The organism is Allorhizobium sp. Av2 (assembly GCF_021462805.2).
GTDB lineage: Bacteria > Pseudomonadota > Alphaproteobacteria > Rhizobiales > Rhizobiaceae > Allorhizobium > Allorhizobium vitis_G.
This window is the reverse complement of record NZ_CP192700.1, coordinates 115,344-173,014: the sequence shown is the minus strand read 5'-3', so window position 1 is coordinate 173,014 and position 57,671 is coordinate 115,344. Positions and strand designations below refer to the sequence as shown.

The 57,671-nt window shown below is 53.9% G+C and carries 47 protein-coding genes and 3 pseudogenes (1 of these 50 only partly in view); 22 read left to right on the top strand and 28 right to left on the bottom strand.

Going from position 1 to position 57,671, the window contains the following annotated elements; genetic code table 11:
- Positions 1 to 39 precede the first annotated feature (39 nt).
- The 13 genes from rocF (at position 40) to FS819_RS28070 (ending at position 14,514) form a co-directional block, all read left to right on the top strand.
- A complete protein-coding gene (gene rocF / locus FS819_RS28130; RefSeq protein WP_060718069.1) occupies positions 40 to 960 on the top strand; it encodes an arginase in 921 nt (306 codons plus the stop codon).
- 28 nt (positions 961 to 988) lie between these two features.
- Positions 989 to 2,050 carry an ornithine cyclodeaminase gene (ocd, locus tag FS819_RS28125; protein ID WP_060718070.1) on the top strand — a complete coding sequence of 354 codons (1,062 nt, stop codon included), beginning with the start codon at positions 989 to 991 and terminating at the stop codon, positions 2,048 to 2,050.
- Positions 2,051 to 2,367: 317 nt separating this feature from the next.
- Entirely contained in the window at positions 2,368 to 3,312 is a 945-nt protein-coding gene (locus tag FS819_RS28120) for a homocysteine S-methyltransferase family protein (RefSeq protein WP_060718071.1), read from the top strand.
- Between the two features lie 28 nt (positions 3,313 to 3,340).
- A complete protein-coding gene (locus FS819_RS28115) occupies positions 3,341 to 4,897 on the top strand; it encodes an ABC transporter substrate-binding protein (protein WP_060718072.1) in 1,557 nt (518 codons plus the stop codon).
- Between the two features lie 57 nt (positions 4,898 to 4,954).
- Positions 4,955 to 5,965 (top strand): ABC transporter permease, encoded by a 1,011-nt coding sequence (locus FS819_RS28110; protein ID WP_081089038.1) that lies wholly within the window; start codon positions 4,955 to 4,957, stop codon positions 5,963 to 5,965.
- A complete protein-coding gene (locus FS819_RS28105; protein ID WP_060718073.1) occupies positions 5,962 to 6,777 on the top strand; it encodes an ABC transporter permease in 816 nt (271 codons plus the stop codon). Before FS819_RS28110 ends, FS819_RS28105 begins: the two co-directional genes overlap by 4 nt.
- The gene (locus FS819_RS28100; protein WP_060718074.1) at positions 6,774 to 8,336 is read left to right on the top strand and encodes an ABC transporter ATP-binding protein; all 1,563 of its coding nucleotides are present in this window, start codon (positions 6,774 to 6,776) and stop codon (positions 8,334 to 8,336) included. The genes FS819_RS28105 and FS819_RS28100 overlap by 4 nt, the downstream gene beginning before the upstream one ends.
- Positions 8,337 to 8,360: 24 nt before the next feature.
- On the top strand, positions 8,361 to 8,531 hold the full coding sequence (locus tag FS819_RS28095) for a hypothetical protein (protein WP_156536350.1): 171 nt from the start codon (positions 8,361 to 8,363) through the stop codon (positions 8,529 to 8,531).
- Between the two features lie 110 nt (positions 8,532 to 8,641).
- Positions 8,642 to 9,094 (top strand): IS66-like element accessory protein TnpA, encoded by a 453-nt coding sequence (gene tnpA, locus FS819_RS28090; protein ID WP_060718545.1) that lies wholly within the window; start codon positions 8,642 to 8,644, stop codon positions 9,092 to 9,094.
- Positions 9,091 to 9,444, top strand: a complete 354-nt coding sequence (tnpB, locus tag FS819_RS28085; protein ID WP_010975401.1) for an IS66 family insertion sequence element accessory protein TnpB — start codon at positions 9,091 to 9,093, stop codon at positions 9,442 to 9,444. Before tnpA (FS819_RS28090) ends, tnpB (FS819_RS28085) begins: the two co-directional genes overlap by 4 nt.
- A gap of 62 nt (positions 9,445 to 9,506) precedes the next feature.
- Positions 9,507 to 11,195, top strand: a complete 1,689-nt coding sequence (tnpC, locus tag FS819_RS28080; RefSeq protein ID WP_060718544.1) for an IS66 family transposase — start codon at positions 9,507 to 9,509, stop codon at positions 11,193 to 11,195.
- A 687-nt stretch (positions 11,196 to 11,882) separates the two neighbouring features.
- A complete protein-coding gene (ocs, locus tag FS819_RS28075) occupies positions 11,883 to 12,959 on the top strand; it encodes a lysopine/octopine dehydrogenase (RefSeq protein ID WP_060718528.1) in 1,077 nt (358 codons plus the stop codon).
- A gap of 931 nt (positions 12,960 to 13,890) precedes the next feature.
- The gene (locus tag FS819_RS28070) at positions 13,891 to 14,514 is read left to right on the top strand and encodes a RolB family protein (RefSeq protein ID WP_032488313.1); all 624 of its coding nucleotides are present in this window, start codon (positions 13,891 to 13,893) and stop codon (positions 14,512 to 14,514) included.
- A gap of 677 nt (positions 14,515 to 15,191) precedes the next feature.
- Here the strand turns inward: FS819_RS28070 and ipt are convergent.
- The 3 genes from ipt to FS819_RS28055 form a co-directional block, all read right to left on the bottom strand.
- Positions 15,192 to 15,914 carry an adenylate dimethylallyltransferase Ipt gene (gene ipt, locus FS819_RS28065; protein WP_032488312.1) on the bottom strand — a complete coding sequence of 241 codons (723 nt, stop codon included), beginning with the start codon at positions 15,912 to 15,914 and terminating at the stop codon, positions 15,192 to 15,194.
- A gap of 699 nt (positions 15,915 to 16,613) precedes the next feature.
- A complete protein-coding gene (locus FS819_RS28060) occupies positions 16,614 to 18,815 on the bottom strand; it encodes an FAD-dependent oxidoreductase (protein ID WP_234614349.1) in 2,202 nt (733 codons plus the stop codon).
- A 433-nt stretch (positions 18,816 to 19,248) separates the two neighbouring features.
- A complete protein-coding gene (locus FS819_RS28055) occupies positions 19,249 to 20,328 on the bottom strand; it encodes an IS630-like element IS870 family transposase (protein WP_060718543.1) in 1,080 nt (359 codons plus the stop codon).
- A 59-nt stretch (positions 20,329 to 20,387) separates the two neighbouring features.
- Here FS819_RS28055 and FS819_RS28050 point away from each other — a divergent pair.
- Positions 20,388 to 21,317: pseudogene (locus FS819_RS28050) on the top strand (amidase family protein); the annotation flags it as partial.
- A gap of 97 nt (positions 21,318 to 21,414) precedes the next feature.
- On the opposite strand, the gene tnpC (FS819_RS28045) reads toward FS819_RS28050, so the two are convergent.
- The 3 genes from tnpC (FS819_RS28045) to tnpA (FS819_RS28035) all read right to left on the bottom strand — a co-directional run bounded on the left by tnpC (FS819_RS28045) (position 21,415) and on the right by tnpA (FS819_RS28035) (position 23,946).
- The gene (gene tnpC / locus FS819_RS28045; RefSeq protein WP_060716441.1) at positions 21,415 to 23,067 is read right to left on the bottom strand and encodes an IS66 family transposase; all 1,653 of its coding nucleotides are present in this window, start codon (positions 23,065 to 23,067) and stop codon (positions 21,415 to 21,417) included.
- Positions 23,068 to 23,131: 64 nt separating this feature from the next.
- The gene (gene tnpB, locus FS819_RS28040) at positions 23,132 to 23,485 is read right to left on the bottom strand and encodes an IS66 family insertion sequence element accessory protein TnpB (protein WP_060716442.1); all 354 of its coding nucleotides are present in this window, start codon (positions 23,483 to 23,485) and stop codon (positions 23,132 to 23,134) included.
- Positions 23,482 to 23,946, bottom strand: a complete 465-nt coding sequence (gene tnpA, locus FS819_RS28035; RefSeq protein ID WP_081088899.1) for an IS66-like element accessory protein TnpA — start codon at positions 23,944 to 23,946, stop codon at positions 23,482 to 23,484. The genes tnpB (FS819_RS28040) and tnpA (FS819_RS28035) overlap by 4 nt, the downstream gene beginning before the upstream one ends.
- A gap of 45 nt (positions 23,947 to 23,991) precedes the next feature.
- On the opposite strand from tnpA (FS819_RS28035), the gene FS819_RS28030 reads away from it, so the two are divergent.
- On the top strand, positions 23,992 to 24,498 hold the full coding sequence (locus FS819_RS28030; RefSeq protein ID WP_060716594.1) for an amidase family protein: 507 nt from the start codon (positions 23,992 to 23,994) through the stop codon (positions 24,496 to 24,498).
- Between the two features lie 484 nt (positions 24,499 to 24,982).
- On the opposite strand, the gene FS819_RS28025 is transcribed toward FS819_RS28030, so the two are convergent.
- Entirely contained in the window at positions 24,983 to 25,666 is a 684-nt protein-coding gene (locus FS819_RS28025) for a RolB family protein (protein WP_081088918.1), read from the bottom strand.
- Positions 25,667 to 26,270: 604 nt separating this feature from the next.
- Here FS819_RS28025 and FS819_RS28020 point away from each other — a divergent pair.
- From FS819_RS28020 to FS819_RS28000, 5 genes and pseudogenes are all read left to right on the top strand, one after another.
- Complete coding sequence (locus FS819_RS28020) at positions 26,271 to 27,527, top strand: glycerophosphodiester phosphodiesterase family protein (RefSeq protein ID WP_156550901.1); 1,257 nt, start codon at positions 26,271 to 26,273, stop codon at positions 27,525 to 27,527.
- Positions 27,528 to 27,857: 330 nt separating this feature from the next.
- Positions 27,858 to 28,781 (top strand): annotated as a pseudogene (locus FS819_RS28015) (IS110 family RNA-guided transposase); the annotation flags it as partial.
- Positions 28,780 to 29,367, top strand: a pseudogene (locus tag FS819_RS28010) (Mu transposase domain-containing protein); the annotation flags it as partial. The pseudogenes FS819_RS28015 and FS819_RS28010, both read left to right, overlap by 2 nt.
- On the top strand, positions 29,357 to 30,169 hold the full coding sequence (gene istB, locus FS819_RS28005; RefSeq protein ID WP_060716592.1) for an IS21-like element helper ATPase IstB: 813 nt from the start codon (positions 29,357 to 29,359) through the stop codon (positions 30,167 to 30,169). The pseudogene FS819_RS28010 and the gene istB, both read left to right, overlap by 11 nt.
- A 290-nt stretch (positions 30,170 to 30,459) precedes the next feature.
- Positions 30,460 to 30,741 (top strand): hypothetical protein, encoded by a 282-nt coding sequence (locus tag FS819_RS28000; protein WP_060716591.1) that lies wholly within the window; start codon positions 30,460 to 30,462, stop codon positions 30,739 to 30,741.
- On the opposite strand, the gene FS819_RS27995 is transcribed toward FS819_RS28000, so the two are convergent.
- From FS819_RS27995 to virD1, 8 genes are all read right to left on the bottom strand, one after another.
- Positions 30,738 to 32,555: a hypothetical protein gene (locus tag FS819_RS27995; protein WP_060716590.1), complete on the bottom strand. Its 1,818-nt coding sequence runs from the start codon at positions 32,553 to 32,555 to the stop codon at positions 30,738 to 30,740. The two genes, FS819_RS28000 and FS819_RS27995, sit on opposite strands and share 4 nt — an antisense overlap.
- 67 nt (positions 32,556 to 32,622) lie before the next feature.
- Positions 32,623 to 34,224, bottom strand: coding sequence for a VirE2 family protein (locus FS819_RS27990; RefSeq protein WP_060716589.1), 1,602 nt, complete (start codon positions 34,222 to 34,224; stop codon positions 32,623 to 32,625).
- Between the two features lie 13 nt (positions 34,225 to 34,237).
- Positions 34,238 to 34,426, bottom strand: coding sequence for a hypothetical protein (locus tag FS819_RS27985; RefSeq protein WP_060716588.1), 189 nt, complete (start codon positions 34,424 to 34,426; stop codon positions 34,238 to 34,240).
- Positions 34,427 to 34,848: 422 nt separating this feature from the next.
- On the bottom strand, positions 34,849 to 37,362 hold the full coding sequence (locus tag FS819_RS27980) for a virA/G regulated protein (RefSeq protein WP_070149665.1): 2,514 nt from the start codon (positions 37,360 to 37,362) through the stop codon (positions 34,849 to 34,851).
- Between the two features lie 102 nt (positions 37,363 to 37,464).
- The gene (gene virD4 / locus FS819_RS27975) at positions 37,465 to 39,465 is read right to left on the bottom strand and encodes a type IV secretion system ATPase VirD4 (RefSeq protein WP_156550900.1); all 2,001 of its coding nucleotides are present in this window, start codon (positions 39,463 to 39,465) and stop codon (positions 37,465 to 37,467) included.
- A gap of 60 nt (positions 39,466 to 39,525) precedes the next feature.
- Positions 39,526 to 41,904, bottom strand: coding sequence for a hypothetical protein (locus tag FS819_RS27970; protein ID WP_060716585.1), 2,379 nt, complete (start codon positions 41,902 to 41,904; stop codon positions 39,526 to 39,528).
- A 325-nt stretch (positions 41,905 to 42,229) separates the two neighbouring features.
- A complete protein-coding gene (locus FS819_RS27965) occupies positions 42,230 to 43,492 on the bottom strand; it encodes a relaxase/mobilization nuclease domain-containing protein (protein WP_081088915.1) in 1,263 nt (420 codons plus the stop codon).
- A gap of 27 nt (positions 43,493 to 43,519) precedes the next feature.
- Positions 43,520 to 43,969: a T-DNA border endonuclease subunit VirD1 gene (gene virD1, locus FS819_RS27960; protein ID WP_060716583.1), complete on the bottom strand. Its 450-nt coding sequence runs from the start codon at positions 43,967 to 43,969 to the stop codon at positions 43,520 to 43,522.
- A gap of 261 nt (positions 43,970 to 44,230) precedes the next feature.
- On the opposite strand from virD1, the gene FS819_RS27955 reads away from it, so the two are divergent.
- Together FS819_RS27955 and FS819_RS27950 are read left to right on the top strand one after the other, a co-directional pair.
- Positions 44,231 to 44,926 carry a conjugal transfer ATPase VirC1 gene (locus FS819_RS27955; RefSeq protein ID WP_060716582.1) on the top strand — a complete coding sequence of 232 codons (696 nt, stop codon included), beginning with the start codon at positions 44,231 to 44,233 and terminating at the stop codon, positions 44,924 to 44,926.
- Positions 44,927 to 44,928: 2 nt separating this feature from the next.
- Positions 44,929 to 45,531, top strand: coding sequence for a conjugal transfer protein VirC2 (locus FS819_RS27950; RefSeq protein WP_070149663.1), 603 nt, complete (start codon positions 44,929 to 44,931; stop codon positions 45,529 to 45,531).
- 132 nt (positions 45,532 to 45,663) lie between these two features.
- Here FS819_RS27950 and virG read toward each other — a convergent pair whose 3' ends face one another.
- The 13 genes from virG to FS819_RS27885 form a co-directional block, all read right to left on the bottom strand.
- Positions 45,664 to 46,353, bottom strand: coding sequence for a two-component system response regulator VirG (gene virG / locus FS819_RS27945; protein ID WP_070149667.1), 690 nt, complete (start codon positions 46,351 to 46,353; stop codon positions 45,664 to 45,666).
- A gap of 259 nt (positions 46,354 to 46,612) precedes the next feature.
- Entirely contained in the window at positions 46,613 to 47,647 is a 1,035-nt protein-coding gene (gene virB11, locus FS819_RS27940) for a P-type DNA transfer ATPase VirB11 (RefSeq protein WP_060716580.1), read from the bottom strand.
- Positions 47,648 to 47,680: 33 nt separating this feature from the next.
- Entirely contained in the window at positions 47,681 to 48,805 is a 1,125-nt protein-coding gene (gene virB10 / locus FS819_RS27935) for a type IV secretion system protein VirB10 (RefSeq protein WP_060716579.1), read from the bottom strand.
- Positions 48,802 to 49,683 carry a P-type conjugative transfer protein VirB9 gene (gene virB9 / locus FS819_RS27930; protein ID WP_060716578.1) on the bottom strand — a complete coding sequence of 294 codons (882 nt, stop codon included), beginning with the start codon at positions 49,681 to 49,683 and terminating at the stop codon, positions 48,802 to 48,804. The genes virB10 and virB9 overlap by 4 nt, the downstream gene beginning before the upstream one ends.
- On the bottom strand, positions 49,680 to 50,393 hold the full coding sequence (locus tag FS819_RS27925; protein ID WP_060716577.1) for a type IV secretion system protein VirB8: 714 nt from the start codon (positions 50,391 to 50,393) through the stop codon (positions 49,680 to 49,682). The genes virB9 and FS819_RS27925 overlap by 4 nt, the downstream gene beginning before the upstream one ends.
- Positions 50,380 to 50,547, bottom strand: a complete 168-nt coding sequence (locus FS819_RS27920; protein ID WP_081088913.1) for a type IV secretion system lipoprotein VirB7 — start codon at positions 50,545 to 50,547, stop codon at positions 50,380 to 50,382. The genes FS819_RS27925 and FS819_RS27920 overlap by 14 nt, the downstream gene beginning before the upstream one ends.
- A gap of 27 nt (positions 50,548 to 50,574) precedes the next feature.
- Positions 50,575 to 51,462, bottom strand: coding sequence for a type IV secretion system protein (locus FS819_RS27915; RefSeq protein ID WP_060716576.1), 888 nt, complete (start codon positions 51,460 to 51,462; stop codon positions 50,575 to 50,577).
- 74 nt (positions 51,463 to 51,536) lie between these two features.
- On the bottom strand, positions 51,537 to 52,205 hold the full coding sequence (gene virB5, locus FS819_RS27910; RefSeq protein WP_060716607.1) for a pilin minor subunit VirB5: 669 nt from the start codon (positions 52,203 to 52,205) through the stop codon (positions 51,537 to 51,539).
- Between the two features lie 16 nt (positions 52,206 to 52,221).
- Positions 52,222 to 54,591 carry a type IV secretion/conjugal transfer ATPase VirB4 gene (virB4, locus tag FS819_RS27905; RefSeq protein ID WP_060716575.1) on the bottom strand — a complete coding sequence of 790 codons (2,370 nt, stop codon included), beginning with the start codon at positions 54,589 to 54,591 and terminating at the stop codon, positions 52,222 to 52,224.
- A complete protein-coding gene (locus FS819_RS27900; protein ID WP_060716574.1) occupies positions 54,591 to 54,917 on the bottom strand; it encodes a type IV secretion system protein VirB3 in 327 nt (108 codons plus the stop codon). Before FS819_RS27900 ends, virB4 begins: the two co-directional genes overlap by 1 nt.
- Positions 54,914 to 55,279 carry a pilin major subunit VirB2 gene (gene virB2, locus FS819_RS27895; RefSeq protein ID WP_060716573.1) on the bottom strand — a complete coding sequence of 122 codons (366 nt, stop codon included), beginning with the start codon at positions 55,277 to 55,279 and terminating at the stop codon, positions 54,914 to 54,916. Before virB2 ends, FS819_RS27900 begins: the two co-directional genes overlap by 4 nt.
- 24 nt (positions 55,280 to 55,303) lie before the next feature.
- A complete protein-coding gene (locus FS819_RS27890) occupies positions 55,304 to 56,011 on the bottom strand; it encodes a type IV secretion system lytic transglycosylase VirB1 (protein WP_060716572.1) in 708 nt (235 codons plus the stop codon).
- A 603-nt stretch (positions 56,012 to 56,614) separates the two neighbouring features.
- A protein-coding gene (locus tag FS819_RS27885) for a two-component system VirA-like sensor kinase (RefSeq protein ID WP_060716571.1) crosses the window boundary here: on the bottom strand, positions 56,615 to 57,671 show its end. The gene runs 1,454 nt beyond the window's last position; 1,057 of the gene's 2,511 nt are visible here — the last part of the coding sequence; its start codon lies off the right edge, out of view; its stop codon occupies positions 56,615 to 56,617.

The following is a 57,671-nucleotide window of genomic DNA, read 5'->3' as shown; positions in this document are numbered from 1 at the left end:
GAGGCGGCTGCAAGATCGCAGTCGTTGCTGGAGATTGTTATGGAATGCATACTGATCGGAGCACCGCTGCAAATTGGGGCAGGACATCTCGGTTGTGAGATGGGTCCGAGCGCGTTCAGGATCGCCGGTCTTGCCGGCGCGCTTGAAGAATTGGGGCACAGGGTTCGGGACGTCGGCAATCTGGGTCCGAAGTCTTTTCCGGCGATCGCCCATGCCAACGCTTCCGTCCATCACCTCGGTGAAACGGTGGCATGGATCAAGCTGCTTTCGGCGGCAGCTTACGAGCACAGCAATAACAGTGTGCCGATCTTTCTTGGCGGCGATCACACGATCTCCGCAGGAACGATCCCGGGAATTGCACGGCGCGCCTCGGAGAACGGTCGCCAACTCTTTGTTCTCTGGCTTGACGCCCACACCGATTTCCATACGCTGGAAACCACCGTCAGCGGAAACCTGCATGGCACGCCTGTGGCCTACTATACTGGCCGGCGTGGATTCGAGGGTTTCTATCCAGCGCTGAACCACGCCGTCCCGACCGAAAACCTATGCATGATCGGCATCAGGAGCGTTGATCCCGCAGAGCGGGACGCGCTGCGGTCCTCGTCGATAACCGTGCATGACATGCGTGCCATCGATGAACACGGGGTCGCCAGCGTGACTCGAACGTTCCTCGATCGCGTCCGCGCCGCGAACGGGATGTTGCATGTCAGCTTCGACGTCGACTTTCTCGATCCGGAAATTGCACCCGCCGTTGGAACGACTGTCCCCGGCGGCGCGACGTTCCGCGAAGCGCACCTGATCATGGAAATGCTTCACGACAGCGGTCTCGTCACCAGCCTGGATCTCGTCGAATTGAACCCCTTTCTCGATGAGCGCGGGAAGACCGCAAGGCTCATCGTAGATCTCGTTGCAAGTCTCATGGGCAAGCGGGTCATGGATAGACCAACCCGCGCTGCCTGAAATCTACCGTCGAATGACCGGAGGAATAATGACCGTCGATCGCAAGCTAAACGTGGTTCCGTTCGTAAGTGTGGATCACATGATGAAACTGGTGCTCAAGGTGGGTATCGATACCTTTCTCACTGAACTGGCGGCGGCGATCGAGGAAGACTTTCGCCGTTGGCCCATTTTTGACAAGACCCCCAGGGTGGGCTCCCACTCCAACGAGGGCGTCATCGAGCTGATGCCAACCAGCGATGGTGCGCTCTACGGCTTCAAGTACGTCAACGGCCATCCGAAAAATACGCGGGATGGCCGCCAGACGGTCACCGCTTTTGGTGTCCTTGCCGATGTCGGAAACGGCTATCCGCTGCTTTTTTCGGAGATGACGATACTGACCGCGCTTCGCACTGCTGCGACATCCGCTCTTGCCGCGAAGTATCTGGCGCGACCGAACTCACGAACGATGGCCATCATCGGTAACGGTGCCCAGAGTGAGTTCCAGGCTCGCGCCTTCAGAGCGCTCCTCGGAATCCAGGAACTGCGTCTCTACGACATTGATCCAGCGGCGACGCGGAAATGCACACGCAATCTTACCGGGCTTGGCTTCAACATCGTTGAATGCAAATCGGTCGCCGACGCCGTTGAGGGCGCAGACATCATCACCACTGTTACCGCCGACAAACAGTACGCAACAATCGTGTCTGACAATCATGTCGGACCAGGTGTTCATATCAACGCTGTAGGTGGCGATTGCCCCGGCAAGACGGAGATCAGCAAAGAGGTCCTACTGCGCTCGGACATCTTCATAGAGTATCCACCGCAGACCTGGATCGAAGGCGACATTCAGCAGCTTCCTGCGTCGCATCCGGTTACTGAGCTTTGGCAGGTTATGACCGGCGATGCGATCGGCCGAAGCAATGATAAGCAGATCACCTTGTTCGATAGCGTCGGCTTCGCAATCGAGGACTTCTCGGCCTTGCGCTATGTCCGCGGCAAGATTGCCGAATTCGCCTTGTTTACCGAGCTGGATTTGCTGGCAGATCCAGACGAGCCTCGCGACCTCTATGGCATGCTCCTGCGCTGTGAGAAAAAGCTCGAGCTGGCATAGGCCCAATTGAGTCCAGAAAATCAGCCCTGCTGTACAGGAGAATGAGAAACTCTTCTTGCACATGGACAGTGACCCGCCGTTTTTTCAAGCGAATGCTGCTGCTTGTCTAATAACAACGATGCAAATTAGAATAAACGTCTGAAAATTTTACGGATATACAATGAATATTGGACACATAAATCTAAATGAGGTGTCTTTTTCTAAAATACATCAAATCTATAGGCTAAATGCACTTTTCTTTATTGAAGGCACAAGGTCATATAGCGCCATTGCGAAACGACGCAGCTTACAATTATGAACTCATGAAAGGCGCCTGTATGTCATCAAAAGTCACTATTCTAGACGGGGGTATGGGTCGCGAATTGCTGCGCAGCGGCGCGCCGTTTCGACAGCCCGAATGGTCCGCGCTTGCGCTGATTGAAGCCCCGGAGTTCGTCGAAAAGGCGCATGACGCTTTCGTCGCAGCAGGCGCGGATGTCATTACCACGAACAGCTATGCCGTGGTGCCCTTCCACGTCGGGGACAAACGCTTCGCCGAAGATGGCCTTGCGCTTGTAAGCCTCTCTGGAAAGCTCGCTCGCGCAGCAGCCGCGAAGTCTGGCGGCCACGTTCGTGTAGCCGGATCGCTGCCCCCGGTCTTTGGCTCCTATCGTCCCGATCTGTTCGATCCGGGCAAGGCTCCAGAGATTCTCAGCGTCCTCGTCCAGGGGCTAGGCCCTTACGTGGATTTCTGGCTGGCGGAGACCCAGGGTTCACTCCGCGAGGTCGAAACAATCCGCGCGGTTCTGGGCAACGACACCCGTCCGCTCTGGCTCTCGTTCACCCTTGAGGATGGCAAGGGGGTCGAGGATGTAATTTCCGGGCGCAGTCTACCGACGCTTCGATCTGGCGAAGCCGTGGCCGATGCGGCGGTAAAGGCAGTGGAACTTGGCGCCGGCGCGCTGCTGTTCAACTGCAGCCAGGCGGAAATCATGGAGGCAGCAATCAGAGCTGCGCGCAGGGCACTCAATACTAGCGGCTACTCAACGCCGATCGGCGTCTATGCCAACGCCTTCGTGCCGAAACCGGAACCAGACGCGACATTGCCTGCCAATGCTGGCTTGAGCGGTCTCCGCGACGATCTCGATCCTCCCGGCTACCTGCTGTTTGCTCGTCGCTGGGTCGAGGCCGGCGCCACGATCGTCGGCGGCTGCTGCGGCATTGGCCCGGAACATATCGCAGAACTCCGTCAAACCTTCGATCCGCGGCCAGTCGCCGCCTGACCTTCACCCCCCTCTTCGAGAGCCGATCATGACACAGCACCCGCATCTTAGCGCCCCTCTGGAACTGGGCCGCCGCCGTTTTCTCAAGGCAAGCGCCGCCGTCGCTGCCAGCACATTGCTCCTTCCCGGCATGGCGCGCGCCGCCGGGCCGAAGAAAGGCGGCCACCTGATCCTCGGGATCGACAACGCCTCGACCTCCGACCGCCTCGACCCGGCCTACTATTTCGAAGCCTATACCTATAATGTGGGCCTCCAGCTTTTCAACACGTTGACCGACCTCAACGACGATTCCAGCTTGCGCGCTGGTCTCGCCGAAAGCTGGGAGCCTGCGAAGGGCGGTAGCGAATGGATCTTCCGGCTTCGCAAGGGCGTGCAGTTCCACAACGGCAAGGAACTGACGCCAGAGGACGTCATCTATTCGCTCAATCATCACCGCGGCGAGAAATCGGAATCGGCTGGCAAAGGCTATCTTTTGAGCGTAACCGACATCGTAAAGTCAGCACCGAATGAAGTCACCTTCAAGCTCAACGGCGCGAACGCCGACTTCCCCTATCTGTTGGGAGACGTACATTTCGGCATTACGCCGGATGGTGAGAATTTCGACAAGGGCATAGGTACTGGAGCCTTCATTCTGGAGGACTTCCAGCCCGGCGTACGCACACTGGCCAAGCGCAATCCGAACTATTGGGATCCGGAACGCGGACACGTCGATTCCGTTGAGACTGTCGCCTACAACGACAAATCCGCGCGTGTCGCCGCACTGCTCAGCAAGTCGGTGCATGTAGTGAACAATGTCGAGTCCCGCGTCGCACAGCGCCTGAAGGGACACCAGGGCATCACGCTCCAAACAGAAGCGGACTCCTCGATCGTCCTGTTTGTCGGTCGCGCCGACGCCGACCCCTTCAAGAATATCGACGTCAGGCTGGCTTTGAAATACGCCATCGACCGTGAACAGATCGTATCCTCCATCCTCAATGGAGCCGGGACGGCCTCAAACGACAATCCGATCTTCCCCTCCAATCGCTATTTTACGAACGACGTGCCGAAGCACGCCTACGACCCGGAACAGGCAGCGTTCCATTGGAAAAAAGCGGGTTTTGACGGAAAGATCGTCCTGTCGGCGGCCGATGGTGCGACTTTCTCCGGCGCTGTTGATGCAGCCCAGCTCTACCAGCAGTCGGCTGAAAAGGCCGGCATCCCTTTCGAGGTCAATCGCGTACCAGCCGACGGCTACTGGAATGATGTGTGGCTGAAGCATCCCTTCGTCGCTTCCGGCTGGGCCGCGCGGCCGACCGCGGACGCTATGCTGTCGCTGATCTATCTGTCTGACGCCCCATGGAATGAGTCCGGCTGGAAGAGCAGCGCTTTTGACGAGTTGGTTCTTGCGGCCCGCGGCGAACTTGATGAGGACAAGCGCAAGAAGCTCTACCACGATGCCCAGGTGCTGATCGTCGAGGAAAACAGCTCGGTCATCCCGGCCTATGCCGCACAGATCAGCGCCTCCGTCTCCAACCTCCAGGGGTTCAAGGCAATCCCAGGTCAGATCGGGCCGCGCACCACCGAAAAGGTCTGGTTCGACGAATAGGCAAGAGCTTCCGGGCAGGCTGACTTTCCTGCCGGCTCCCCTCATGGAGACAGATTGATGACCATTGCCGAGCCCAACGACGCCTTGGCGACCGAGCAGACAAACAGAAGGCGACGCGGGCTCGCCGCCTATATCTTGCGGCGCCTCGCCGCAGGGATCGGCCTGTTGCTTGTGCTGTCGAGCCTGGTGTTCGTCGGCAGCGAGCTTCTGCCTGGCGATGCGGCAACCGCACTTCTTGGACGCTCGGCCACGCCTGCAGCGGTCGCAGAACTACGCCAAAGGCTTGGCCTCGATCAGCCTCTTCCCATCCGCTATCTCTCCTGGCTGAACGCATTCGTTCACGGCGATCTCGGCACAAGCCTCCTCAACGGGAGGAGCGTCGCCGCAAGCATCGCCGCAAGACTGGGCAATACGCTATTCCTCGCCGGGACCGCAGCCTTCATGTCCGTGCCCCTCGCCGTGCTCCTCGGACTTCTGGCTGCTCGATATCGTGGCAGCATCATCGACAGGACGATCTCGCTCCTGACGCGCGCCTTCGTGGCGCTCCCGGAATTTTTCATCGGATACCTGCTTATCTATGTGCTTTCGATCTCGCTCGGATGGTTCGCGAGCAGCAGCACGGTGTTCGCGAACATGGGCCTTGGCAACCGTATCGCCGCGATTACGCTGCCCAGCCTAACGCTCGTCCTCGTTGTCACCGGCCATATCGCCGCAATGGTGCGCGCCTCGGTGCTGGATGTTCTCGAGAAGCCCTTCATCGAAATGGCGGTGCTGAAGGGGGTGCCGCACGGCACGGTGGTCTGGCGCCACGCGTTACCGAACGCTCTTTCGCCAATCATCAACGTCGTGCTGGTCAATCTTGCGTATCTCGTCGCCGGTGTCGTCGTGGTGGAGGTCATATTTGTCTATCCCGGCATGGGCCAGTTCATGGTCGACAGCGTCGTCAATCGCGACGTGCCCGTTGTCCAGGCGACCGCACTTTTGTTCGCCAGTGTCTATATCGGGCTCAATCTCTGCGCGGATGTCCTCTCCGTGCTCGCCAATCCCCGTCTGGGGTTTCAATCGTGAGCGCCGTCAAACTTCCACTTTCCGTCATCCTGTCACTCCTGACGATTGGGGTTTGCCTCCTCGTTACCCTCACCGCGCCCTTCATCGCGCCCCACGGCGTGAACGAGATCGTTGGACCCGGCTGGGAGCCACCGTCCGCGTCCCATCTGTTCGGCACTGACATGATCGGCCGAGACCTCTTGTCACGCTTCATCTGGGGCGCTCGCGTCACCGTACTGACTGCAGCTGCCGCCGTCCTCATCGCCTTTGTGGCGGGTACCGGCTTCGGCCTTCTGGCGGGGCTGCGCAAGGGCTGGCTTGACATGGTGCTGTCGCGATTCGTCGATCTCGTTATGGCGATGCCGACACTCATTCTGGCAATGGTGCTTCTCACCATCCTGCCGCGTTCGGTTTTCTTCATCGTGGCGATCATAGCGCTCGTGGAGGCGACCCGTTTCTTTCGCCTGGCACGGTTGATCGCGGCTGATACAGCGGCTCTCGACTATGTCGAGGCAGCGTATCTACGTGGCGAGAAAACGAGCTGGATCATTCTGCGCGAGATCCTTCCCAACGGCATGGCGCCACTTCTGGCCGAGCTTGGCCTGCGCTTCGTCTTCTCAGTTCTCTTCCTGTCCACCCTGTCCTTTTTGGGGCTGGGCGTCCAACCGCCGGTAACCGACTGGGGAAGCCTGATCAAAGAGAACAAGGACGGGCTGCTGTTCGGGGTCACGGCAGCCCTTGTACCGGGAGCGGCAATCGCAGTGCTCGCCATTGCCGTCAGCTCAGTGGTGGATTGGGTCTCGGCCGGGCGCGATGGTGGGCCGAAAAGATGAGCCCCACCCTTCTCGACATTCGTAATCTCACCATTCGCCCCACCGGCAGCCCAGGATCGTCGTTGATCGTGGACGATGTCTCGCTCCGCATCGAACGCGGCAGCGTTCTTGCCCTGATCGGCGAATCCGGCGCGGGAAAGTCCACCATCGGCCTTGCCGCTCTCGGATATGTGAGACCCGGAACCGAACGCATCGGTGGATCGGTACAATTCGACGGGATCGACCTGTTCCGCCTGCCTGAGTCGCAGTGCCGGGCGCTACGCGGCCAGCGGATCGCCTATGTTGCACAGTCGGCCGCGGCGTCGTTCAACCCAGCCTTTCGGCTAATCGACCAGATCATAGAATCGAGCCTGCGTAGCGGCCGTTTCAGCAAGGCGGCAGCGACCGACCGCGCCATTGCCCTGCTCGATGTGCTCGGCCTCGATGCAAAGGCAATTGCGGTCCGGTTTCCCCACGAAGTCTCGGGGGGGCAGTTGCAGCGTGCCATGACTGCAATGGCGCTTTGCGCGAAGCCCGACCTTGTCATATTCGACGAACCGACCACCGCCCTCGACGTCACGACGCAACGAGAGGTACTGAGCGCGATCCGCAAGGCAATCGCCTTGGAGTCGACGGCGGCTATCTATATCAGTCATGACCTGCCGCTCGTCGCACAGATCGCCGACAGCGTGCTCGTCCTTCGCCGAGGACGAAGTATCGAGGAAGGCCCGGTGACGACCCTCATCCGCAACCCGGCTGACCCTTACACCCAGGCTTTACTCTCAGCAGGTACTCTCAGTTTTGCCGCGCCCCCCGAGACCAGCGAGCCGGTTCTGGAAATGGGGAGCGTCACCGCCGGCTACGATAGAAACCGGCCCGTAGTAAATGACGTTTCGCTCAGTGTCTGCCGGGGAGAAACGCTTGCGCTCGTCGGGAAATCGGGATCAGGGAAGTCGACGCTCGGTCGGATCGTAAACGGGCTGCTCCTTCCAACCTCCGGCCAGATCTTGTTCGAAGGAAAACCCCTCGCCGCCTCTATCCATGACCGTCCGCTTGCTAGCCGCAGGTCCATCCAGACCATTCACCAGACGCCCGACACCGCGCTTAACCCGAGGCACCGCGTAGGAGAAATCATTGGTCGACCCTTTGCCCTCTACGAGGGTCTGCGCGGCCGGGAGCGCGATCGTCGCGTCGAGGAGATGCTCGACCAGGTGGAGCTTGGCCGCGATATGGCGGAGCGCTTCCCAGCTGAGCTATCTGGCGGACAGAAACAGCGCGTCGCTATCGCGCGAGCGCTTGCCGCCCGTCCTCTGATGCTTGTTTGCGACGAGCCGACGTCGTCGCTGGATGCACTGGTGGCCCGCGAGGTACTCGGACTTCTCATGCGCCTGCAGGCGGACGAAGGCATCGCATGCCTCTTCATCACCCATGACTTGAACATTGTCAGCGCCATTGCCGGTCGCACTGCCGTTCTGGACAACGGCCAAATCGTGCGGTCAGGGGCAACGGCCGAAGTGCTTCGCCAGCCATCTGATTCACATGCAGCGGCGCTCGTCGAGTCTATCCCTTGGTTCCCATGAGCCGGAGACAGCGAGGATATCGATATGGCTACGCAAATCCAGAACGACCGAGCGGCGATCAACGACGCGGAGAGCAAGCCCGGTGCTGCTGGGGACTATGTGTTTTCAATCACAAACGTGGTGATTGCAGTCCTCTTTTTCATCAGCTCCAGGGAATATTCACATTTTTGCATCCTGCAGGACGCAATCCTATGAGGCCCGTGCGGCAAATTTATCGTAAGCGCGGTCTCCGCCCCATTGGATTGGGTGTATTTTGAGGCTTGCTGCGTATGCGAGAAGGTTTCCAGTTTTATCTGGAGATTTGCATGGCAGATGATGGATTTGTTGGTCGCTACGAAGTTGTCGAGCCGCGCCGCGGTAACCGGCGTTGGCCGGATGATGTGAAGGCGCGGATCGTGGCGGAAAGCTTTGAGCCTGGTGTTCGTGTTGTGGATGTCGCGCGCCGTCACGGCGTTATAGCAAACCAGCTTTCCGATTGGCGACGTCAAGTGCGTGACGGCATTCTGGTGCTGCCGTTTGCGGCGGCAACGACGCCGTCGGAGCACGATGGTGTCGAGCCGTCATTTGTTCCTCTGGCAATCGCTGCGGAGCCGCCTGAGCCTGTCAATCGTTTGCCGCTGCCGAAGCTGGCCTCCGACGGGCCGAGTGTGCAGGTTTTGACGTTGGAGATTGGCTCAGACGTTGTGATGCGGGTTCCTAATAATGTGCCCGTTGAACGGGTCGCCGCTCTGGTTCACGCTGTGCGAGGAGCGTCATGATCGTCGCGGGCCAACGACTGCCGATCCTGATCGCAACCCGTCCGGTTGACTTCCGCTGTGGGCATCAGGCGCTGGCTTTGATGGTGCAGACCGAGTTGAAGCTGGACCCGCATTCCGGGGTGACGGTGATCTTCCGGTCGAAGCGCGGGGATCGTCTGAAGATCCTGGTGTGGGATGGCACAGGAATGGTGCTAACTTACAAAATTCTTGAACATGGAAGCTTTGCCTGGCCCAAGGTTCAGGATGGGACGATGCGTCTTTCCAGGGGTCAATATGAGGCTTTGTTCGAAGGTCTTGACTGGCGGCGGGTGATGGCGCAACGGGTGACCGCGCCGTCGGCGGCAGGATGATTGTTCGGCCGTCTTTCTATTGTTTTATTTGGATTTTTTGAGCTGCTTTGCTATAAAGCGGCATGTCGCAACCTATTGATCTCAGCCTGTTTCCGGACCTTCCGCCAGAGGTAGTCAAAGCCTTTGCGGCGATGCAGTTCGAACTGTCGGTCGAGCGTGCGGCACGCCAGCATGAGCAGGCGGTCGTTGCCGAAAAGGACGCGTTCATCACTGAGCTGAAGGAACTGATCGAGAAGCTTGAGGGGCAGGTTCACGACTACAGGCGCACGAAGTTCGGGCCAAAATCGGAAAAGCTCGATCCGGCGCAGATGGAACTGGCACTGGAAGACCTTGAAACGGCGATTGCCGAAACACAGGCGCGGATCGCCGCCGTCGAGAAGAAGATCGAAGCCAGCGCAGATGATCCCGAAAAGGCTGGCAATTCTGGAGAGGTTGGCGATCCGGACAAGGCCGTTTCTCGCAAGGAGCGCAAGGCCCGTGCACTGCCCGAACACCTGCCGCGGGTCGAGCGCGTGATCGAGCCCGATAGCATCGTTTGTCCCTGCGGTTGCGGCAACATGGTCCGGATCGGCGAGGACCGGACGGAACGGCTCGACCGGATCCCGGCGCGCTACGAGGTGATCGTCACGATCCGCCCGAAATACGCATGCCCCAAGGGTCGAACCGGCGTCGTCCAGGCCAGAGCGCCGGCGCATCTTCTGGAAGGGAGCTGGCCGACGGAGGCCCTTCTGGCGGAGATTGCCGTCTCCAAGCATTCCGAACACATGCCCCTCAACCGTCAGGCCGAGGTCATGGCGCGACACGGCGTGCCAATCGACCGCACGGTGCTGGCCGATTGGATGGGGCGCACGGGTAGCGAAATCGCACCGGTGGTCGACCACATGGCCAAACGGCTGCTGTGGGAAAGCACGCGCCTCTATGTCGACGAAACGACCGCCCCGGTGCTGGATCCTGGGCGAGGCAAGACAAAGACCGGCTATCTCTGGGCCGTGCTGCGTGACGACCGCGGCTGGAATGGTTCTGCTCCGTCAGGTGTGGTGTTCCATTATCGGCCCGGGCGTAAAGGAGAATATGCCGCTGAGATCCTTGACGGGTTCAACGGCACAATCCAAGTGGATGCCTACGGCGGTTACTCTCATCTCGCTACGTCCGATCGTATCGGCGGCGCTCCGCTGAAGTTGGCTTTCTGTTGGGCACACGGGCGCAGAAAGCTGATCAAGGCCACGCCAAAGAGCGGATCGCCCATCGTCGACGAGGCGTTGGTGCGGATCGCCGCGCTCTACAAGATCGAAGACAGTATCCGAGGCTCAGACCCCGAACATCGCCGGGCAGTTCGACAGGACCTGTCCCTCCCGCTGGTGGAGGAGTTCTTCACCTGGCTGGCAGCCCAGGCCGCGCGCGTCTCACGCAAATCTGACCTCGGAAAAGCCCTGGCCTATATGCTGACGCGACAGGACGGATTCCGGCTGTTCCTGGACGATGGCCATGTCGATATCGACTCCAACCTGGTGGAAAACGCGATCCGCCGCCCGGCCATGAACCGCCGCAATGCGCTCTTTGCGGGGCACGATGAAGGGGGCCGCAATTGGGCTCGGTTTGCCAGTCTTATCGGCACTTGCAAAATGAACGGCGTTGAACCTTACGCCTATCTTTGCGACCTCTTCACCCGCCTCGCAAACGGCCACCTCGTGAAAGACATCGATGCCCTGATGCCTTGGGCCTATGCCACCCGCATCAAGGCCTCACAATGAGCTCGTCAGATACTCATCGGTGAGCTCACATCCGGCCCCCAGGCAAAACTATCAAGCCGCTGCAACTGAAAAATCAATGGGGCGTGGACGCCGCATACAATTTATCGACAATCCATTCGAGCGTGGGGGATGCGGATGAAAGTTCAGTGGCACGTCACACTTGGAATCGCTTCTACAAAACTCACAGAAACAATCAAACAAACATACACAGCGATTTATTCACACAAACCCGAATTACAACGGTATATATCCTGTCAGCCAGCACCAAAACATCAAAAAATAGTCCGTAATGCCATGAAACTTAAGCCTTCGCAATTGAGGTCTACGAGCCTAATTCGCCCTCAGCCGAACCATATCACTCTCGGGTGCGACGCACCCATAGTACGTTGAGGTGGAAATTAATGATCCGTATTGAGACCTACACGCCTACACCTGACTGTATGCTCAAAGGTCCACCAAAAACGTAAGCGCTTACGTATATGGTCCACAAGAAAAGGCAATTTGCAGATATAAACATCCAACGTCGCTTTCATGGATCGTTTTTCCAAATTTCGACAACCCATCCACATCGATGATGGGCAGAGAAGTCATGGGATTGTCGTAAGTCAATACTTGTCCATTCATTAATCTATTTAAAGGTGCGGGCTAAGTGATGATCACCAAACGGTTCAATTTAGAATCTACCAAATGGCTAAAGTGGCAATTTTGGGTGCCGGGAACTTAGCTCTCACTCTTGCAGGTGATCTCGCCCGGAGGCTCGGCCAGACACCCTCGATCTGGGCGCCAATCTCTAACAGGAGCAGCTTCAATGATGTGAGGTGCCTTGGCTCCTTGGAGCTAGTAGGGCCGGACTACGGAGGCGACTTCCAGCCGCGATTGGAGGATGATCTTGGAACCGCGATTTCGGGCGCGGCGTTCATTTTTCTTACGGTTCCAACCCTAGGCCAGCAAGGGATTCTGCGCGAGTTGGCGAAGTTCAATCTGAGCAACTCAGTGCTCGTGGCCTTGCCCGGTAGCGCAACGTCTCTGGCTTGCAAGCAAACTCTAGTTCCAACTTTCGCGCCGATCGCAGTCATCGAATCAACAACGTCTCCTTATGCATGCCGCCGTGTCAAGGCACGTGTGCTAATGCTCGGTGTGAAGGCAACGTTCGAAGTTGCGACAACTCAGCCTTTGAGCGAGGAGGTTAAGGGGCGCTTCGAGGTTCTCTTTCCAAATCCGCCTCAGTGGTATCAACATCCCGCGTCGATATTTTTTTCAAATACCAACCCTGTTGCTCATCCTGCTGGAATTCTAGCTGCAAGAGATTCCATCGAGCAAGGGATATTGCCGGTCCCAAAATTCTACCGGCAGTTTGTCCCACAAGCCATCACGCGTGTTATCGCAATAGACGAGGAACGTCTTTCGATTGTTGATGCGCTTGGACTCGAGTCCGAGACGGATTTCTCATATTCCAAAAAATGGTATGGTGGGCATGCCTGCAACGCAAGAGAATTCTATGAGACCTACGAAGGCTATGCTGAAATCGAAACTCCCAAGACCATGAACCATCGCTACCTTACTGAGGATGTGAAGCACATTCTGGTGCTCTGGGTTGAGATAGCTGAAGCGATCGGTGTGCAAGTTCCAGAAATGAAATCTGTAGTGCAGGAGGCAAGCGACGTGCTGAACGAGAACCTTCTTCGCACTGGTAGGGGGCTATCGTCCCTCAACCTAGGAGGCGCAAACGCGAATGCCATCGTCAGGGCTCTCAACGGGGTTTGAATCAAAACTCCGAGCTGCTTTAATGTAATATGCGAGACGCCTATGAGCGCACGATCTATGCTTTCACTTCTGTTGTGTACGTTTGAATAAACCTGAGCATGTATTTAGTGTAGCTCAGATCCTTACCGCTTGTTTCGGTTCATGCTAATGTATAATTCACCCCGTACCTTTTACGCAAATTAAGTATAATGTTCATCAATCGTATTTTTATTAACAGATAATCTTTGGTCAATTTATTGATTAGATATTAATAATTATATATACAATATTAACATCAAATAAATATATGGGTTTTAATATGTTAATAACGAATATTTATGTATGGCGCTACAATAACAAACCATTACGTTTTATTCTTACAAAATCCAAGCTTATAAACCAGCAGAACAGGTCAAACCTAAGAGACTGATTACAAAAATCTTATTCAAATGTCAAAAAGTGCCCCAGGGGGCTAGTATCTACCACACACCGAACAGCGAACCAACCACGCTCACTGAAGGGAACTCCAGTTCCCCGCCGGCGCGCATGGGTGAGATACCCCTGAAGTTGAGCAACATTGGCCGTTCGCTCTATCGAAAGTTACGGGCAACATTCAACCCGGTCCAGCGCGATGGCGGGGTAACCGATTTGCTGCCCCGAGAATTATGCAGCAGTTTTTCGGTGCGGGCCCACAAATGTGGTGCAGGTCAAAGCTTGACAAGTGACGACAAATAGTTAGGCGGGCCTAGAGGGACTTTTGCGACAGCGTGTCGTGGCTCAGCTGAAAATTCAAACACACTAATTAATGCTGTCAAATCCGCTGTGTATTCACATGGCATCAAATGGTCACCAATGACGTCATGGGCTTCCTTTTCTCCAGTATAAAACAAATGGCTCAGGCCTATCTGCGGCAGATATTTTGAAGTAAATACAAAGCTATCACTCTCTTAAGATGACGGTAGCCAATTGGCAGGTTCGAGATTTCACACGCATCCTGAACGCCGGCGAGCTCCAGGGCCGCTTGGAACAGGCGCGAACCGATTTCGGCGCTTTACTGGCCGAAATTGTTTACTTCCACCCTCCGGGGGCTACGCCTGAGGAGGGTGATGATGAGTACATCCTCACTGGTCAAGGGCTGGTTTATGTTTACCTTAGTGAACAAACTGCTCGCCAATGCGCCTTAAATCGGCTCCTACCGTCCAACTCCTCCAACTTTGGAACAGTGGTAACTGCAATACCGCCATGGTTGATGGATACACAAACGCTGAATCTCACTCTTCAGGAGCGGTGCGATCAAGGTGGGATCGTCAACTACTATCATGGCTCGCGTACGAATGAGTTCTTTTTAGCGATCATGCTGAGCAACTGCTTTGTTCGGTTTGGAACCGACGAGATCAACGGTGCAAGCTACGGATTCTATGCCCGGCGCGGAAATTACACCGAGGAAGGAGAAGATGACGACAATGAGATTGGCGATGAAGGCGAAGCTGGTGGAGCCGAAATAAGAGATTACCAGTTCGGAGACCTTGTCAATTATCCAATCGTTGCCCTAGGGTCAAGCCGTCTTTCGGCATAGTTCGCGTCGGCAGCAGCTAGTAAAGTCGGATAATCTATGAGAGCGGCCCATGGATCTTTGTTATTTTCACGTTTCCAATATCATCTAGTAACGAAATAAAAAAATTCCTTCTCGTCTAAAATTAGAGAACTTTTTCGGCAAACGCCATCACCCAACATGGGTGTTGCTCACAGTGCTCGAAGCTAGATTAGGAGCAAGCTACACGGCATTCTATTTCAAACCGCACCAATCGATTCTACGCTGCATTGTTTTGATAAACAACTTAACGATATTAATCTTGAACAAGAAAGAGGTATATATCTACGCTTACCAGCTAAAATTGAATATATTATGAGAGTTTCAAGTGCCAAACCAATAATTTAGAAATTAATACTAAATTTAAAAGTTTTAACAGATATTTGCTGAAATAATAATGAATTTTACAAGAACATCTTGTATCGCACAACTAAAATTACATAGATTTCGAAACACGACACCTTAAAACTACACAGAACTATCTGACTCCACGTCATCAAGAGCAGCTACCACAGACAGTAAAGGGCAATTAGCGAAGCGTAAAATATAAAGACACGATGAATTATCTCAAACACGCCCCCCTACCACAACAGGATAAACTTAATAACGATTGAGAACATCTTATTCAAATGAAGACAAGTGTGACGCAAGGCTGGTGTAAACTAGTACGCTCCGAATGGTGGGCCTTCAAATCCTTCGAAAGCTGCCGCGCTCACCGGCGGGAATTCGTGTTCCTGCCGACGCGCATGGATGAGATACTCCTGAGCGATCCCATGAATCAACTTACCCTCCATATCTGCGTCAAGCTGCAATAGCATATCGGGCGTGATCCGATTCTGGCTAGCAAACAACATGGCATATCGATATCCATCGATCTCTTTCAGTATGGGCCTCAGCCGAGGCTCATTCCAAAGATAAACCAACTCTTGAATAAGAGATGGGCCTATAGCGGGGCACAACATCTGCTTAACTCTGGCCTTGGCCGCTTTCATGAAGGTCTCCTCGTCTGCTAACTTGTGGCGAATAATATGCCAACGAAAATCGGCGCTCCAATAACCGCTTTGCGCCATGCACTTGAGCAACGAGATAGATCCTCCCTCAAGAATAAGTCCGCCGTGGGCCTCATAATTATACACCTCCGCGATCAGCCTCTCATGAGCTTGCTCGGCTGCGATGATACCCTTCACCAGGGGCCGATCATCAAGGTACAGACGGGTCGTTCCTTTCAGTTCTTCCACTGTTGGTCGTCCGCTTCCGGTTGACAGCTGAGGACAGCATTGGACCCGATCGAGCGAAAGGACTGGAAGCCCAGTCTGCTGGGCAAGAGCTATCGCCGTCGACGTCTTTCCTGTGCAAGTTGGACCGAAAATTAGACGCAGATCCATAATTGTTTGCGATATTGTGAATACAAATTGATTTATTGGATTAGAGAAAGTTTATTACCAGAGCCTGTTATATTGTCTTCCTCCGGGTTACTTATTGTAGAGCAAGTGGCTTTAGCGTCTCCCCAAGGGGCAACTTGTTTTTCAACAAAGTGTGGGCCATGGCTGTCTCCTTGAAAACAATTTTCACCAACGAAGGCGCATTCAAGTCAAGATAAGCCTGACTAACTCAGCACTAAGAGGCAACTATTCATGCCACTTGGGGGGACGTTTTTCCGCGGTTTACTGCCACTTTTCTGCGCTGATTATCATCATTACTGGTGAGAAAGTAAAATCGTTTTTAATAGTTGATTAGGTGAGACGCCAAAATAAGGGTGACGATTTCATGTTTGACCTCAATATATCCCCGATAGTGGGCACATAATATAATTATGACTTAAGAACGGCCTCTATTATTTACTTACTTCAATCATTGTCGTAGTGGAAAAATTAAATTTATTATATGTTTTACCTACTGAGGTTATTTCAACAAATGATATAGATAGTTAATCTTTTAATTATATATTATTATATCACACCATATCTCAAAATAATAAGAGACAGATACAATAACAAGCATACATCATCATCGTTACTAAAACGTCGATATAGTGTAAATATGCAATCTATAGAACGCCCAATACTTGCAACATGACCCTTAGATTAATTTCTATTGCGGTAGTTATATCTCTTCCAAGGGTGTTTAAGAGGATTGTCCTTCGCTAAAATGCCTCCACAATTGTGGATAATTGCGCAGACGGCGTTACACGCGGTCTGAATAGCGCCCTCCACCCATCCACCGGTGAAGGAACAACTGCAACCCGCCAAGTAAACTCCAGTATCATTAGTCGTGTCCAGCGCTTGAAAGAAAAGTTCTTCAGAATAAAAATCTTCGCCGCGTCGGTTAAGTTTGAAAGCTCCGCCGGCATTCTCGTCTGTAAGCCAATCATGTTGAACAACATTTTGGTCGTAATCAGCGCAGGCGGGAACTAGATGCTGGGCAAACACCGGGAAAGATTTTGAAATTGCGTCACGCAGCAGACATAATCTCTCTTTTTTGTCGGGGACCGCCAATAGCTTGTGGGAGTCGTCCTCCCATGTATAACTGATGAGCACCAGACCTTTACCGTTCGGATCCTGCGGCTCATAGTCCAGGCAATAGACTGCTTTTGCGAACCCGTCCATGAGGACACAGGACGGGAGCATATGGTCAAACCAAAATTTTCGTTCAGTCAGCAGGAAGAGTTTTGAAGAGCCTGTCATGTGGCTGTTATCAACCGCTTGGTTCACTGGTGCACGAAAAATGGTGGTATCGCATGTCAGACAATGCCTGAGTTGGATATTTGCGAGTCCAGATGTAACCACCACTTTATCATAAAGTTCTGATATCCCGCTCTTAAGCCTTATCTTTATTTTTGTCTTTTCCTTCTCGATCGCCCTGACTTGAACATGGCGTATACGCTGGCTTACAGACACACCGTTAACCACTTGAGAGGCTATTCGACGTGGAAGTTCTGAGATTCCTTCAGAGCACATCCGCTGATTTTCTTCATATCCGTTTATGACCAAGCGAAGGATCTCAGTAAACCCGCTTTCAAAAACTGGACCAAACCCGCCAGATCCTATTCCCATTAGCTTGAATAGGTCCCAATCATGAGGGAAACTCCATGTTTCTCCACCAGGAGGATGCGTGCCCAGAAAGATCCTCTCTATCGCTGAGGAGAACGACTCCCTCCCGAAACGGTTCAGCCAAATTTGCCAGGAGTCATGAGCCCGCCTAATGTCCCCTGATTTCAAGGCCTCAGTGATAGCATCAGGCGACGCCAACACAATATCTCCCTCAAGGAAACCGTCCTTCAAGAACGCATGCCACCCGCTGTAAACGCGATGGAACAACTTCGGTGGCTGCTGCCCGGCTTTCCACATGTATCGGCAACCCTCGTAGACCAAGTCAGTGTCGACTGTGCCGGGATTTGGGAACGGCCTCATCGAAGACAGACCGTATCGCTCGAGGAAGAAAAACAAGCACGATGCAGCAGGAGGAAATCGCATCGCCCCCATTTCGGCCACGACGCCCGGAGCGTCCTTGAAGGCATGTGACCAAAGCTTACCTCCAACCCGATCACCTGCTTCATATATTGTAACATCGTCTACGCCAGCATGAAGCAGTTCGCTTGCCACCACGAGCCCGGAAATGCCAGCCCCAATGACCGCTACTTTTGGCCTGGGAACATCTTCCGGAAAGAAGCCGATCCGCCCACTATCGGAACATTTGTCGAGAAACAATCTGTAGTCATAGAGCAAGTCGATCGTTGGAAAGGACCCTGCCGAGGCTTTCAGCATCAGGTTTCGACCATAAGCTACCATGTCAAATGGTACTGCCTCTTCAATGATTACGGTAAACCCGGTAACGCTTTTCAACGAGCCTTCTTCGTACGGCGCCATTTGCAGGGTTCGGGAGCGGGCAGTCTCAGAGATTGAAATGGCCACGAAATGACTAAGGTCGCTGGGTGCACATCTTTTACCACTCAGCAAATTCATGGTTTGGAGAAGTTGAGCTCTGGAAATATCCATGCAAGATGGTGCAAGGTCGATGGCAACGAGACCACTCACTCTTGTTCGCACCGAAGCTTCTGGTTCGAGTATCCACCTCAGAATTTCCTCGCCAACATAGATGTAAGCGGAGAGGACTGCGACCCTCTGACCGGCTGATATCTCCGGAAAGCGACCGTCGGCCAGCCTTTTGCAAGCTAACCCAGCGTTGCACTCGCCGGAAATTTGACTAATTCTTCTTTCCCTCGAAGCTTCTCGTTCTGAGAAGGCTGCGGCAACGCGGCGGTCCAACTCATCAGCCTTGTCGACCATTATCAGATCCACAATTTTGGTAGAGAAATGATCGCATTGTTTATCAAGAAGAGATGAGGCTGACATTGCTAGGGAAGATTGGTCTTTGTGTAGATAACTAAAGACATCAACCGTTTCTATTTAAGTTGAGAATCGGGGAATACTGTGCATTGACATCCCAATGGAAAGCGACAATTTTGGCGTTTTTCAATAGAATATTCACGCGGGTCCACCTCGCCGCTCAATCAGGTTGAATATTGATTGATACAATACTGTTTCCGTTTGAAAAAGTGCCCTTAATACCTCCAATAATTCGGATCATACGCCGTGATTGGGAAATTCCCTCCAATAATCGCGCAATTTGGGCCCAAGCGCGGTATATTTATTTGATCTGAAATGGGCTTAAAATCCCCAATCCAGAAAGATGGTGCCCATTACCTCGTTAGCACAAACCCTAGTGGTTTGATTCCAACACTTGGTGCCCACGCTTGACGGCTGCGATGATGTCGTCAGGGTCTGCTTTCCAGATGAACGGCTTCGGCTCTTCGTTGTGCTCTTTGATAAAGCGGTTGATGGCTGCCTGAAGATCAACGACCGAATGAAAGACACCGTTCTTCAGCCGTCGACGGGTGAGCTTTGCGAAGAACCCCTCGACGGCGTTCAACCAGGAACATGATGTCGGAACGAAGTGGAAGGTCCAGCGTGGATGCCGTGCCAACCAGGCCCGGACTTTGGGCTGTTTGTGTGTGGCGTAGTTGTCCAGGATGACGTGAACCGCCTTATCCTTCGGCAACTGAGCCTCAATCGTGTTGAGAAAGCGGATAAACTCCTGATGCCGGTGGCGCTGCATGTTGCGGCCGATGACGGAGCCGTCGAGAACATTCAGGGCAGCGAAAAGTGTGGTGGTGCCGTGGCGCTTGTAATCATGGGTCATTGTGCCGGCGCGCCCTTTCTTCATGGGAAGACCCGGCTGCGTCCTATCCAGCGCCTGGATCTGACTTTTCTCATCGACGGAAAGCACAATCGCATGGGCAGGCGGCGAGACGTAGAGACCGACCACATCGTGAAGCTTCTCGGCGAAAGCCTTGTCGTTCGATAGTTTAAAGCTGCGCCACCGATGGGGTGCGAGACCATGCTCATGCCAGATCTTGACGACTGAGGACGCCGCAATCCCCACAGCCTTTGCCATCGCGCGAACCGTCCAGTGAGTGGCTTCCTGCGTGGGCGGCTCCTGCGTCAGAGCAACAACCCGGTCGACAAGGTCAACCTCAAGCGGCGCAGTGCCGGGCGGCCGGCTCTTGTCGCGCAAAAGGCCGTCTACGCCTTCCGTCATGAAGCGCTCCTGCCATCGCCAGACGCAGGTCTTCGACTTAGCCGTCGCCTCCATGATCGCGACCGTTCCCAGCCCCTCGTCGGTCATCAAGATGATCTTCGCCCGCCACACATGCTTTTGCGGCGAGCTGCCTGCCGAAACGATTGCGTTCAGCCGAACCCGGTCGGCAGCGGAAACCTCAAATGTGACACCTGTGCGCATGCAGGACCGTCGCATATTCATGCAGAAATTGGAATCCAAAATCGGACTCTTTTGTCTCGATCAAACCACTAGAACGCCTAAGACGGAAAGACTACTCATGCTTAGAACTAGTAGAAACTCTAATCGCGCGTTGTGAAGCTGCAAAAGCATTGAATGCCCTTCTGGCAACAGACTGGGGTGGCTTGCGGCGGAGGGCCAAAAAAATTGATCGCCATGGAAACGCCGGGGTAGGTCTTCGCGGCATTCCGCTCTGCTTCAAGGCGAACATCGCGACCGGCATATTTCCTACAAGCGCTGCTACGCCAGCGCTGATAAACCACTTGCCAAAGATACCATCCCGCATCGCAGAAAGACTTTTTTCAGCTGGAGCACTGCCGGGTGCCTCGGGAAACATGCATGAGTTATCGTTCGGAATTACGAGCAACAACTATGCCACCGGGGCGGTGCGGAACCCGTGGAATCCAAGTCTGATACCAGGAGGCTCAAGCGGTGGTGTGGCTGCTGCGGTGGCAAGCCGATTGATGTTAGGCGGCATAGGCACCGATACCGGGGCATCTGTTCGCCTACCCGCAGCCCTGTGTGGCGTAGTAGGATTTCGACCGACGCTTGGTCGATATCCAAGAGATCGGATAATACCGGTCAGCCCCACCCGGGACACCGCCGGAATCATAGCGCAGTGCGTAGCCGATGTTGTAATCCTCGACCAGGTTATTTCCGGAAGACCGGCGAGAATTCTACCCATACCGCTGAAGGGGCTTCGGATCGGCCTCCCCACTACCTACTTTTACGATGACCTTGATGCTGATGTGGCCTTCGCGGCTGAAACGACGATTCGCTTGCTGGCCAACAGAGGCGTAACGTTTGTTGAAGCCGATATCCCCCACCTAGAGGATCTGAACAGCGGTGCAAGTTTGCCAATTGCGCTTTATGAATTTCCGCACGCCCTAAAACAGTATCTCGACGATTTTGTGGGAACAGTTTCTTTTTCGTATGCGGCGTCTCCGTCCCATTGATTTCCCTGTTGCAAAGGTCGGGTCTAGCGCTTGGAGATGGTCCTATGAGCACGTCGGGGAGTCCCGGACGAGCTCATTGTGAGGCGCTGATCCGTTGCGCATAGGCCCAGGGCATGAGGGCGTCGATGTCTTTGGCGAGGTGGCCATTTGCGAGACTGATGAAGAGATCGCGCAGGTAGGCGTATGGTTCAACACCGTTCATCTTGCATGTGCCAATCAGGCTGGCGAAACGGGCCCAATTACGGCCGCCTTCATCATGGCCGGCAAAGAGAGCATTGCGGCGGTTCATGGCCGGGCTACGGATCGCGTTTTCGACGAGGTTGGAGTCGATGTCGACGCGGCCGTCGTCCAGGAACAGCCGGAAGCCGTCCTGACGTTTGAGCATATAAGCCATGGCCTTGCCGAGGTCGGACTTGCGCGAGACGCGCGCGGCCTGAGCTGTCAGCCATGTGAAGAACTCGTCCACCAGAGGGCGGGACAGGTTCTGGCGGACAGCCCGGCGATGTTCAGGATCACAACCTCGGATGCTGTCTTCGATCTTGTAGAGAGCGGCGATACGCAACAGCGCCTCGTCAACGATGGGCGAGCCCTTCTTTGGCTTGGCCTTGATCAGCTTTCTGCGGCCGTGTGCCCAGCAGAAGGCCAGACTCAACGGATCGCCGCCCGTGCGTTTTGGCGTGGCGAGGTGGGAGTAGCCGCCATAGGCATCGACCTGGATCGTGCCGTTGAAGCCATCGAGGATTTCTGCGGCATATTCGCCGTTACGTCCGGGCCGATAATGGAACACCACGCCCGGCGGCGCAGATCCGTTCCAGCCGCGGTCGTCGCGCAGAATAGCCCAGAGATAACCGGTTTTCGTCTTGCCGCGCCCCGGATCCAACACCGGGGCCGTAGTCTCGTCGACATACAGTCGCGTGCTTTCCGACATCAGGCGTTTGGCCATATGGTCTACCACCGGCGCGATCGCAGCGCCCGTCCGCCCCATCCAATCCGCCAGGACCGTGCGGTCGATCGGCACTCCGTGTCGGGCCATGACAGCCGCCTGCCGGTTCAGCGGCATATGTTCGGAATGTTTGGACACGGCAATCTGCGCCAATAGGGCTTCGGTCGGCCAGCTACCTTCCAGCAAATGCGCCGGCGCCTTCGCCTGCACCACGCCCGTGCGGCCCTTCGGGCAAGCGTATTTCGGGCGAATTGTCACGATCACCTGATAGCGCGCAGGAATTTGATCGAGCCGTTCCGTCCGGTCTTCGCCGATCCGGACCATGTTGCCGCAACCACAGGGACAGGCAATGCTATCGGGCTCGATCACTTGTTCGACGCGCGGTAGGCTCTGGGGCAGCGCGCGTGCCTTGCGCGCTTTGCGAGGGGCGGCCTTTTCGGGATCGGGTCCGCTGGCCGCGATCTTTTCCTCGACGAAGGCGATCTGCGCCTGCGTTTCGGCAATCGCGGTCTCCAGATCTTCCAGTGCCAGTTCCATCTGCGCCGGATCGAGCTTTTCCGATTTTGGCCCGAACTTCGTGCGGCGATAGTCCTGAACCTGGCTCTCCAGCTTCTCGATCAATTCCTTCAGCGCGGTGATGAAGGCGTCCTTTTCGGCCACCACCGCCTGCTCATGCTGACGGGCCGCGCGCTCAACCGACAGCTCGAACTGCACCGCCGCAAAGGCGTTCAATACCTCGACAGGAAGGTCCGGGAACTGGCTGAGATCGATCGGCTGCGACATATGTCTTCATAGCAAACCGAAGCAGAAAAGCCCAATAAAACAATGCTAAAATCAAGCCGGTGAGTCATCCTGCCGCACTCGGCGCCGTTACCCGCTGCGCCATAACTCGTCGCCAGTCGAGACCTTCGAACAAGGCTTCGTATTGAGCCCGAGAAAGACGCATCGTTCCATCCTGCACCTTCGGCCAGGCAAAATTGCCCTGCTCCAGAACCTTGTAGATCAGCACCATTCCGGTGCCATCCCATACCAGGATTTTTAGGCGATCCCCGCGCTTCGACCGGAAGATCACGGTGACCCCGGAATGCGGATCAAGCTTCAACTCGGTCTGCACCATCAATGCCAGCGCCTGATGACCACAGCGAAAGTCCACCGGCCGCGTCGCGATCAGGATCGGTAATCGTTGGCCCGCGACGATCATACAGTCCCTCGCATCGCCCGCACCAAGGCTGCAACCCGACCAACCGGCACGTCGCCGGGAACCCTCACAACGAGGTCTGCATCTATTTCTATAGTCACGATCCCCGAAGGGGCCGCGACCGGCTCCGGAACTGGCGATACATCGGCAGCCTCCTGCGGCTCCGTCGTAATCGCCAGGGGCACAAAGGCTGGCTCGAGTGAGCCGCTATTGTCGCAAGGCACGGCCGGCATGGATGGCATCAGTTCGGCAGGCAACGCCAGAAGACCCTGACGCGCCTGCCGTCGCCAGTCCGAAAGCTGATGCGCAGCAAGATCATAAGTCAGCGCAACATCAACAACCCGCGCACCGGGCTGAAGGCTTTCCGCTACAATCCGCGCCTTCAGATCATTGGGCCATCGCCGGTTTCCACGACGAGGCTCGACAACTTCGCATCGCCCGACAAATCCCTCACCATCCGCCATGCCAAATCTCCAGCTCTTGCCGAAAACCTTCTGGCACAAACCTCAATGTTCACAAACACGCGGAATCAATGGGATGGAGGCGGCGCATACTCTTTTTCTGACGTTATCAAAGAAATTCGTAGTCCCGATGTAGCGAACATTGTCAATGCACAAATTGATGGACATCAAATTTCCAACGCTGAATATGAACTGGCGCGTCAATCCTTCAGGCCAAGGCTCCAAGCCGCTTATCGCAACTACTTCAGACTCTATCGGTTAGATGCAATCCTCTTCCCAACTGCACCCTTGGCGGCCAAAGCCATAGGTCAGGATTCCTCAGTCATCCACAATGGCTCAATGGTGAACACTTTCAAGATCTACGTGCGAAACGTGGATCCAAGCAGCAACGCAGGCCTACCTGGGTTGAGCCTTCCTGTCGGCCTTACACCTGATCGCTTGCCTGTTGGAATGGAAATTGATGGATTAGCGGGTTCAGACCACCGTCTGTTAGCAATCGGGGCAGCGTTAGAAAAAGCGATAAATTTTCGTTCTTTCCCCGATGTTCTGAATTAGCTGTTTTCCAAATCTGCGCTTCATTTAGAATTATTCTTGAAATTGATAGAATATTCAGTTCGTCTTTGTCGTTCCCAAAATCAAAACATCTGCTTGATATAATAAAAATCGATATATAAAATTTATAGTTAATGCGTCTTCACAGATTAGAACATGAATTATTTTATAATTCAGCAGTCAGGATTCCCAAGTAAAATTAAATCAGAGAACTCCATAGACTGCACCTACAATTTGCTTTGAGTGCCAGAACGGCTCAAAGATTAGATTGCGGCTCAAGACCAAATATTAACCAGATATATCTATAGAGAATAGTTTATTATTCATAAAACACACAACAATACGACATCGGCGATTAAAGTACATATTCAAAATACACTGATTCTCTGCATGCAGGCTACATACTTTTATTATCATTACATAGGATCGATACATTTCGTTACAATCGGACACTTTTGCTTCATTCCCGCTCGCACAGATGTGCGTATTAGACCAAGCGCTTCAACAAGGAGGTGAGAGCCATTGACCACCCCGCCTTGGGTGCCTTTTTCAGGCCGTTATCCTGAAAGAGAGCTTTGCCGACCGCGACTATTTCAACACAGAAAGGGTCAGCCCGGGATGGCGCCAGGAAGGCATCGCCGCCGATCTTCACGTGCGAGAAACTTGTGTTCTGAAGCGAAGTATTCGGAAGGAAAGCAATATAAGCATCCAAATCATTTTTTTCATTGTTTGTAATGTGACAGACCTCGTTCTGCCAACACCTCATAGCTTCTTTTGTTATTCCTTGGGAATAGGGTGGAACGGTGGAGATGACCACGCCTTTGCCGGAAAAGCCCTCATAAAATCGCTCGCATGCATACCTTCGCATTTCTTGAAACGAACAATAAACGTACATTAGAGAATCATTGAGTACAATATTCAGGGACATACCTACCGGTGCTGGCAAGCAAGCAACACTGCGAAAGCGCTTGACCACTTCGTCTATAGCTGGATCAATCGGTACATTGGTATCAATGATAGAATCTATCCAGGAGCGTTGAGCAGGTATGAGATCCTGTTGTGCAAACCTAAGATAAGCTCTCCTTGTAGCAAGTAGGACGATTTCAAGTTCACGCCGGTCTTGTATATGCGAGCAGTCGATAACGTTGAATATCGGCCGACTGTGATCCATATCGAACAAGAGTGTTCTTTTTTGAATGTCAATCAGTCTAGGTTGATTATTATACGTGCTTGAGTACCCTTAATATTGGCTACCCGATAGCATCAATCACGGGATTGCGGTTTGAATCAATTGAGACGCACCGAAGCATTTCGTTTTTTAGCTCATCAAATTTATGTTGTGGACGATTTTTCAAAGTAGGGCCCACATTTCGGTGAAACCGCCGGCAACGGCGCGATGTGAGGCCTGCAGTTTGAGTATTTTGCGCAACTAATCGTATAGTGGGGGACAAACTGACACCGAAAATAAGACACTGACTGATTAGGCGGGCAGTGATTCCAGCTAGGTTAATGAGCCCCACTACATTATTAGTTAAAACTGTCAGCCTTTATCCATCATTTAAATATATATCTTGCCGGTATTTTTATACGTCGCACCGAGTTTTTTGCTTGTCACTTTTAGCTCGAGATCGCAACAATTCAAATTTTGCTCCCGGCAATCCGCTTTAGTTCGCAGATGGCTATGAATGTAAGAATGCTTTGTTGTTTTCTCATCAAGACGCGTCCTGACGTCCCGTTTTTTTGCGCAGGTGCTTTGTCAGCGTAGGCCACACAAGATGGAAGGAACCGCTTGGCCGGCTTGGACGCTTCATTGGGATCTTCCAGAAAACGTCACTCCCCCTGAGGTTCTCGCACGCCATTCTGTCCCAAAGCTTCTAGAGCGGCTCGAGGAGAACCTGCCCTTACAGGTCATTGAGCATAGAGGAATGTTCAATTTAGGGAACCGCATTCAAGAATGCACCGCGAGCTCATTGTTAGCCGCGCTGGGGCAAGGAGGACGTAATCTGAGCGAGTTAGACGTCTGTTTAACTTCAGATAATATCCCTGTGGTTTCTCATGATCTTAATACCTGGCGAGTGTCTGAAAAACTGGGAGATAACTTTTTCAATGAAATTCACTCATCAGACATCAATAATGTGCCTGTTATTATTCGAGAGGTGTCCAATGGGATAATACAGGATAGGTATCGTGAAACCATTGATCATATTCCTTTGTTAGACGAAATATTGGGGAAGGTATTCTCGGCTAATCCAGATGCCACCATTTTCCTAGACGGCAGGAACTACGAGGCTCACGTGATTGTGGCTTGGCTTAGCCACCGACCGGTATACCATCAAAGAGCTGTTGTACTTTTCTACACATTTGAATACCCGGACGGTGGTGCCTTTGTCGACGCAGTTTTAACAGCCCAGCCCGCATCTGATTGGAGAAAATCAATCGCTTTGATGCCCGCTCTTTTTCCTGAAGAACTTTGCCGATTAGCCCGTCTGCGTCAAGTTAGTGAACCCACAGTCGATGATTTGTATTTGGCAGGCAAAGCCTGGATTGATTCCTTGCTGATGCAGGACATGCGGGTTGTGGCGGTACATGTTGTTTTCTCCGAAGTGTCCAGAAATTTGTTGGATCGGGTTGTCGATAAAGATGTCTTGTTGGCTTTCGACTCTGATCAAGCTGCAGTGAGACTCGCGCACTACGTCAAGGAGGATACAATGATCAAAGCTAAACGCCCTCACCTAAAGTTCGCTGCGGTCACCAGATGCTACGACTTCGCGGCCTTACTGAATTCCGGCGAGAGGGCTGAGTTCTCAATCGACATTAACACAGGCAGGGCTCGACCTCATGAGACAGACGAGCGGAAACACATACGTTGGAGAAAAGGAACACCAGGAAATTCTGCAACGATTGCGGACTGGGTAATCTCAGATCGATCTGAAGATGAAATGGCTATCTGGGAATGGCGAAATCAGGGCATCGATCGTGAAGTTTCTCATCTAAGCCCCCATCTGGATGTCGATGTAGGAACGTCGGAATAAAAATATCGAAACCAGAATAATTTGTTTATTAGGTTTAGCAAATCAATGTATTTTTTCGAAATGTATCTGTTTATTTTCCCAATGTAATGAAACTGTGCTTCACATATATTTCCACTTTACACTAAATAGATAGAATTGTTTTAATTATATTCAAATTTTATCATCATATTCATTGGCGATCCGTCTATAATTCTCGAGACTGGATACATTTACAATTCAATATATCCTGCCGCCGCCGCGTCGCTGTGAGCGATGGGGTGGACGCTCCCACTCAACGGCATCTTCGTGCCAGAATGGTTGTGTTGGAAACCATTACAAAGGAGAGCGTCCATGGAAAAGGTTAGCATAATCGGCTTGGATTTGGCCAAAAGCATAATTCAAATCCATGCGGCCAGCGTAGACGGCTCGGTGCTTTTTCGGCGGAAGATTTCGAGCAAGAAGTTGCTTTCCTTCCTATCGGAGGTCGATCCTTGCGTTGTGGCGATGGAAGCATGTGCCGGAAGCCACCATTGGGGCCGCGAGATTGCCAAACTTGGGCATCGAGTGAAGCTGATTGCGCCCATTTACGTCAAGCCGTTCGTCAAGCGCCAGAAGAACGATGCAGCCGATGCGGAAGCTATCTGCGAGGCGGCTATGCGACCAACTATGCGTTTCGTCGCAGTCAAAAGTGAGGAGAAGCAGGCTGCGGCGACGGTATTCAAAGTACGTGACCTTCTCGTGCGGCAAAAGACCCAGATTATCAATGCGCTGCGTGGTCTAATGGCAGAGTTTGGAATTACCGTTCCACAAGGGCCCTCACATGTCGGAGTTCTGATCAATCACGTTGAAGATGATAGCTCAAGCTTGACGGAGGCAGCACGCGCACCCTGTTTGGCACTGGTTTTGACGCTGCGGGCACTCATTGATAAGGTTCGGGAACTTGATCTGGAGATTGGTCGGAGGGCTCGGCATGATGATGTTGCCAAGCGGCTCATGAGCATTCCCGGAATTGGCCCTGTCATCGCAACGGCGCTCGAAGCCTTAGCGCCGCCAGTTGAGACATTTACACGAGGTCGAGATTTCTCCGCGTGGATGGGTTTGACACCGCGGCAGCATTCGTCTGGCGGCAAGCCACGGCTCGGCAAGACCTCGAAGATGGGGCAGCGAGATCTTCGACGACTGTTGATCATAGGGGCATCAGCCGTTGTTCGCTGGGCGTCAAGGCGCGGGGCGGTTGAAGGGTCCTGGTTGTCGCGCATGATCGGCAAAAAGCCACACCAAGCGGGTTTCCCCGACCTGCCTCGTGCACTTTGATCGTAATCGCTACAGCGTTCCGGCATCCTTCGCCAATCGGCCTGTCAGCGTTCGGGTTTACCCAGATCGTATCGCTGTTGCAGCAGAAGGTCTGATCATATGCGAGCACCGTCGCATCATCAGCCGTTCGCATGATGGTCCTGGGCAGACGATTTACGACTGGCGGCACTATCTCGCCGTCGTTCAGCGCAAACCAGGCGCTCTTCGCAATGGTGCGCCGTTTATCGAGCTTCCGGAAGCCTTCAGAATACTGCAGCAGCACCTGCTCAAAAAGCCGGGCGGGGATCGCGAGATGGTCGACATTCTGGCGCTCGTCCTCCAGCACGACGAGCAGGCTGTGCTCTCGGCCGTCGATATGGCCTTGAAGTCCGGGGTTCCGACCAAGACCCATGTTCTGAACCTACTGCATCGCTTGGTCGATGGTAAATCTTCCACGCCACCGACGATAGCTGCGCCCCAAGCTCTCACACTTGCCAACGAACCAAAGGCCAATGTCGAACGCTACGATTCCCTGAGAAAGACAACGGAGGTGCGCCATGCGTCATAATCCAGCCAGCGGCGCAATCGTCATCATGCTGCGACAACTGAAGATGCACGGCATGGCCCAGGCAATCGGTGAACTCACCGAACAGGGGTCACCTGCCTTTGAAGCTGCGATTCCAATCTTGTCACAACTTCTCAAAGCCGAGACAGCAGAACGTGAAGTTCGTTCAACCGCTTATCAGCTCAAGACTGCTCGCTTTCCAGCTTATCGTGACCTGAACGGCTTCGATTTCTCTAGCAGCGAGATCAACGAAGCACTCGTGCGACAGCTCCATCGTTGCGACTTTCTCAATGATGCCAACAACATCGTGCTGGTCGGCGGTCCAGGCACAGGCAAAACCCATATTGCCACCGCTCTCGGCATCCAGGCAATTGAGCATCACCACAAACGCGTCCGGTTCTTCTCGACCGTCGAGTTGGTCAACGCGCTTGAACAGGAGAAGACGCAAGGTCGCTCAGGGCAGATCGCCAATCGACTTGTCCATTCCGACCTGGTGATCCTCGATGAGCTTGGCTACCTGCCGTTCAGTGCGTCAGGTGGCGCGTTGCTCTTCCATCTTCTGAGCAAACTCTACGAGCGCACCAGTGTCGTTATAACCACAAACCTCAGCTTCAGCGAATGGGCCAGCGTCTTCGGCGACGCCAAGATGACGACCGCGCTGCTCGACCGGCTCACTCATCATTGCCACATCCTCGAAACCGGAAACGACAGCTTCCGCTTCAAGAACAGCTCCGCCCACGAACCGAAAAATACAAAGGAGAAAAACAGCGACTTGACCAAATCACCAGACCCGAAACATATCTAAATGGCGGGTCAAATCTCGGTGGAAATGGGGTCAGTTCTCAGTGAAAATCAACACCCTGTCCGTCGAAAGCAGGATGTTGGTGCTGCTGCTCACTACAGCAACCGTATATAAGCTGGATCCGGCTAACTCAAAAGCCGCGTCACGCAAGGGTTCACATCTGGATCAGTCATATCGGAGAAACCAAGATGCCTCCCTAACGGAACCCTGATTGACAAACCTCATATAAACAGTGGAAAGGCCAGCTCCTTGAGGGGGCGACAGGCGTTTTCCGCGATAGACCCGGCAGCGGAATGCAAAAAAACAATTTTGACTCCCCATCTGCGATTAGAAAGACCCATCTGTTCAGTGTAATGGTGGACGCCGAGTTGATGGGCACCGGTGTTGACCCGGTGAACCCGGACGAAATCAACCTGCTCTACTACATGCCGCTCTTCAGCTTGGTCGCATGGAAGAACCGCGTACGGATCATGGTGGCGACCAAGGCCCTTATCGCATCAAGCCTGGCAAGGCGGTCTCAGCCCGCAGCTCCGCTGGCGGAAGGCTCGAGCTGCTTGGTATGTGAATCCGTCTAGAGTGAAAAACCTCGTGACGCCGAGCGTTCTCGACTCCGCGAATTTTCAGGAGTGTTGAGCTCCCGCGGTTCGACCGTCTGCGAAGAAACAGGTAGCGGTATACCAAGCAACTCATTCAGCAACGCTTCCTGTTCCGAGCCTGTCAGGTGGTCGACTCGCGAGGGAGATGCTGGTCTAAATTCTGAAAGGCGCGACAATTCCGGTTCGCCGAATAATGCTTGTGGATCGATGGAGGCGTTAGTCAAGCGATCACGTCCCACATGCCCCTCCGAAGGTTCATGGACCAAGCTCTCCGCCACAGAGCTTTCTGGCAAGGATGTACCAGGGTTATCGTACCCAAGCCCGTCGCCATTATGTGCTGGCAGAGTCGGGACTGGCACACTCTGCAGGAGGTTCAACAGCTCCTGGTGTCCTTGATCTAACGCATGACTGTTCGGCACTAACGGCACCGACTGGCCCTGAGAATCCACCTTTTTTGCCGGTTCTCGCACACCGGATAACACGTGTGACGATGCCTCGAGTTTGCCCTGCCCCTCTATTCCCTCCAACTGAAGAGGAGCCGGAACCTTTGATTCCGGATAAGTTGGCGAGAACTGATGTTCCACAGGCTCCGACAGGCTTGTTCCCGCTTGCACTCCGGTTTGATTGTGGTGCGGGAGAATGTGCAACGCTCGGCTATCGTCCAAAGTCACCACTCTCGCTTGACGATCTGGAGTCGGGAATTTGGAAGCAGCCTCGCGCTCCTGCCAAGCCTGCTTATGACGGACGGACTCTGACGCGCGCAGTGTCTGGGCGTCGTGTTCTTGCTCATTTAGCCCCCGCAGCCTCCGTTGAACTGTCACGCCAAGTATTTTTTTCGAAACTTTAATCACCTGATCGCTCAGGTATTCGGCTTCATTTTTATAAAGCTTGCCGAAAGTATGTTTAGTGCCTTTCAGTTCCCCTGTGGCGTCGTCGTAGATCGCCGATCTCTTATTGAACAGCCGCCGGTGACTTAAGATATCTCGGCCCAGTTCATTACCTTCCTTGTCCAGGAGAGATCTATAAGATTTGCTGAAAGTGCCCCCAAGTTTCCGAATCTTTGTATATGAGGTATTGTGATCTTCCGATTTTGTTGAATTCTTGGAAAAACCAAGTCCTTTGCGAGCGATAAGTTCAAGATTACCTTTGTCGTCCCGCTCAAATGTTTCCCGTTTGGAACCTACTTGTCGGGTTAGTTTGCGATAAAGTCTGTTCTCTCGTCCACTGCGGTAAGGCGCAGTCATCTCTTCGGACGTGGCCTGAAACAGCCGCCGGTTGAGCCTGCCTCGGTTGACATACCGTGTACGGATCAGGGTGTCGTTTTCGTCCCGCTCCCATTTTTCCTCAAAACGTCCGTCTCTATGTTTTACATGCTTTGTACGAAGAGTGCCGTCCTCACCGTATTGATGCCTGGTAACACTTGCCCACGTCTTCCTTTCGTGAAGACTCAAATAAAACGCTCCTGTCTCCAGGTTACGCTTCAAAACTTTCATGTTTTTTCTTAGTAGGCCGTGCTCGCGCGTCAATTCTCTTGCGTTGTCAACTCGCAGCCTTTTATTTCCGAGAAGTTTATAGCTGATTTCACCCCGAAAGCTGGCGCCCAACTTGTCGACGAGCCGAATATCCGCAGCGTATTTTTGCTTCTTCTGCGGAGCTTCGAACCGCCCGCGCCGCTTCATTGCCTTCTCTTCCGTAAGCACCGCGTTGCGCATTTGCTCAACCAGGCGCTGAGTAGCGCGGCGCATGTCGATTGTAGGGGATTTCGCGACCGTTTTCTTTGTGATGTTGACCATGACTAAGCTCTTTCAATCAGATGCTTGTGACGTGACAAGTCTCATTGCCGGCGCGGCAGTAGCAAAGTCACAGGCTGTTTTCAGTTTGGCCCCGCGGCCGACTTTCGTAGCTCCGACGGCTATCAATGATCGGTCGGGAAGTGGGCTCTGGGCGGACAAAATCACGTGAATACTTATCGGCGGGACCGCCAAGCAGTTGGGCAGCGTCCTCTGGCAGCTTCATCATAAGGCGCTTATATTCCGCAGCGCTCGTATAGGTGCCGGTCCGCTGGCTTTTTTCATTGCGATCCGCAATGAGCACATCTTTATCCGTCAGCTGCTGCACTTTGTCCGGAGAGAGGTCTCGAATGTCGCGTAGATCCGCGCCATTCGAAGCAATCACCGCTGCCTGCTCGGTAAACCGTTCAAACTTGACGGTGTTCGCATGGCTTTGTCGGCCCATCGAAAGGGGCAATCCGACTCGGCCCATCAACTGCGTGAAGTGTTCGGGATCGGAATATTCCAGTCTGGGAGGTGTCATATAACGGTTTCCGTCGCGAGCAAGGACTTGAACGCGATCCCATAATTCTCCCTTTTTCAACGCTAGCGCCCAGGGGGAATTGGGTGCGTTGTGCATCAGGAAACCAACACTAACCAAGCGATCGCGAGTCATCCCGCCGCTCCCGTCTGGCTGCCGTCCCATATTGACCGTCGCGAGCGGCAATTGTTTGTTGTGGGCTCGATTCTCTCCTGCAAACTCGGCAAAGCGTACATCCGCGCTGCCTTTTTCCCATGCTTCCAAGTATTTGGAATCATGCATAATACCTGACTTCGACCTAAGCTTGATCTCGGTGTCGTTGCCATATTGGGCCTTTATGGTGCGTTGGAATTCATCGAAGGGTTTATTCGCATAGTTGTCACCTGCGAACCTGTAGACGAAATGGATATCGTTTTGCGGAGTCTTGATCAGAATGTCAGGGAGCAGCGATCCTGCCTGGAATTCGTGTTCATAGCGCTTTTGAACTTCTCTGCGGCCATATTTCTCTGTTTGTATATACCGATCTTCTGGCTTCAATCTGTAGTTTTGATCAAGCTTTATATTTTTATCTGTCTGATAAAAAATATTGGTACCCGTGATACCCATCTCGGCATGAGCGCGATTCCACACTTCCAGCTTGTGTTGAAAACGCGATTTTGTATCGAGTTCCTGCGGAGCGGCAATCCTTTCAAATGCGAGCGGCGGCGGAAAGTAGTTGCCTGCTCCGTCCCTGTAGAGACGGCAGCTCGCATTAAATTCCGCCTTGGTCGGTAGATGTTCGAGGTTACCTTTAGTGACACCGGCGACCGCGTCACCTCCGGTTTGTCGGACAAGAATATACTCATCTGGCCGCCGGTCGTGACCCGGCAATGCCATGTTTGCAAACAAGCTGGATAAATCATTGTGTGTGTCAGCTTGCGTAAGGTGGGAGCTCGTCTCATGCAGACGGGACTCGAGGCTTTCAGTCTGAGCGGAGCTGCTGCCGTGGTCGCCAAACTCGTGGGTTTCTTGGCTACTCACCATCTCGAAATCGTTGGTCGTGTCGGAATTGACTATCTTCTGCCGCTTGGTGGAACCGTCATTGGCAGTTTCGATGCTGTGCACGCCCACTACGACGCTGTTTTCATCACTGCCTTCACTGTTCGGATTCATTATCGAACTCCTTTCAGTCAGCCAGGTCTTCGTTGGGAAGCGGGCACTGATGAACAAAATTCTCCAGCTCGATCATGTCGAGGTCCAACTGTGTGAAACCGCTTGGTTCGTGATTATCGGTCTTTTTCTGTTGGATTTCTCGATGTGTCTCGGGCGACGAGGAATTGCTGCTATTGCTGGGATTGAGTTTGACTATCGCCATTTTTGTTCTCCTGCAGGGCAGAGCCCGGCTCCTGTTGATTGCTGCTCCAGTCAATCACGGTCATTCGTGAACGGTTGCTCTACGTGGCGGTGCCGATTAACTCAGCGACACGGGGCGCGAGTCGTCCGATGGCCAGTCGTGACAGCCTGTTGATCTCTCCGGATTCCTGTGCCAGCAGGTCTTTCCTGCAGCATAATTCAGAGTCCGGATGGAAATCGACAACATGTCGAAACTACCATCCGGGACCAAATTGTTGAACGGGTTTATCGTTTCATCTGTAACCCTCGTTCAGCTTTGCGCGATCTGGTAGTTCTCATGCGAAAAGGGCAAACGGCCAAGCACAGATATCTTCGACGCGATTTTCCGGAGAGGATCGGCACGCGGTGGCCTGCAGATATCGGTTGGTCATTCCTGTACCACCGTCAGCGCTGAAAGAGGCTTCGTCGGCCTCGCTCGCGCGGATCATACTCCCGCCGTTCGTCTGGCAACTCAGCCGTATTATAGTGTTCCGCGCTTTGCGACTGAGCTTTCAAAGGCGCCGCCCCTATCAAACTGGCGGTTCGGTCCAACGCGGAGACGAGTTCCTTTCTCTTTTGCCGTACACTGAGCGAGCTGGTCTCAAGTTTCATCTTGAAATCGTACAGGGCCAGGAACTCTCCATAGACTTCACGTTCACGATCGCGCGTTGGCCATTGTCCGGTCAGTGCAGTCTCGCGCGCGAGTACAGCTTCTGTCTGCCCACGAGGCCCAAGATGAAGCACTGGCGGCTCTTGCTCTTTGCTGGGAGGTGACAGCAGGGGATCACGGCTTACCGTATAATTGTAGCTGGTTGTTGCGACACGAATTGGCATAGTAACGCTGTCGGACGATACGCTTTGCAGGCCATCCTTGGCGAGTTGGTGTGCGTAACCCAGTTGATTCAACTGATATCCGTTTGAAGCCGCTGCACCTTCAGCAGACGCGACAGGGTCTGACAAGGTTGCTCGTTGATCTGAGCGATAACTGGAATCATCTGTCCATCCACGCCCAACTAGCCCGCTTCGCCTCCATCCAGTTCCAACATGCTGCCGATGAAGCTCTTTACATTCAAGATAGGCAGGCATTGGCCTTTCGAGACGACGGCCTTCTTTCGTTCTGCGTAAAACTTCGTGGACCACCTTAAAGCCAAAAATGTGCTCCGACTCGAATTGTCCAGTCTCGGTAGCGAGCCGCGCCCGTTCGTTCCTACGACTTCCGTATGTGCCGATATTATCGCCTCTCGGGCAACTGGATCGGACTGGCGGAACAACTTGTCCGCCTTCGTCGGACGCTGTTCCTTTCGTACCGGGATTCAGCCCTTGGAGAGCCCCGTTTCCAGTCAAGTGGCTTTTGAAGCCGAGCCTCTTTATCTTGCCTCCGCCATTGAGAGCATGGCCACTGGCAATTGTGTTCTCCCGACACGCGTTCAGTCCAGAAAGTTCAACATGAGCTGCGCTCCGCATCTCCGACCGTAGGCACGTCCCGGGCCCTGTCTGACACGTTTCTTTTGAAGTTTTTTCACATCTGTGGGCCGGTCGATTGAGATCAAGCTTACCCAAAGTGCGCTTGGCCTCACTTGGGGAAGTCGATCGCGAAGGCGAGTTGAGCTCCTCGACTTCCTCAAATGGGTCATGTTCATCGCGAATCCAAGCCGAAGGGTCAAGTTCCAACAAACGCGCGTTCACCACCAAATTCTGCCACCGCGGTTGAGCAGGCTGCCTCCACCTTGCGTATGCCCGGAGTTCCGCGTTTCCCAGCGCAATCCCGTCATAAAAGAAAGCTGAGTTGGTTTCTTCTCCAGGCGCCAAACTTGAGATCGAGGAATCCTGTACCGCAGCGAGGCGGGCATCCAGGATTAGATCTTCCCATGAGGGTCGTTCGGGCTTGTCCCAGTTCTCGTACACGTCACGCTCGGGCGCTCCGAGTGTCACTCCATCATACACAAAGGATGCACGAGCGTCCTGCGCACCGTCAATTGGGGAGCCCAACATGCCCTCCAATTCGTCAGGTGGAAGTTCCTTTCCTGCTTCAAGACTTTCGTTCTCACACGAGGTCCGATCAGACTGGTTTAATTCAGCAACGCGTGCGTTCACGACGAGATCTTCCCATCCGGGCTGCGCGGGCTCCAGCCACCTTTCATATGCCAGGCGTTCCCCCTCACCCAGCGGGATCCCTTCGTACTCAAAGACCGAAGCGCCTCCCGATTCATGGAACCAGGCGGACCTGTCAATAGCATCAAGACGCGCGTCTATTATCAGGTCTCTCCACGAAGGTGGTTCCGGTTTGCTCCAGTTGTCATATACTTCGCGCTCGGGTGAGCTGAGCCTCATCCCATCATAGTAAAATGATGCAGGGACACTCTCGTCTTGGTCTATTGAGCCTTTCCGCTTGCGCTTGGGCGCATCGGACCGGAACTCCGTGCTTCTTTCAGGGGGATCGCGCTCATGCGAAACTGAAGCAGACGGGTGTAGTTCTGCAATGCGAGCGTTCACAACGAGCTCTTGCCACCCCGGCTGTCCGGGCTCCGGCCATTCCTCGTAGACACGTCGTTCTCCTTCCCCCAGAGGAACACCCTCATAGACAAAAACCGACGAGGTCGTTTGTCTGCCATCGAAATTCCAAGCGGAACTGTCGATATCATTAAGACGGGCACTCAGCACGAGGTCTTTCCACGTCGGTCGGCCCGTTTCATTCCAGGCCTCGTATGCCGACCGCTCTGCAGCGCCCAGTCTCATTCCATCGTAAAAGAAAGATGCAGATGATTCTTCCCAGCGATCCGTTTGACTGCCAGATGAGGAGCCAGCACAACGGTTCCTGAACTCCTTGGGACGAAGGACAGGGTTAACTCCGGAGTGAACGTCGGGCGAGGATCTAGCCGACGCGGTGAGCCCAATTTTTGAATTTCCCGGCGGGTTCATGGCGATGTTTCATCAATCTGCAAACTTCGTTGGTCATGAATTCACGAACTGGCATCTAACGGCGCTCACAAGGCTCGATCGGAAATGTCGTCACAACGCATTTCAAGTGTCAGGCGCAATTTCACCGCGTCGCTGGAGCGAAATGATCTGCTCGAGGAGCTCGCGTTGCGCCAATAGTGCTGGAGCTATTTCCGGAGGCATCTCGGACACAGGTTCGGCGGCGGCGGAACCGCTGCACTCGCCAATGTCACCAACTTCGTTTGACCCAGGGTAAACCTCCATCCCAATTGCGACACTATCCTCTCCATCAACCATGGTTTTACTCAGGGAAGTATCGGCTTCTCCATAGTCTGTCGGTTCGATCTGCACCGCCTCTAGCATAGTGGTGCCAGTTGCTCGTTGACTGAGATTGTCGCCAAAGAGATTCGTGTCTTCCGGGAGCATCAAAGATGCGGGCTCGGGAAGGGAACCCGCTTGGCTTTCGAAAATCCGCTTCAACATGAAATCGGAATAATATCGCACCTTCCGGAGTTTGAGAGGAGGCTGGCCCTTGATAAGGACTATTTCGTAGTTGTCGTCGAGCAGGCGGACTTGTTCGGGTCGCAAAAGAGGAGCACCCTGATCGGAGATCTGGATGTTATGATCAAACATGCGAGCTTGGCTGTATGACGTTGAGCGAGCCTGGAACGTGTATTCGCCGATAGCTTTAGAAATGTAGGTTGGTGTCTCGTCGTCAGCCGTAGCCATGAATACCTGCACGCCCGTATTGCTGAGGAAATTTTGCTTGCCGGCCTCATCATAAGTTCCGGTCAAGGCCGACAGACTCTGTATAATAAACATGAAGCGGCCCTTATAACCGGCAATCGTGGTGATTGCCGTTTCCACCGCTTCCAGCTTGCCCAAATGCTTGAACTCGTCGAGGAGAAACAGGACCTCATGCCGTTCATCCTTAACAGGCAGCGTTCGCTGAAGGATTGACACAACCTGCTGAAAGAGGAGGCGCATCAACGGCGCTACGACCTCAAGATCATTTGGGCTGACACAAAGATAAATGCAGGTCCTCTTCCGACGTAGGTCGTAAACGGAAAAATCGGATTGACTTGTCGCTGCTTTGACCAGCGGATCGGCCCAAAGATTGAGCCCGCCGTCGCCGAGCACCGATGTATAGGATGTCAGAATTTTGGTGTCATTTCCTGCCATGTTGTCGAATATGCGCTGAGCCTCTTTGTTTTGGGTTTCCTCCGCGAGTTTAGCAAAAAGCTTGTATTTCTCGCCCGGCTGAGCAAATAGGTCGTAAACGGAACCGATTGTGGGTGTGCCGCGCTCAATGCAGCTCAGGATGCCTGCAACGAAAAGATCCCTTGCGCCGTCAATGAAACCTTCTGCTCCCTTGCCCTTGGCTGTGATAAGATTGGCGGCGAGGCGGCGCGTTTCGGTAAAGCGCCGCTCGGGTGGCAACGCGGCGATATCCAGTACAGGATTGTAGCAGTGCGTTCGCCGCTCTGGATCTAACGGTGAGAACTTGAAAACCGCGTCGCCGCTCGATTTACGCGCTCGCGACGTGAGTTCAAAAAGCTCACCCTTCACATCCAAAGCAATCACCGAGCCCTGAAAGGTTAGCAATGTCGGAATAACGACGCCAACGCCCTTACCGGCGCGGGTTGGCGCGACAATAAGGCTGTGAGGTTGGTCTCCATTGGTTAGATAGCTTCCGAACCAGCGCGGCCCACATATCTTTCCGAAGATGGGGCCCTTGATGCAACTGTATCGCTGGAGGTAGCCGGCGTATCGCATTTCGCCAACCCCGGCCCAGCGAGCAGTTCCGTGATGCTCGGGATCGCGCATCGATAGGAATAGTTGGCACAGCAGTATGAACGCGGAGGTGGCAAATATAATCGCCAATCCGTGATAGAAGATGGGGCTTGCGTATCCCAAATAAGGTGGTGCCTCGTACAAGAACGCGAAAACGCTGAACGTCATCATCGCTTCGCCAGTAAAGCCATGGCGGAATGTTGCATAGAGACTTGCCGCGCAAAACCCAGCGACCAGTGAACATACTATGCTTATAGCTAGGCGTATTGGCGTGTACTTGCCTGAATTCATCACGTGACCACGCTTCGATCCCCTATCGGAAAGGGCAACTTGTTGTGCGGATAGCTGAAACTACCGCCCATAGTCTTCACGCATACGGGATTCCCTCGTATCAAGCGGCGCGTCGCGGCTGTGTCCGCTGCGACCCACGGATTGCGCCCCGGTGCGATCGGTAGGTTGCGCGCGATTTGCGCCGGGCATGATGTCGCGGACATTTTTTACGCTTGAAGTTTCAGGGTTATCGGCGTGGTCGAAGACATGAGCGGGATGTATGAACTTGGCAAAAAGGTCTTCGGCGCCATCCGCCGCTCTGGAATTATACGTCGCCGGCGTCATGTAAGCGTTGTCTGGTGATTTGAGCCAAACATTCTCCGTGCCATACGTGTTCGTCACAGTGGCAAGTTTTTCCAGCCTGAGGAGCTTTGGCCAAAACGCAAAGAAGGTTCCACCACGATGCTGAACCATCACCTCCGGATTGTGCACACCTGCCTGTAGCGGGAACTCATAGTCATGATCGCTGACTCGTGGTCCAGCAGGTGTATTATAGTGATATTGCCTATCGGTCTTCAGCCTGCTGAAAGTGTTCTCGGAAAGACCGAGCGCCTTCATTCGTTCGAGATACTTTTGGGGACCGAGATGCAAAAGAAGCTGATTTCGGGGCATATAAGATGTTTGTGCGCCATCCACTTTTTTGACCAGGATCACACTGTTGTCCAAGTCCTCCGCAATGGGCCACTTCCCTTTTCTTTCAAATATTTGTCGGCATGTCTCAAAGAGCACGACATGCTCCCACGGATGGGGCCACGGGGGAACTGGCTCGTTCCCGATCAGCAGGTTATCACCAATATGTTCAGCATCAAAAATCGTATGGGTTGACGGGTGCCGCGGCTGGTAAGCTTGGGACGTGCTGAGGTCTGGCCGAACCTCATCTCCTAACGCGACCTTTTGTTTCCCCTTTTCAAAAGCTATGTTAACACGCGATGCTTCGCTGATATGCGAGGGCTCTACGGTGCTCAAGCCAGGAAGGTCCTTGCGGATCGCTTGTGATGATCCAGGCGCGCGTTCGATGCTCGTTTCCGGGGCAATAGTGGGCGAACCCACTTTCTCGAAAGCCTCATTCAAGCTGACCCCATGGAAATCGCCTGTAACATCCCGCGCGGAGCGAGGTCTCTTGGAATGCGTTTCAGATAGTGCGTCGATTCTAGCCAGTTCCTCGTCGGTCAAATCGGGGAAGTCATCGGATTTTGCTTCTGGTGGGCTAAATTCAAGCCGAGAACCCTCCCGATGGACCGCAGGGCTTGCACGCAGCTCGTCGGCACCCGCAGCAAAATCCACTCGCGAGAGAACATTATCCGGCATGACCGGATGAATATTGGGTGCAACATCCCGTTTCGAAGTGGTGCGAGGTTCAGATAGTGCGTCGATTCTCGCCAGTTCCTCATCGGTCAAATCGGGGAAGTCATCGAACTTTCCTTCTGGTGGGTTCAACTCGAGCCGAGAACCCTCCCGATGGACCGCAGGGATTGCACGCAGCTCGTCGGCACCCACAGCAAAATCCACTCGCGAGAGAACATTATCCGGCATGACCGCATGAATATCGGATGCAGAATTCCCCTTCGAAGTGGTGCGAGTTTCAGATAGTGCGTCGATTCTAGCCAGTTCCTCGTCGGTCAAATCGGGGAAGTCATCGAAGCGCTCTTGCCGCGGCCTCACAGCTTGAACCGAACTTTCATGGATCGATCCTGAAACTGTTTGGCCATCGAGCTCGTTCCGCTCGTCGGAATCGTCAGTGTTAACGTCTTCGAGGATTTGGGTGCTTGCAATGCTGGGGGACCCTGCGTCAGTGCTTGAATCCCCAGCGGCTATGTTAGCAGGAAAACTCTGAGTACTGTGTCCATAAGGCGAAGCACTATCGTCAAACTCATGAAGGTCATCTAACCCCGGCCATGAGGAAAGTTGTGGAGTCGACGGAACGCTGTTAGCCGCCCCCTCATTATCCCTGTCGTCTTCGATCGCGTATGGCGCAGCGTCGAATGTTTCTTCAGGTTGCCCCTCTCCTGCAATGACGGTGTCCAGACTTGAAACCAACGTGGTTGTGTCAACAGGAAGCGTCGAAATTTCATGTTGAGGTTCCGAATAACTCTCTTCAATCTCCTCGAGATCATCCAGCCCCATCACAGACGCGTGCGACCCTTGCGACCTGGGCGCCGTAGTCGCGCCTTCCTCCACAGTCAGAGGTCTTGCAATCATATTGATCTCGTTTTCTGAGGGGGCGCGCTGCTTCGCAACGGATTCACTATCGTCACCAGACTGCTCATCTTCGCGTGATCGCTTTGTTCCTCCTTTGCGAAAACGTGACGATGGAGTCGCTTCGCGGCGGCCTTCGGCGGCGTATTCCTGTTCAGTCTCACGCAAGTATTGCCTTGTCGCACGAAGATACCGTTCGCTCATCGGTAAATCTGCAGGTCCGCCCGCGGGAGCCTCGGTTGATCTCAGTGGGATTCCGGCATGGGTATTCCGGACATGGGCTGCTGGCCCCTGATTTGCGGTTGAAGTACCCGGAAGGTCGGGTAGGCCGCCAGAAATTGGTGATCGTGAGAAACCAGTTGTTGTCATGGGGTCCGTGCCGTCTTGTCGGACAGCGGTCGATCGTGGTGTGAGCGGGACTGGTACAGTTCTGGCTCCTGGGCTATTCGAAGTCACGGGAGCGGAGCTGCTGAAGTCTCGACGGAACTCTTCGTCTGCCATAATTTAGTTCCTTTCCACCTTCGATGTCTCATCCATCCTGGCTGCGCCCATCTCTTGCACGCTTGCGAACGCTCGGTTCGGCGTCATCATCGCGTGGACGCTTAGAATTTGGTTCTCCCTGCCGCGGCCGATCGGCTGGAGGCGGCAACAGGTCTGCTGCGCTGTTGGTCTGTCCAGGGGCCCGCAGAGGAGTTGATTCAACAGGCTCTATCGGCGATGTATCCGGATCGTCCCGGTCCTCCCCTACGCCGGTGTGGGCCCTCCCCGCCTCAAGATTGTTCACCCTAATGCGCTTTGCGCCGCTCTGCTCTTCCTCGTCACGGCGAGACCGTTTTGGATGAAGCCGTTGCCGATCGTCACGTTTGCTTGTTGTGCGCGTGACGGGTTCTATTGCCAGGCGGCGAGGACCAGAACGCCCCTCAAGGTTCCGCCCGGTGTCTCCGGCGACACTGGGAGAGCCGTTCTTCAAATTGTGATCGCGCCCATCGGCTTCAGAGCTGCGCGGTTGAGCATCGTAGCCAGACGCCGACTGCAGACGCCCGTTTCGTGCCGAGCCTTCTGGCATATTTGGGAGTGGCTCACCGTGCGAAGAATCGAAAGATCGTTTCAGTTCCCGGTGAGTTCCTCCCGGCGACCACGATTCGACATCAAAATCCTCGAAACGATCTTGTTCGGCCTGTTCGCGCTCGATACGGCGATATTCTGCATACGTGATTGGCCGCTCGGTAATGCCACGTTCTGCTCGCGAGGTTGCGTCAAGAACAATGCCGTGGCGAAGCGATATCTCTGCCATCCTGACACGCAATGCGTCGTAATTGAGGTGGGGGTGGCGTCGGGATATTTTCAGCCATTCCCGCCCAAAAAGCTCCCGTCGGTTGACCACGACATGCAGATGCGGATGATCGCGATCTGTATGAAAGCTTGTAAGATAGTTGTAGCGGCCGCCACCATTGCCTGACCCAAACATGTCGGCCGCCCATTCGCGGCTTGCTGCATGAGCCGACGTAGGATCCGTACCTGGGGGGAAGCTTACGATAATGTGCGTGGTTAAGTCCTGTTGCCTTTGCTCGTCCGGCAGGCTCTCGTCATAATTTCCGGTCTCCAGAACCCAGCTCCGAGCAAACCTGGTAATTTGATCAGGCGGTAGCGGAATATCGAGGTGCCGGGCTGAGAGCCGGAGCTCCAACTTGCCCTTCCTGGAGAGATATTCCCACTGATTAATAACCTGCTGAATGGTTTTAGTTCCGCCCCTAGGCACAATTCGAATGACAACCTGAGCTGGATCGGCCATCCCGCACCCTCCTAAGCAGGCGCAACATCAATGCTGCGGAGCATCTTTAAGCATTGAGCACCCATCTATCCGTCGTCGTGATACGGATAAGATGGAACGGAGCAAGCCATCGAGATCAGCGAAAGCCATACCGAAAGCGATGCGTTCATCTCGCAGAGCCTCCAAATCCATTTCCGGACGTTCGGCATAGGCGGAAAGCAGCGCCGAGATATTGTTTGAAAGCGTTCCTATTGAATGAAGTATTGCCTCCATTTTCTGACGGGTCTCGGCTTCAATTTCGAGGAAGCCGCCAATGCGGCGTACCGCGACTCGTATGGCCATACTGTCGGAGAGCCCGAGCAACCGTGCCTGGCTGGAAAAACTCTCGTACTCGGCCAATCGCAAACGCGCGCTCACGACTTTGAAGCTCTCAATCTTCACACTTTCATACGAGGCGGTGGCGACGCCATTCGAGGTGGGCGTGCTGTTTTGCGACATAGCTTCCTCCACTGAAGGATGGAAAGATCTAGTTTTTTCGCGGAACCACCGCGTTGGCAAAGTCAATAACTAGTGCTCAAAACGATCGCAATCAAGAATAAAAGAGGAATACTGCATAGTCTATCGTTACATCTGCAATTTATATGAAACGAATCTGAAATATAAAATCGCGTGAACCAGCATACCTTTCATGCTATTCGTGCGAATACATGAACCAACAGAAATACAATTTGTCATCACCCGCGATACGGCAGGAATCACATGAAACTACTTACATTTTGCTCATTCAAGGGAGGCGCTGGCAAAACGACTGCGCTTATGGGTCTCTGTGCCGCCTTTGCAAACAGCGGTCGACGAGTGGCTCTATTGGACGCGGACGAGAACCGACCACTCAGGCGATGGAAGGAAAATGCTATACGAAGCAACACTTGGGATCCTCTCTGTGAAGTTTATAGCGCAGAGGAAATGTCGCTTCTCGAAGCGGGATATGAGGAGGCCGAGCGCCAGGGTTTCGACTATGCGCTAGCGGATACACATGGTGGTTCGAGCGAACTCAACAATACGATTATCGCTAGCTCAGACATGCTTTTGATCCCGACTATGTTAACGCCGCTTGATGTTGATGAAGCACTTTCAACTTATCGCTATGTGATCGAGCTCTTGTTGAGCGAGAACCTGACGATTCCAACGGCCGTGTTACGCCAGCGCATGCCGGTCGGCCGCCTCACCGCCTCGCAACGGGCAATGTCAGACATGCTAGAGAACCTCCCCGTCGTTCAGTCGCCCATGCACGAGAGAGATGCATTCGCGGCGATGAAAGAACGGGGCATGTTGCATCTAACGCTGCTGAATACGAAAACCGATCCAACGATGCGCCTCATCGAGCGGAACCTCAGGATCGCAATGGATGAACTCGTCGTCCTTTCACACTTGATCGGCGATGCCTTGGAGACCTGAAAATGGGAATTCGCAAACCCGTTTTGTCGGTAGAGAAGGCTAGGCAGCTTGCTGTTGCTCGAACCGAGACAGTACGGCCTCTCCTGCCGATAGCAGCCCCCAACTTGGCCGTTTCGCAGTTTTCCACCGATATCGATCTGGCGCCGCGTCAAAGTCGGCCAGCCGCAACCAGACATGATCATCCCGATCAGCATCCAACGCCTACGGTCGATGCCCTTAGCGCGCCTGCAGGTTCCGAGAAGGTACAAGTGTTTCTTTCGGCCCGTCCGCCTGCGCCAGATGTATCGGCGGTTTATGACAACCTTATCCGTCAATACAGCCCTTGCAAATCGCTGCAAATGATCTTGCGCCGAGCGCTCAGCGATTTCGAGATAATGCTGGCCGATGGATCGTTTCGTGCCGCGCCGAAAAGCTATCCGGTCCGTGATATCACCCCTGAAAAGTCCATCCTTGTTCAGACCTCCCGTATGTTCCCGGTGTCGCTGCTCCAAGTCGCTCGCAGTCATTTTGATCCCGTGGGACTAGAGACCGCGCGGGCCTTCGGACAGAAGCTCGCCACTGCGGCGCTGGCATCCTTCTTTGCTGGCGAAAAGACCCGCCGTTGACCTCTTAAGAATGACGCGACAGGCCGCCCGAAGGCGGATCGTTTGCAGGTGTGGCCAGGAAAGTTTGTCCCTGGCAGTCGGATCAACCAAGCGAATTGTGACACACTACGATAACGCGAAAATTCGGGTCCGTCAGGCGGCGATTACCCCGCCGTAAGAGATATTCACATCCGCGTCAAAAAAATAGCCGGCACCCCGCGCTGTTTTGATCAACTTTGGGTTTGTCGAATCCCGCTCAAGTTTCCGGCGCAGCCTCAATATGAGAACATCAATGCTCCTGTCATATACTTCCTCCTCACGCACGCGACACGCGATGAGAAGCTGCTCACGGGACAGGACATCACCTGGCTTTTCAAGGAAAGCGACGAGAAGATTGAACTCCCCTGCGGTAAGTTTCACCTCGCTACCCTGTGTGGACATCAAACGGCGTTGCCTGAGACTAAGTGTCCAGTCAGCGAAACAAAACAAGCGCCGGTCTTTGGTTCGCACCACATTGGGTCGCACGCGCAACGCAACACGGAGGCGCGCCAGGAACTCGCGTGTTCCAAAAGGTTTTGCGATAAAATCGGTTGCCCCCAGTTCGAGCGCAACAACTTTGTCTGCCTCCTCAAGGCGATCGCCGCTGATGATTATAATCGGAACATCGGATTTTGTGGCCAGACTGCGGACGATCTCAAGTCCGTCTTCACGCCCTAAATTGAGATCGACGACGACCACGTCGACCGTCTCAGACGACATTACGCGGTTGAATTGTTGACTGTCTGATACGGCAGTGACCTTCAACGCGTGGACCGTAAGACACTCAGTGATAAGATGGCGCATGGCGGCATCGTCATCGATGACAAGAACGTGTTTCAACAGTTTACCTTTCAATTCCCGATTCTGTGGAACTCACAGTATCTAGACAAGCAAAGGCTGTACGCATCGTACCGCTCGTCAATTTTCTCTCGCTATACGGATACTTCGGCAAATTTTCGGCTAAACCGCGCATGACAATGCTAACGGCTTGTTTCAGTTTGATGACAAAGGTTGCTCCGACTTGACGCTGCAAAAGGCGGAGCCAGGATTTTGGCATGGATATCTAGTGCTGGTTTAGAAGATCTCCTATCGTTTCGCCGCGCCGGCGGGCATCGGCCGCGAGCCATATTTCGCCAACTTCGTAGACATCGCAGTAGGCGCGGAACGGGACGATGACATCAATTGCCGTTGCGAGCATGTCGATTAGCGTGCGATCTTCCAAGCTGGCCCCCTGGGCGCTGCTCTTCACCAGCGAAAACAGCTTTTTGAAGCCTTGGACGGGATTTGCCCCATGTATGGTTGAAATCGACCCGGGATGTCCTGAGACGACTTCACTCAGGTAGGCCCACGCGGCATCGTCACGCATCTCACCCAGCAGTATTCGATCAGGCCGCATCCGAAGACTTGCCTGGAGCAGTTGTTCCGCAGTCACAGCACCCAGTCCGACCCCATTCTTGGAGTAGAGCAGCCTGACATGATTCTCATGGGGAATGACGAGTTCGAGCGTATCTTCAATGGTGATCAGCCTTTCTTGCGGCGGAATAGCACTGATCAAGGTCTTGCTCATTGTTGTCTTGCCACTTCCAGTGGGACCGCAAAGCAACATTGTCAACTTACCGACGACGCATGCACGCAAGAATGATTCCAGATCGCCGCTGTCGTAGTGTCGAAGAATATCTTCGTCTTGTCGATCTTGGCACGTTTTCCGCATCCGCCACTTGTTCCACTGGCGAGCATCGTAACGAGACGAGACTTCGCCCAGTCCCGAAACGCGAATGCTTGGCCGTCGAATCGTCAAGCTCACCGTGTCCGATGGGACCGTTGGCGGCAAACAAATTTGTATTCGTTCGCCGCCGGGGAGTTCAGCGGCGCAAAGAGGATTGCGCGGGCCGACATCTTGTTTGCGCGATGCGCCCGCTAAAATGGCGATATCTTCGAGATCATCATAAGAGAGGGGTAAAGAGAACTTAGTGAAAACCCCTGCCTGGCGTACAAATGCTTCCCCAGGCCGATTTATCGCCACTTCTTCAGTCTTCGGATCATCGAGCCATTTCAAGACGGGATTGAGAAGGAAGCGCAATTGCGGATTTACTGCCATGTGTGCATCTCCGATGCTTTGGCTATCTGAGAATTAACGCCGATGCCAACTCTTCGCCAATCCACCAGTTATGTGAAGCTGGTAGATGTCTGAGAAATCCAGGTCCCGTGCTACGAAGATGGAGACGGTATCACCCTGATTCTTCTTCAAGGTTGGGGGAATGTTTATGGTCGCCCTCAGGGCTGTGTCGGCCGCTTGTTCACCGTTATTTTGAAAACTGTTGAAGCTGGTCCCGCCATCCGAACTGCCAGCGTAATGACTTGCCGCTTGCACGGCGCCCTGGACGACGCTCAGGAGCATAGCCCCACCGAAACGCTTCCAGAAGTGGTTGTCGACCGTGCCTGGCAGTCCGGATCGGCCAAGTTCGTCAGCACCCGGAGAAAAAAGAGAAACGACGGCGTGAGCCGGCGTCTCGGCGCGATTCCAGAGAACAAAAACACGGGCATCTCCCTGTTGCAGCCCATGCTGGATTTCGCCCACCACGGTCGTGCCGCGATCCAGGAGCACAACATTGCCGGTTGCTCCGCGTATGTCCCCGGGCAGCACACATTTTACATAGCCTGCCAGGTTTGTATCAATGGCTGTTTGCAGTATGCAGGGAATGATCGTCCCTTGCGTAACTGTGAAATCGGGGTGCGGCAAAAGCGCAGCACGGCTGGGTTCCAACACGGTGGGGTTCATGCGGATTGAAAGATCGTTTTCAGCAGACGCCTCAGACTCCGGTAATGAGCTGGATTTCCTATTATCCTCCCCGTCGCTGTGAATATCGGCGTTCCGCGTAGGTTTGTCACTCTGATCACTTCCGCTATAGGCAAAGATTGGTGTTTCTTCCGGCCGCACTTCGTTGTGTTCTCGCTGATGTTGATCGGGCGGAGAGGTTGCCTCAGTGGTTGGCTGGGAAGCCGTAGGGTTTGAGGGGATGTCAATCGGCGCCGGCCGAAAAGGCTTGGTGTTGGCGTCGATCATTGTGTCTGGGGGAGAGGGCTCGGTCTTTTTCTTTGGACGCGCACCAAGCCAAATCAGACCCAACGACAGTACGAGAACCAGACCGGCAACAACAAGCTTCTGCGATCCCGAAAGACGTCGGCGATGAGGATCGGAGACCAGAGATGCCGATGCATCTATAGCTGCTCCAGGTTGAGAGTTGACTTCATTCATCGCCTCGCCCCCTTCAGCACGCGCATTACATCGGGTCTGACCGTACCAGTCCCAGTCTTTCGTCCGATGGCGTCATATGCTTTATTCCAGATGCACAGCACGGTATGACCGTCCCGCAGACGCCACTCCCGGGCGACCGAGGCGACCTCCACGTAGTCTCCTTTAACTGAGTAGTTGGCAGTGGCTTCCTTCCCATCTGGATTGACGACGTAGATCGAAGGTACACGCACGTTTCCGGGAAAGCGGAATGTCGTGGTAGATCCGTTGTCGAAGACCTCGAGCGGCCCCAGCGAACGGTTTCCTTGGGCAACATAGTTCCAATTTTTTGCACCCGGGACGCCGGTTGCTGTCGGCTGATCCAACAAGTCCTGTGCTCGATGCTGGTATTGTGTTTGCGCTCTTAGCCTGCCCGCCAGCTCTCTCTGTTCTGTCTCTTTTCGGCGAGCAGCGGCAGCATCGGCGGGATAAGTGAATTGCACGCTGTAGTAGAGATCGGGCGTCTCTTTATCGAGACGAGACATCGTCTTTGTCGTGAGGCTGAAAACATAGCGCCGCATTCCTGCGTCGCTTGCAGTCAGCACTATGACGGGCTGTGGCTGGAGGACCTTGCTTGCCTTGAAGAACAGATAATTGCCGCGGGGCAGAGCCGCGAGGTCCTTGCTGTTGGAAACGGCGACGGCTGTCACGGTCTCGTTGGCACCGAATGTTACGACCACGGTGGCCCCAACAGCGGTTGAAAGGTGCACAACCTGATCAGGGTTGTAGGCGAGATAGCGCATTCGTGGATCTTGGGTGCCGACCGCTGGCGTGTCTTCCGCCTTCGCCCCGCTCGTAACAAAAAGCACACAGGCCAGTGCCAAAAACAGAAGCTTGGTCATTGCTGGCTCCGCGTCGCGTTCGAAACCGTATCTTCCGAGGTTTGATAGGAGGTGACAATTAAACCGCCTGGATTGGTCAGCCTCAGTCGGCTTGGCAAGTTCGTCAGTTTTTCATAGCGGACTGTTGCGGTCCAGGTGGTTACTATGGGAGTCTGCCCGTCTATGAGGAGGGCGCGTTTGTAACGGATCTGCTGCACACCCGGCATGATCTCATTTGAGCCGATATGGTCGACTTCCAGCTTTCCGCGCTTGCCGATTATGGTTTGGGGCGAGCTTGGATTGGGATAGTTGAAGAATTGCTGATAATCTTGGCGCACAGTTGGAGCACTGAAGTCCGAGACCAGATCATAGGCATATTGGGCTGTATCCGCCGTATAGCCTTCGCGCAGACGGACATACTCCCACAAAGATGCATTAATAACTGCTTGCTCCTGCGTTGCAGGCAAGCGCGAAATAGACACTTCACTGTCAATCGTACCGTCAGGGCGTACCCACAGATAGACTGGCACAAGTTTGTTCAGTGGGACCATCGTGGCGATAGCGAAAGCCTGCGCCACATTTCCCACGACCGCGACAATTGCCATAGCGCCCAAGGCTCTGGAAATTCGCCGAGCTGATTTGGCACGCGCAGATTGAAACGCTTGTACTTGCTTATAGTGGTCCGCCAATGCTTCCCGCTCTACCAGCAGGGCATGTTCAGGGTCCTTCATTTGCTCCTCCCGCGTTTCCAGGCTGAAGGTCCGGCTGAGCAGGCTGCCATCGCCCGACGTTCAGCGGGAATATGGGCCCCTTGGGGCTCGCCAACTGGTCATGTGATTGACAAGACGCCAGGCCGAGGATCAGAAAGAGCAGACAATATCTCATAGGATTCCTCCATTCATGGGGCTTAAGCTAACGGCGGACTACCCGGGCGAAATGGCGATTTAGGCTACCTGCAGCTTGCGTCGCACCGCTCCAGTAGCTACCTCCAATATTTCCAGCGATTGCCGGAAGTGCGACGATCAGAGCATCTCCCGTCAGGAAGAACATATCGATCTCGTAAAGGCCGATTATCTTGGCGGCGGTCGTGCCGGCAGAAGTGACCACTCCCAACATTACTGCGAGCGCGGTCGCTTCCGTCAGAATCACAATAGTCGCCACTATGTTCAGTAGAAGAAGAAGTATCCCGTAGGTGACAAGTTGGCCGATCCATTTCGCTGCCATATCTCTGGTGCGATCGAAGAGATAGCCCACCAGGAACAATGGGCCGATCGCCAGCAGCACCTTGGTGAGAATTCCGACTGCATCGTAAATTCCAAACGCCGTCCAAAGCGTTCCGTAGAAGATCCATTGTGCGCCTTGAAAGGCGAGGATATCTTGGTCGTTCATCGGCCCGATCTCAGAAGCAATCTTCTGGAAGGCTACCTGTGTTAGCGAGAACATCGTGTCGAGTTGGGCGGGGATGGTCTCCAAAGGAAGACCACTGACACTGAACCGCCGAATGAAGTTTGGAATCGTATCCTCGAAAACCGAGGCGATGTAATCATGATAGTCTGCTTGCCCAACGACAAGGGCACCGACGATCGATACCATGATAACCCGAGTAATGCCGCTGCGTGCCTCCATCTCTCCACGCATTACAAGGATGCCCTGGACTATGATCCACAGTGTCACGCAAGCCACGAGAGGTGCGCTCACTGCCCGTTGAATATCCCCAAGCAAAGTGTCCAGTCCGACTGTAAAGGCGAGATCGAAAATCGTGTGTATCGCCGTGAAAGGCGCTGGAATGCTAAAATTCATTTGCCCTTACCTGGATTCAGCCTTAGATTTCTGTAGGAAAGGTCGGCTCTGCTTCTGGACGAGGAGCAAGGGGCTCAATGAAGCGAAGCCGCGCCAAACATGAGCGCAGTTGCCTGGTGTTCCTTTCGTTGGGCCACCGCCTCTTCAGCTTCGTGCAGGCCCGCCTGTGCTGTGGTCATCGTCAACAGGCTGGTTGCCTGAATGTTTTGGATAATTGCATCGTGGATCTGTTTGAGAAGCAACCCGTTGGTGACAGTTGCCTGCATAATGTTGCGTGAACGGGAGAGCTGGGTCGCTGTCTCAGAATTTGCCGTAAGGCGCTTGTCCATTGCATCCAAATTATCAGCAGCGACACCGGCAGCATTTGCAGCGCCCGCAATCTGTTCGCGCAGGAGACTTCCTTCAGCGTCGTTACCCACGACTGCCCGGTCGGCATCCAAGGTGATCGCACGCGCCGTTGTCGAAGCGGGCATCTGGGGCGAAAACATTTCCCTGTCGAGTTGATTGGGAGAAGGATATTGGTTCTTCTGATCGAGCGCGGACAACAGGCCGGTGACGCCAAACGACGATGTCAACATTGTCACCATCGTGATCAACTGTTCGAGGTTCGCCGCGGTATTGATGGCCGTTGTCAGCGTTTCGGCCTCCGTCGGAGGATCACTGACAACAAACTGTGCTCTGGCGGTCCCCGACAGAAGCAGGCATATGAATAGTGCGTTTATTGCAAGCTTCGTGGTTTTCATGACTTCGATCTCCAGATCAATCCTGTGCTTCATGGTAGCGCGTCATGAATTTTTCGAGCCAGGCAGAGGGATCCCCTCCATAGGTCTCGCGCAACTGTTCCGCCAAACGCACCGTATTGGCCCGCCCGGACAGCACAGCAACGTATTCGGGCATGTCGCGAAGATCAAATTCGCAAACGACACTTCCGCTCTCGCGCTTAAGCAGGAACTTGCGACTGCCGACTGCCATGTCCTCGCGGATAGCTTGAAATTCTCGCTCTGTGCACTTCAACCCGTCTATATAGGCGGACCGGTCGGCCGTGGGTGATGGATAGAAGATCTTTGTCATGCACTGTGCGACGAGGCTGGCGCCCAACGGGGAATCAAGCACGTGCTCAGGTTGCTGTGTCGCGAGAATTAGCATTCCGTTATTCTTACGAACAGTCAGCAGGAACTTGTCGACGACTGCTGCGAATTTCGAGTTCAGCAGGTAGGCGCGAAACTCGTCGCAGCTCATAACGAACCGCCGGCCATCAACCATGGCGCCTATTCGATGCAAAAGGTATGCCGCGGCTGGCGCGCATACCTCCTCATATTCAAGGAGGTGAGTCATATCGAAGCCCGTAATCGAAGGATCTAGCTTCACTTCATCAGACTCGCCGTCAAACGCCCAGCCAAGCGCATTCCCCCGGCACCACCGCTGCAATCTGGCTCCTGCACCTTCAGACGGCCCGTGCAACAAGAATTCTCGTAGGCCCACAAGCGACCGCATGTTCGGCTCAAACGATAACTGCCGTTGGATACCGCGCTCTAACCGGCGATTTTCTTCCGGTGAAATTCCGCCCCTGCCGTCGCTCTCAATCAGCGCCACGATCCACTCGCGGAGGAAATCGCGCGCCGATGCTGTATTCTCCAGGCCGCGCAAAGGTGCAAGGCCGCTTGGCACACCTCTAGGCAGCGTGAGATAAGTCCCTCCGGTAGCGCGCACCAGCAGTTCACCGCCACGATCCTTATCGAAGAAGACGAGCGTGCCACTGCGATTGGCTATGCTCTGCTCGAGCATCGCCAGGATAAAGGTCATAAGTGTCGTTTTTCCTCGACCGATAGGCCCGAATATTGCCGTCATGCCAACGTCGTTCTCATGCGGAATATAGTCGAAGGGAGTCCCGCCGTTCGTCCGGAAGCGTGCAACGGCACCACCCCAATGGCCTGAAGTCCTCCCGCCTGGGAAATTTTCGAAGGAGACCAGTCCTGCGAAGTTGCGCGAGGTGATAGCCCCAGGACGCGTACGCCATCTGCTGTTTCCTGGAAGCTGAGACCAGTACGCAGCCTCTATTCCAATGCTCTCCTGGACAATAACCGCTCCTACATCCGCCAGGCTTGTTCGGGCGCTCGCCCCATGGTCAGCAAGAGTATGGAGATGGTCGGCATAGACGCAAAGACTGAGATGATGCGAACCCATCACGAATTCGCTACTTGCCAATGAGTCCTCTGCTTGCGCGAGTTCGCCAATCTGGGTGACTGCTTTGTCACCGGAGCTGGTCATTTGGTTTGACTTAAGACTGAGCTTGGCGTGAGCCTGCGCGCGAGTGAGAAAAGAGAAACTCTGGCTCAAAACCAGCGGAAAATTTGAGGACAGTAGCGTGTTGAGCATACCAGGCCGCGTCTTCGCGGGATATTCACGGAATGAGAAAATTGATCCGACGTAGTGATCTTTCGGCGTTCGAATCTCTAAGGCACGTTTGCCGCAAATGACTCGATCAGTATAGATGGAGGCGCCAAGCGAACCGCTAACGACGGGGACCGCTGAAAAGCGACAAGTCATTATCAGCCGGAGGGCCTCACCAATCTCCGTGAAAAGCACCTCGTTTTTTTCTCGGATACCAAGGCGGCGGAGACCATAGGCATCAAGCGCGCCAGCGACAACATTCCAAAGGTCCTCCAGATGCCGGATCTGATGTGCAAGATCGCCAGCGTTCTTCCCATACAGCCTGGTGAACCTACTTCCCACTTTGCCGAGAGCAGTGCGAGGATATACCATGAGTGTGAGAAAGTAGTCGTTCCGAAAAAGCTTGCCGGCGAGAACACGTTGCTCGAACGTTTCGCTTAGGTTCGAAGCGAAGCCGCTTCGAAAATGCCTTGGGGGCGGTGCCTGCACATCGTTATGACGGACAAGATGGGCATACACCGAGACGTTGTCGTCGGCGATATTGCGAAAGAGCGTGTTGAAGGCACGGCAGCGCGCATTTCGGACTTCAACCTCCTCCAGTTCGAAGGGCACACCACTGATATGTGCCATGGTCAAGATGGAGCCGTCCTCCAAAAGGACGACATGGTCGCTGAGGTGTCCAATGTAAGGCAGGTAGATTTCACCAGATCGCTCGGTCGCTCCATTTGTTCCGAACATCACGCCATTCCTCTTCCTCGCGGCGGCACTCTGATTGGGTTGGGACTGACACTCGCCCCGCCCCACGTATGGCTGTCAACACTTCTCCCCGCCGTCTGGAGAAACAGAAAGACCACACTTGCGGCGTTGTAGTCGCGCTCTACGACGAGCCGGGCTCCAAGCCACAGCGGCAAGAGAACGATTTCGTAGAGCGGATTCTGGACAATAACGATAAGAAAGCCAGCCAACATCATGAACAATCCAGCCAGCGTAAGCGGCACGCCAAAGAACAATGCAGGTCTCGTCGCCGCTAAATAGAGTGTGGCTTCTTCGAGACGGTCCTTCATCCGCCGCCCCCGGTGAGCGTTTGGCCGAGAAAGCTGGCTCCAAACATAATAACGATCCCGCCGACGACGCCAGCTACGAGACCAAGAGAAGCTCGACCGAACATCCATGATATGCCGATGGCTACGATGCCAAGAACTGCGAGCGATTGACCAAACGGACCAAGAATAAAGGTGCAGATATTGTTGACCATGGTGGCGGGATCGGTTCCGCCCGCCGCTTGTGCAGCGGCTGGCTCAGAGAAAAGCAAACTCCAGCCGATCGCGCCGCTGAGGCTCGGCAGGTAAGTAACCGCCAGGCGCACAACCAACTCCCTGAGGCAACGCAACGTCGAACGCACGCGGTATTTTTCAAAGCATGCCATGAGGGTACATCTCCATTACTCAATTCAAAAAACTTGATCGTCTTCCGGAGTTCTGTGTTCATTCGGCTCCTGCGGCTCTGGCGAACCAGATGAACCGCCTGCCCCACCTGCTGAGCGGGTGTTGTCGTAAGAACGCCAGACATTCCACGGTTCTTCTGGGCTCTGCTCATCATGATCTTGATTTTTCGCCGACTGAGCCAGTGGAGGCACGAGTTGCTGAGCCGCCAACTCGACCCTTCGCACATATCCGTTCGTGAAGCCGCGCTTGAGATTGCCGGTATTGTACGCCGAGATTGCTCGCCGAAGCGCGAGCTGTTCTTCTTGCGCCGTGTTCCCGCCCGTAAAGTGCCGTACAAGCAGTCGCGCCGCGGCTGATAGAGACGCACAGGGCTCAAATGCATTGCTAGACGTCAAACCCAGCATCGCGAAATTGCTCGAGTTCACCTGCATAAGGCCGACATCGATTGAATGCCCTGCTACGAGACGATCTTCCACACTTCGCCTGGCATCCGCCTGATCAGTCCAGTGAAGAGTTTCATCGGTAGTATTGTCATGAAGCACGAGTGGATCGGATCGGCTTTCGACTTTGGCAATCGCTGCAAGCGTAGATGGAGCAACCGAAGGGGCGCATTCGCGAGCAAGCTGACTGAAATCGGCCGGAGAGAGCGGCGCGGCCTCGCTTGGCTGGACCATTAGAAAAATGATCCCGAAAGATCCTGCCGCCTTCAGCATTCTATATCTCCTACGTCTCGCACTGATCTTCGCTGCAGTCTCAAGATGACGTGACCGCTAACGATCGCGACTATGGGAAGGATCTGTTACTCTTGGGTTTTAATGTTTTCGTTATTGATTTCATTTGAAGCAAATGACGTCGTTGATGGATGCTTGTTTGGTTGGCCGAGCTGAGTACGAGCCAATTTCACCTAAAAGAGACGGTCGGGCGGATTGTTTGCGTGGGGCAGGTATTGCTGTCGAATCGTGCCTTCTTTGGTTCCGCTGCGGAGAAGCACATTTCTCTTTGTTTTGAGTTTTAACCGACGTTGACCGAGAAACGTCACAAATCTCGCGGGGCTGTCACGGCGGTGCAGTCAAAACAGATCATATAAATGCGCATACGGGATCATTCGAGTAATCACGACCAGCAGATTGATCGAGTCGGCCTATTCAACAATGCTGTCCCCTGAGTGTCTCAGCAACGCCATTGGAGGCATCTCGCTGCCGTAGCGCAGGAGATCTCGGGTCATCCGGAATCCCACCCAGTTCGTGCGTCATTGAAAGCTTTATTGCGTTGCATCTCTACCCGAATTATGCCGACCCCATCCTTAATCTGTCCATTTATTCCGTTCTGATATTCGCGCGAACCACATAGGCGAGAGCCTTGGATGACACCGGTTTTTGCAAAAAGTGGTTAGATGCCTCGCCGTCCGCCGAAATTGAAACGTTTTTTTGATGCTGCCCGATCATGATGATCGGCACTTTTTCTAGTGTCGCGACCCAGGAGCCTACACGTTCTCCATCGAGAAACGATGAATGATCAATCAGAACAATATCTGCCTCTTTGCCTGCCAAAACCCAGTCAGTCAGCCCTTTGAACGTGTTAAAGCCGACTGGCTCATAACCGAGCGCCGCGATCGTTTCCTCATACCTTTCAAGCGTCACCGGATCGGGTTCAACCACAGCGACAATCTCTCCGCTACCGAGCGGTATTTTTTCAGGTCCAAAAAAACTCTCTGAATTCACTGGCTTCTTCGCCGAAGTTGGCAGATAAATGTCGAAGCGCGTACCTCTGCCAACAGTTGAGATCACATCGACAAAACCCGCCATTGCGCTGACGTGGCCGTGCACGGTGGAGAGCCCCAGCCCAGTGCCGCCGCATTGCGCGCGCGTGGTAAAAAAAGGCTCAAAAATATGTGGCAATGCGGCTTCGCCTATGCCTCCACCGTTATCCTCAACTGAAAGAAGGATGTAATCGCCAGCGGGTATCGTGCCGTTCGCAAGTACCTTATGCTTCCATACAAACGATCTATAGACGCTGACCTCGATACGCCCGGAGCCTATACAAGCCTCTGCGGCGTTCTTACACAGGTTCATCAGTATCTGCTCAATTTCGAGCGGATTTCCTTCGACAATCATCTGAGCGCTTTGAATATTGAAATCGACCTCCACCTCTGAAGGCAGCGCAACACGTAACGAAGGTGCAATCTCCCTCACCAACGCCGACAGGTTGAACGGCCTTGCTGTCCGTTCACGTCGCCGGCTAAGCGCAAGAATCTGATCAATAATCAGTCTCGCTCGATTGCTTTCAGCATTGATGCGATCGATGTAGTGTCGAGCGTAAGTGCGGCGGTGTAGAATGTTTTGTGCCATTTCGGCGTAGCCGAGAATTACCCCA

Bases quoted from the DNA above. Each gene is read 5' to 3' on its own strand.
- virB9 (WP_060716578.1), bottom strand. From the start codon at position 49,683: ATGACCAAGCTTCTGTTTTTGGCACTGGCCTGTGTGCTTTTTGTTACG.
- FS819_RS28020 (WP_156550901.1), top strand. From the start codon at position 26,271: ATGGAAGGAACCGCTTGGCCGGCTTGGACGCTTCATTGGGATCTTCCA.
- virB11 (WP_060716580.1), bottom strand. From the start codon at position 47,647: ATGGCAGTAAATCCGCAATTGCGCTTCCTTCTCAATCCCGTCTTGAAA.
- ipt (WP_032488312.1), bottom strand. From the start codon at position 15,914: ATGGATCTGCGTCTAATTTTCGGTCCAACTTGCACAGGAAAGACGTCG.
- virB5 (WP_060716607.1), bottom strand. From the start codon at position 52,205: ATGAAAACCACGAAGCTTGCAATAAACGCACTATTCATATGCCTGCTT.
- FS819_RS27950 (WP_070149663.1), top strand. From the start codon at position 44,929: ATGGGAATTCGCAAACCCGTTTTGTCGGTAGAGAAGGCTAGGCAGCTT.
- FS819_RS27890 (WP_060716572.1), bottom strand. From the start codon at position 56,011: ATGCTGAAGGCGGCAGGATCTTTCGGGATCATTTTTCTAATGGTCCAG.
- tnpB (WP_010975401.1), top strand. From the start codon at position 9,091: ATGATCGTCGCGGGCCAACGACTGCCGATCCTGATCGCAACCCGTCCG.
- FS819_RS27900 (WP_060716574.1), bottom strand. From the start codon at position 54,917: ATGAAGGACCGTCTCGAAGAAGCCACACTCTATTTAGCGGCGACGAGA.
- FS819_RS27915 (WP_060716576.1), bottom strand. From the start codon at position 51,462: ATGAATTTTAGCATTCCAGCGCCTTTCACGGCGATACACACGATTTTC.
- tnpB (WP_060716442.1), bottom strand. From the start codon at position 23,485: ATGATCGTCGCGGGCCAACGATTACCGATCCTGATCGCGACGCGGCCG.
- rocF (WP_060718069.1), top strand. From the start codon at position 40: ATGGAATGCATACTGATCGGAGCACCGCTGCAAATTGGGGCAGGACAT.
- tnpA (WP_081088899.1), bottom strand. From the start codon at position 23,946: ATGGCGGATGGTGAGGGATTTGTCGGGCGATGCGAAGTTGTCGAGCCT.
- FS819_RS27920 (WP_081088913.1), bottom strand. From the start codon at position 50,547: ATGAGATATTGTCTGCTCTTTCTGATCCTCGGCCTGGCGTCTTGTCAA.
- virB2 (WP_060716573.1), bottom strand. From the start codon at position 55,279: ATGGCATGCTTTGAAAAATACCGCGTGCGTTCGACGTTGCGTTGCCTC.
- FS819_RS27990 (WP_060716589.1), bottom strand. From the start codon at position 34,224: ATGAATCCGAACAGTGAAGGCAGTGATGAAAACAGCGTCGTAGTGGGC.
- FS819_RS28025 (WP_081088918.1), bottom strand. From the start codon at position 25,666: ATGGATCACAGTCGGCCGATATTCAACGTTATCGACTGCTCGCATATA.
- virD4 (WP_156550900.1), bottom strand. From the start codon at position 39,465: ATGAATTCAGGCAAGTACACGCCAATACGCCTAGCTATAAGCATAGTA.
- FS819_RS27925 (WP_060716577.1), bottom strand. From the start codon at position 50,393: ATGAAGGACCCTGAACATGCCCTGCTGGTAGAGCGGGAAGCATTGGCG.
- FS819_RS28000 (WP_060716591.1), top strand. From the start codon at position 30,460: ATGCAAAAAAACAATTTTGACTCCCCATCTGCGATTAGAAAGACCCAT.
- FS819_RS28100 (WP_060718074.1), top strand. From the start codon at position 6,774: ATGAGCCCCACCCTTCTCGACATTCGTAATCTCACCATTCGCCCCACC.
- virG (WP_070149667.1), bottom strand. From the start codon at position 46,353: ATGCGCCATCTTATCACTGAGTGTCTTACGGTCCACGCGTTGAAGGTC.
- FS819_RS28030 (WP_060716594.1), top strand. From the start codon at position 23,992: ATGTTCACAAACACGCGGAATCAATGGGATGGAGGCGGCGCATACTCT.
- tnpA (WP_060718545.1), top strand. From the start codon at position 8,642: ATGGCAGATGATGGATTTGTTGGTCGCTACGAAGTTGTCGAGCCGCGC.
- FS819_RS28115 (WP_060718072.1), top strand. From the start codon at position 3,341: ATGACACAGCACCCGCATCTTAGCGCCCCTCTGGAACTGGGCCGCCGC.
- FS819_RS28095 (WP_156536350.1), top strand. From the start codon at position 8,361: ATGGCTACGCAAATCCAGAACGACCGAGCGGCGATCAACGACGCGGAG.
- virB10 (WP_060716579.1), bottom strand. From the start codon at position 48,805: ATGAATGAAGTCAACTCTCAACCTGGAGCAGCTATAGATGCATCGGCA.
- FS819_RS27985 (WP_060716588.1), bottom strand. From the start codon at position 34,426: ATGGCGATAGTCAAACTCAATCCCAGCAATAGCAGCAATTCCTCGTCG.
- FS819_RS27980 (WP_070149665.1), bottom strand. From the start codon at position 37,362: ATGAACCCGCCGGGAAATTCAAAAATTGGGCTCACCGCGTCGGCTAGA.
- FS819_RS28110 (WP_081089038.1), top strand. From the start codon at position 4,955: ATGACCATTGCCGAGCCCAACGACGCCTTGGCGACCGAGCAGACAAAC.
- FS819_RS28055 (WP_060718543.1), bottom strand. From the start codon at position 20,328: ATGCGCACAGGTGTCACATTTGAGGTTTCCGCTGCCGACCGGGTTCGG.
- FS819_RS27955 (WP_060716582.1), top strand. From the start codon at position 44,231: ATGAAACTACTTACATTTTGCTCATTCAAGGGAGGCGCTGGCAAAACG.
- ocs (WP_060718528.1), top strand. From the start codon at position 11,883: ATGGCTAAAGTGGCAATTTTGGGTGCCGGGAACTTAGCTCTCACTCTT.
- FS819_RS27995 (WP_060716590.1), bottom strand. From the start codon at position 32,555: ATGGTCAACATCACAAAGAAAACGGTCGCGAAATCCCCTACAATCGAC.
- virD1 (WP_060716583.1), bottom strand. From the start codon at position 43,969: ATGTCGCAAAACAGCACGCCCACCTCGAATGGCGTCGCCACCGCCTCG.
- tnpC (WP_060718544.1), top strand. From the start codon at position 9,507: ATGTCGCAACCTATTGATCTCAGCCTGTTTCCGGACCTTCCGCCAGAG.
- ocd (WP_060718070.1), top strand. From the start codon at position 989: ATGACCGTCGATCGCAAGCTAAACGTGGTTCCGTTCGTAAGTGTGGAT.
- FS819_RS28120 (WP_060718071.1), top strand. From the start codon at position 2,368: ATGTCATCAAAAGTCACTATTCTAGACGGGGGTATGGGTCGCGAATTG.
- istB (WP_060716592.1), top strand. From the start codon at position 29,357: ATGCGTCATAATCCAGCCAGCGGCGCAATCGTCATCATGCTGCGACAA.
- FS819_RS27965 (WP_081088915.1), bottom strand. From the start codon at position 43,492: ATGGCCGATCCAGCTCAGGTTGTCATTCGAATTGTGCCTAGGGGCGGA.
- tnpC (WP_060716441.1), bottom strand. From the start codon at position 23,067: ATGTCGCAGCCGATCGATCTCAGCCAGTTCCCGGACCTTCCTGTCGAG.
- virB4 (WP_060716575.1), bottom strand. From the start codon at position 54,591: ATGTTCGGAACAAATGGAGCGACCGAGCGATCTGGTGAAATCTACCTG.
- FS819_RS27970 (WP_060716585.1), bottom strand. From the start codon at position 41,904: ATGAGCGAACGGTATCTTCGTGCGACAAGGCAATACTTGCGTGAGACT.
- FS819_RS28070 (WP_032488313.1), top strand. From the start codon at position 13,891: ATGACGGTAGCCAATTGGCAGGTTCGAGATTTCACACGCATCCTGAAC.
- FS819_RS28060 (WP_234614349.1), bottom strand. From the start codon at position 18,815: ATGGTCGACAAGGCTGATGAGTTGGACCGCCGCGTTGCCGCAGCCTTC.